The sequence below is a fragment of the Clostridium saudiense genome (assembly GCF_000577815.1).
In the GTDB taxonomy this organism is placed as follows: Bacteria; Bacillota; Clostridia; order Clostridiales; family Clostridiaceae; genus Clostridium; species Clostridium saudiense.
In genome coordinates this window covers 1-40,956 of record NZ_CBYM010000030.1, presented here as the reverse complement: position 1 = coordinate 40,956, position 40,956 = coordinate 1, and the positions used below count along the sequence as shown (strand labels likewise).

General features: G+C 28.2%; 39 protein-coding genes, 2 pseudogenes and 1 riboswitch. Of the genes and pseudogenes, 37 read left to right on the top strand and 4 right to left on the bottom strand.

Features of this window, described 5'->3' with window-relative positions:
• Positions 1-8: 8 nt before the first annotated feature.
• Entirely contained in the window at positions 9-1,220 is a 1,212-nt protein-coding gene (locus TY07_RS13070) for an FprA family A-type flavoprotein (RefSeq protein ID WP_042400734.1), read from the bottom strand.
• A 209-nt stretch (positions 1,221-1,429) separates the two neighbouring features.
• Positions 1,430-1,795: a winged helix-turn-helix transcriptional regulator gene (locus tag TY07_RS13065; protein WP_052330727.1), complete on the bottom strand. Its 366-nt coding sequence runs from the start codon at positions 1,793-1,795 to the stop codon at positions 1,430-1,432.
• A gap of 433 nt (positions 1,796-2,228) precedes the next feature.
• Between TY07_RS13065 and nifJ the strand changes: the two genes are divergently transcribed.
• The 6 genes and pseudogenes from nifJ to TY07_RS13035 all read left to right on the top strand — a co-directional run bounded on the left by nifJ (position 2,229) and on the right by TY07_RS13035 (position 8,853).
• Positions 2,229-5,768 (top strand): pyruvate:ferredoxin (flavodoxin) oxidoreductase, encoded by a 3,540-nt coding sequence (gene nifJ, locus TY07_RS13060; RefSeq protein ID WP_042400730.1) that lies wholly within the window; start codon positions 2,229-2,231, stop codon positions 5,766-5,768.
• A 132-nt stretch (positions 5,769-5,900) separates the two neighbouring features.
• Positions 5,901-6,854, top strand: a pseudogene (locus TY07_RS13055) (hydrogenase small subunit).
• A 13-nt stretch (positions 6,855-6,867) separates the two neighbouring features.
• A pseudogene (locus TY07_RS18380) lies at positions 6,868-7,125 on the top strand (nickel-dependent hydrogenase large subunit); the annotation flags it as partial.
• 3 nt (positions 7,126-7,128) lie between these two features.
• Positions 7,129-7,359 (top strand): nickel-dependent hydrogenase large subunit, encoded by a 231-nt coding sequence (locus TY07_RS18375; protein ID WP_042400724.1) that lies wholly within the window; start codon positions 7,129-7,131, stop codon positions 7,357-7,359.
• Between the two features lie 8 nt (positions 7,360-7,367).
• The gene (locus tag TY07_RS13040) at positions 7,368-7,835 is read left to right on the top strand and encodes a hydrogenase maturation protease (protein WP_042400721.1); all 468 of its coding nucleotides are present in this window, start codon (positions 7,368-7,370) and stop codon (positions 7,833-7,835) included.
• Between the two features lie 181 nt (positions 7,836-8,016).
• Positions 8,017-8,853, top strand: a complete 837-nt coding sequence (locus tag TY07_RS13035; protein ID WP_042400716.1) for a metallophosphoesterase — start codon at positions 8,017-8,019, stop codon at positions 8,851-8,853.
• A 53-nt stretch (positions 8,854-8,906) separates the two neighbouring features.
• Here TY07_RS13035 and pflB read toward each other — a convergent pair whose 3' ends face one another.
• Together pflB and TY07_RS13025 are read right to left on the bottom strand one after the other, a co-directional pair.
• A complete protein-coding gene (pflB, locus tag TY07_RS13030) occupies positions 8,907-11,138 on the bottom strand; it encodes a formate C-acetyltransferase (protein WP_042400713.1) in 2,232 nt (743 codons plus the stop codon).
• A 450-nt stretch (positions 11,139-11,588) separates the two neighbouring features.
• Positions 11,589-11,768 (bottom strand): alpha/beta-type small acid-soluble spore protein, encoded by a 180-nt coding sequence (locus TY07_RS13025; protein ID WP_042400710.1) that lies wholly within the window; start codon positions 11,766-11,768, stop codon positions 11,589-11,591.
• Between the two features lie 385 nt (positions 11,769-12,153).
• Between TY07_RS13025 and TY07_RS13020 the strand changes: the two genes are divergently transcribed.
• The 31 genes from TY07_RS13020 to TY07_RS12875 all read left to right on the top strand — a co-directional run bounded on the left by TY07_RS13020 (position 12,154) and on the right by TY07_RS12875 (position 40,897).
• Positions 12,154-13,107, top strand: coding sequence for an ABC transporter permease (locus TY07_RS13020; protein WP_042400707.1), 954 nt, complete (start codon positions 12,154-12,156; stop codon positions 13,105-13,107).
• Positions 13,097-14,053, top strand: coding sequence for an iron chelate uptake ABC transporter family permease subunit (locus tag TY07_RS13015; protein WP_042400702.1), 957 nt, complete (start codon positions 13,097-13,099; stop codon positions 14,051-14,053). The genes TY07_RS13020 and TY07_RS13015 overlap by 11 nt, the downstream gene beginning before the upstream one ends.
• The gene (locus TY07_RS13010) at positions 14,050-14,805 is read left to right on the top strand and encodes an iron ABC transporter ATP-binding protein (protein ID WP_042400699.1); all 756 of its coding nucleotides are present in this window, start codon (positions 14,050-14,052) and stop codon (positions 14,803-14,805) included. The genes TY07_RS13015 and TY07_RS13010 overlap by 4 nt, the downstream gene beginning before the upstream one ends.
• Positions 14,806-14,907: 102 nt before the next feature.
• Positions 14,908-15,849 (top strand): siderophore ABC transporter substrate-binding protein, encoded by a 942-nt coding sequence (locus TY07_RS13005; protein ID WP_042400696.1) that lies wholly within the window; start codon positions 14,908-14,910, stop codon positions 15,847-15,849.
• A 256-nt stretch (positions 15,850-16,105) separates the two neighbouring features.
• Entirely contained in the window at positions 16,106-17,170 is a 1,065-nt protein-coding gene (hisZ, locus tag TY07_RS13000; RefSeq protein WP_042400693.1) for an ATP phosphoribosyltransferase regulatory subunit, read from the top strand.
• 20 nt (positions 17,171-17,190) lie between these two features.
• On the top strand, positions 17,191-17,814 hold the full coding sequence (gene hisG / locus TY07_RS12995) for an ATP phosphoribosyltransferase (protein WP_042400690.1): 624 nt from the start codon (positions 17,191-17,193) through the stop codon (positions 17,812-17,814).
• A gap of 39 nt (positions 17,815-17,853) precedes the next feature.
• A complete protein-coding gene (hisD, locus tag TY07_RS12990) occupies positions 17,854-19,146 on the top strand; it encodes a histidinol dehydrogenase (RefSeq protein WP_042400688.1) in 1,293 nt (430 codons plus the stop codon).
• On the top strand, positions 19,133-20,206 hold the full coding sequence (hisC, locus tag TY07_RS12985; RefSeq protein WP_042400685.1) for a histidinol-phosphate transaminase: 1,074 nt from the start codon (positions 19,133-19,135) through the stop codon (positions 20,204-20,206). The genes hisD and hisC overlap by 14 nt, the downstream gene beginning before the upstream one ends.
• Positions 20,184-20,765 carry an imidazoleglycerol-phosphate dehydratase HisB gene (gene hisB / locus TY07_RS12980; RefSeq protein WP_042400681.1) on the top strand — a complete coding sequence of 194 codons (582 nt, stop codon included), beginning with the start codon at positions 20,184-20,186 and terminating at the stop codon, positions 20,763-20,765. Before hisC ends, hisB begins: the two co-directional genes overlap by 23 nt.
• A 27-nt stretch (positions 20,766-20,792) precedes the next feature.
• Complete coding sequence (hisH, locus tag TY07_RS12975; protein WP_042400678.1) at positions 20,793-21,407, top strand: imidazole glycerol phosphate synthase subunit HisH; 615 nt, start codon at positions 20,793-20,795, stop codon at positions 21,405-21,407.
• Entirely contained in the window at positions 21,404-22,126 is a 723-nt protein-coding gene (gene hisA, locus TY07_RS12970) for a 1-(5-phosphoribosyl)-5-[(5-phosphoribosylamino)methylideneamino]imidazole-4-carboxamide isomerase (RefSeq protein ID WP_042400673.1), read from the top strand. The genes hisH and hisA overlap by 4 nt, the downstream gene beginning before the upstream one ends.
• 19 nt (positions 22,127-22,145) lie before the next feature.
• Positions 22,146-22,907 (top strand): imidazole glycerol phosphate synthase subunit HisF, encoded by a 762-nt coding sequence (hisF, locus tag TY07_RS12965; RefSeq protein WP_042400670.1) that lies wholly within the window; start codon positions 22,146-22,148, stop codon positions 22,905-22,907.
• 48 nt (positions 22,908-22,955) lie between these two features.
• Positions 22,956-23,276 (top strand): phosphoribosyl-AMP cyclohydrolase, encoded by a 321-nt coding sequence (hisI, locus tag TY07_RS12960; protein ID WP_042400668.1) that lies wholly within the window; start codon positions 22,956-22,958, stop codon positions 23,274-23,276.
• Between the two features lie 2 nt (positions 23,277-23,278).
• Entirely contained in the window at positions 23,279-23,599 is a 321-nt protein-coding gene (gene hisE / locus TY07_RS12955; protein WP_042400665.1) for a phosphoribosyl-ATP diphosphatase, read from the top strand.
• Between the two features lie 274 nt (positions 23,600-23,873).
• Positions 23,874-24,809: an IS1/IS1595 family N-terminal zinc-binding domain-containing protein gene (locus tag TY07_RS17400; protein ID WP_156327438.1), complete on the top strand. Its 936-nt coding sequence runs from the start codon at positions 23,874-23,876 to the stop codon at positions 24,807-24,809.
• Positions 24,810-25,355: 546 nt separating this feature from the next.
• Positions 25,356-26,006, top strand: coding sequence for an HAD family hydrolase (locus TY07_RS12945; protein ID WP_042400664.1), 651 nt, complete (start codon positions 25,356-25,358; stop codon positions 26,004-26,006).
• 199 nt (positions 26,007-26,205) lie between these two features.
• The gene (locus TY07_RS12940; RefSeq protein ID WP_042400659.1) at positions 26,206-26,637 is read left to right on the top strand and encodes an RrF2 family transcriptional regulator; all 432 of its coding nucleotides are present in this window, start codon (positions 26,206-26,208) and stop codon (positions 26,635-26,637) included.
• A gap of 70 nt (positions 26,638-26,707) precedes the next feature.
• Positions 26,708-28,084, top strand: coding sequence for a cation:dicarboxylate symporter family transporter (locus tag TY07_RS12935; protein ID WP_042400656.1), 1,377 nt, complete (start codon positions 26,708-26,710; stop codon positions 28,082-28,084).
• Between the two features lie 192 nt (positions 28,085-28,276).
• Positions 28,277-30,490 carry a stage V sporulation protein D gene (locus tag TY07_RS12930; RefSeq protein ID WP_042400654.1) on the top strand — a complete coding sequence of 738 codons (2,214 nt, stop codon included), beginning with the start codon at positions 28,277-28,279 and terminating at the stop codon, positions 30,488-30,490.
• A 24-nt stretch (positions 30,491-30,514) separates the two neighbouring features.
• Positions 30,515-31,714: a putative lipid II flippase FtsW gene (ftsW, locus tag TY07_RS12925; protein WP_042400651.1), complete on the top strand. Its 1,200-nt coding sequence runs from the start codon at positions 30,515-30,517 to the stop codon at positions 31,712-31,714.
• 95 nt (positions 31,715-31,809) lie between these two features.
• Entirely contained in the window at positions 31,810-32,325 is a 516-nt protein-coding gene (locus TY07_RS12920) for a hypothetical protein (protein WP_042400648.1), read from the top strand.
• A 64-nt stretch (positions 32,326-32,389) separates the two neighbouring features.
• Positions 32,390-33,265 carry a hypothetical protein gene (locus TY07_RS12915; protein ID WP_042400645.1) on the top strand — a complete coding sequence of 292 codons (876 nt, stop codon included), beginning with the start codon at positions 32,390-32,392 and terminating at the stop codon, positions 33,263-33,265.
• Positions 33,266-33,326: 61 nt separating this feature from the next.
• Complete coding sequence (locus tag TY07_RS12910; RefSeq protein ID WP_042400642.1) at positions 33,327-33,635, top strand: hypothetical protein; 309 nt, start codon at positions 33,327-33,329, stop codon at positions 33,633-33,635.
• A 359-nt stretch (positions 33,636-33,994) separates the two neighbouring features.
• Positions 33,995-34,282: a DUF503 domain-containing protein gene (locus tag TY07_RS12905; RefSeq protein WP_042400637.1), complete on the top strand. Its 288-nt coding sequence runs from the start codon at positions 33,995-33,997 to the stop codon at positions 34,280-34,282.
• A 102-nt stretch (positions 34,283-34,384) separates the two neighbouring features.
• A riboswitch (SAM riboswitch) is annotated at positions 34,385-34,592 on the top strand.
• A gap of 99 nt (positions 34,593-34,691) precedes the next feature.
• Positions 34,692-35,654, top strand: a complete 963-nt coding sequence (locus TY07_RS12900) for a methionine ABC transporter ATP-binding protein (RefSeq protein ID WP_042400634.1) — start codon at positions 34,692-34,694, stop codon at positions 35,652-35,654.
• A gap of 13 nt (positions 35,655-35,667) precedes the next feature.
• Positions 35,668-36,303, top strand: coding sequence for a methionine ABC transporter permease (locus TY07_RS12895; RefSeq protein ID WP_042400736.1), 636 nt, complete (start codon positions 35,668-35,670; stop codon positions 36,301-36,303).
• Positions 36,304-36,339: 36 nt separating this feature from the next.
• Entirely contained in the window at positions 36,340-37,176 is an 837-nt protein-coding gene (locus tag TY07_RS12890; protein ID WP_042400630.1) for a MetQ/NlpA family ABC transporter substrate-binding protein, read from the top strand.
• A 277-nt stretch (positions 37,177-37,453) separates the two neighbouring features.
• Positions 37,454-38,413, top strand: coding sequence for a YkvA family protein (locus tag TY07_RS12885; protein WP_042400627.1), 960 nt, complete (start codon positions 37,454-37,456; stop codon positions 38,411-38,413).
• Between the two features lie 86 nt (positions 38,414-38,499).
• A complete protein-coding gene (locus TY07_RS12880; RefSeq protein WP_042400625.1) occupies positions 38,500-39,123 on the top strand; it encodes a ribonuclease H1 domain-containing protein in 624 nt (207 codons plus the stop codon).
• A gap of 117 nt (positions 39,124-39,240) precedes the next feature.
• Positions 39,241-39,423 carry a YtxH domain-containing protein gene (locus tag TY07_RS18110; RefSeq protein ID WP_154820551.1) on the top strand — a complete coding sequence of 61 codons (183 nt, stop codon included), beginning with the start codon at positions 39,241-39,243 and terminating at the stop codon, positions 39,421-39,423.
• Between the two features lie 172 nt (positions 39,424-39,595).
• Complete coding sequence (locus TY07_RS12875) at positions 39,596-40,897, top strand: helix-turn-helix domain-containing protein (protein WP_042400621.1); 1,302 nt, start codon at positions 39,596-39,598, stop codon at positions 40,895-40,897.
• Positions 40,898-40,956 lie beyond the last annotated feature (59 nt).

Below are 40,956 nucleotides of genomic sequence, written 5' to 3'. Positions count from 1 at the left end.
TTGTTTTTTTATTTTAAAACTTTATTTGCAAATTCTAATCCAAAATCATAAGCAGATTTTAAGTTTTCTTCACTAGGTCTAAATACTATACCTAGTGGTTCACATACTACATTAAATTTAAGTTGTTTATATCTTTCGTTAATATTTTTAAGAGCTTCTCCACTCCAACCATATGATCCAAAGCAACTTGCTGGTAATCCTTTATGAATTACTGGATTTAATGAAGATAAAATAGTCCATATTTGTGGTAAAGTATCAGATAATAATGTAGGAGAACCTAGTAATAAACCACTACATTGATTAATTTCATTTAATACTTCATTCATGTCTGCTGTAACTAAGTTATACATTAAAATATCAACATCAAAGTTTGAAGCTTCAATACCTCTTTTTATTTCTTTAGCAATTTCTTCAGTATATCCGTATGCAGTAACATATGGTATTACTATGCTTTGTTTTTCTCTTTTTGTTGGTTGACACCATTCTCTATAAAGATTAACAAACTTTTCAATATTAGTATGATCTAATACTAATCCATGTCCAGGACAAATGTACTTTAAGTTTAAATCCTTAATTTTATCAAGTGCTTTAAGCATAAAAGGTTTGAATGGTCCCATAATCATTCTAAAGTAATAATTATAAGCTTCTATATAGTCATCTTCTTTGCTATCTTCAATTGCACTTTTTAAAACACGTTCATCGCAATAATGAGCACCAAAAGAATCACAAGTAATTAATGTTTCATCTTCTATTACGTATGTGTACATTGTATCAGGCCAATGTAATTGAGGGGCACTAATAAATTTTAAAGTTTTATTACCTAAAGATAATGTTTCCCAATCTTTAACTACTTTACTTTTGAAAGGTTTATTAATAATTTCACTTAAATATTTAATAGCTAAAGTGCTTCCAACTACAGTAGCATTAGGAGCATACTCAAGTATTTTTTCAACTGATCCAGCATGATCAGGTTCTGTATGATTAACAACAACGTAATTTATATCCTCTAAATTCACAATAGAGCGAATTTTATCTAAATGTTCATCAAAGAATTTTTCTTTTACAGTTTCAAACAATGCAATTCCATCAGAACCCTTTAAAAGATAAGAGTTGTAAGATGTTCCAAATTTAGTTTCCATTATTATGTCAAAAATTCTTAGGTTTGGGTCAAGGGCTCCTACCCAAAATAGGTCTTCAGTTATTTTGAATGTATTAGACATGTAAAAATCTCCTTTTTTTTATTTATTATTAAATACCTCTATGGTCTATAATAATAATTATAATCTATCAATAACTATTGTCAATAAATAAACAAAGCAAGTGAATCGGTTTAACAGATTTATTTTAGTATTTGCAATAAAATATTAATATATTATAAATTAAAAGAAACTAGCTAACTCAATTACAATTTGCTGTTAGCTAATTTCTTTTAATTTTTTGTATTAGAGTATTCAACTCCATATGAATACATAGATTCAAGAAGAGGAATTATTTTTTTGCCGATATCAGTAAGTCCATATTCTACTTTAGGTGGAACAACAGGATAAACTTTTCTAAATATAAGATTATCTTCTTCTAAACTTCTTAATTGATTGGTTAGCATTTTCTGCGTTGTACCTGGCAACTTTCGTTTTAATTCGCTAAATCTTAGAGTATCATTACTTAAATACCATAAAATTAAAATTTTCCATTTACCAGATAATATTTTATGAACAAGTATCATTGGACATGTTTCATATTTGGCACAACGATCATTAAGACGGCAATCATTATGAAAAGTAAGTATTTTATTCATGATAACACCTCCTTTATTCGTACAAATATAAATAATAACATAAAACCAAGTATAAAACTATATACTTAGTATCTTTTTTGACACTATATATAAAAAAAGTGCCTTCTTGTAGAAAAATAACATAAAGAGTAATATTATGTATGGTCAAAATATCTAATTAATTAGTTTAAGTGTAATTACTTAGATATATAACCATTTAAAAATTTTTTAATTACTATTTAAAAATTAAATGTATAAAGATGGTAGTTTTCTATTGAAGAAATGAAAGTATGTTATTATACTAATAAGTGACAAAAGATTACAAAATTATACTAAGGAATATTTCTAAGAAAAGTACTAGAAAAAAAATAAAAATGAAGTATAATAATTATTATTAAATAACAATTATAATTATTTAAGAAACATTTAGGATGATGAAAGAAGGTATATTATCATGGCAAAGAGAATGATGACTATTGATGGTAATACGGCTGCTGCTCACGTAGCATATGCGTTTACAGATGTAGCTGCAATATTCCCTATAACTCCATCTACTACAATGGCAGAAGTTGTTGATGAATGGGCTGCTCAAGGGAAGAAAAATATTTTTGGACAAACAGTTAATGTTGTAGAAATGCAATCAGAAGCAGGAGCTGCTGGTACATTCCACGGTTCACTTCAAGCTGGTGCATTAACAACTACTTTTACTGCATCACAAGGTCTATTACTTATGTTACCAAACATGTACAAGGTAGCAGGAGAATTATTACCAGGTGTATTCCATGTAAGTGCTAGAGCAATAGCATCTCAAGCATTATCAATATTTGGAGATCATCAAGATGTTATGGCAGCAAGAATGACAGGATGTGTTATGCTTGCAGCTGGATCAGTACAAGAAGTTGCTGACTTAGCTCCAGTATCTCACCTTTCAGCTATTAAAGGAAGATTACCTTTTGTAAACTTCTTTGATGGATTTAGAACATCTCATGAAATTCAAAAAGTTGAAGTATTAGATTATGAAGATTATGCAGAAATGTTAGATAGAGAAGCTTTAAAAGAATTTAGAAGTAGAGCGTTAACTCCAAATAACCCTGTTACAAGAGGAACAGCTCAAAACTCAGATATTTATTTCCAAACAAGAGAAGCTTCTAATAAATTCTATAATGACATAATTCCAATAGTTGAAGAATACATGGCTAAAATGGAAGAGAAGACAGGAAGAAGCTATGGATTATTCAATTACTATGGAGCAGAAGATGCTAAAGAAATAATTGTTGCTATGGGTTCAGTAACTGAAGCTATAGAAGAAACTATAGATGAATTAAATGCTAGAGGAGAAAAATATGGATTAGTTAAAGTTCATTTATTCAGACCATTCTCTGTAGAGCATTTATTAAAGGTTATACCACAATCAGTAGAAAAGATTTGTGTAATTGATAGAACAAAAGAACCAGGATGTAATGGTGAACCATTATACTTAGATGTATGTTCTGCATTCTATGGAAAAGAAAATGCACCTAAGATAGTTGGTGGACGTTATGGATTAGCTTCTAAGGATGTTACACCATCTGATATCAAAGCTGTATTTGATAACTTAAAGAAAGAAAATTCTAAGAACTTCTTTACTGTAGGTATAGAAGATGATGTTACTTTCACTTCAATTCCAGTAGAAGATGAATTAAGAATTGCAACACCAGGAACAGTTAGATGTAAGTTCTGGGGATTAGGATCAGATGGTACAGTAGGAGCTAATAAGCAAGCTATTAAGATTATTGGTGAAAATACAGATAAATACGTACAAGCTTACTTTGCATATGACTCAAAGAAATCTGGTGGGGTAACTATGTCTCACTTAAGATTTGGAGATACACCAATAAGATCAACTTACCTTATTGATGAAGCTGATTACATAGCATGTCACGTGCAAGCTTACGTAAATCAATATGATTTATTAAAAGGTCTTAAAAAAGGTGGAAACTTCGTATTAAATACAATTTGGAACGAAGAAGAAATTGAAAGAAAATTACCAGCTAAGATGAAGAGATACATAGCTGAAAATGAAATAAACTTCTATACAGTTAATGCAACTAAGATTGCTTCTGAAATAGGATTAGGTAGAAGAATTAATATGATAATGCAATCTGCATTCTTTAAATTAGCAGAAATTATCCCACAAGAAGAAGCTACAGAATACTTAAAAGCTTCAATTAAGAAGGCTTACGGTAAGAAGGGTGATAAGGTTGTTAACATGAACTACGAAGCTGTTGAAGCTGGTATGAATTCATTAGTTAAGATTAATGTACCTGAAAGCTGGAAGACTGCTACTGAAGAAGCAAAAGTAGAAACTAAAGAAGTAACAGATTTCGTCAAAAACATAATGAATCCGATGAATGCTTTAGAAGGAGATAAACTACCAGTAAGTGCATTCAATGGATTAGAAGATGGTACATTCCCAGCAGGAACTGCAGCATATGAAAAAAGAGGTGTTGCTACAGATGTTCCAGAATGGAATATGTCAAAATGTATTCAATGTAACCAATGTGCTTTCGTTTGTCCACATGCATGTATTAGACCAGTTCTAGTAACTGATGAAGAATTAGCAAAAGCACCAGCAGGATTTGAAACTAAGAAAGCTACTGGTAAAACATTAGCAGGATTAAACTACAGAATTCAAGTAAGTACATTAGATTGTACTGGATGTAATAACTGTGTTGATATTTGTCCAGCACCAGGTAAGGCATTAGAAATGAAGCCACTTGGAACACAAGTAGAAACAGAAGTAGCAAACTGGGATTTCTCAGTATCAAAAGAAGTATCAAACAAAGAACACTTAACTCCAGGTAAAACAGTTAAGGATAGCCAATTCAAACAACCACTTATCGAGTTCTCAGGAGCATGTGCTGGTTGTGGAGAAACTCCATATATTAAGTTAGTAACTCAATTATTCGGTGATAGAATGATGATTGCTAATGCAACTGGATGTTCATCAATATGGGGAGGTTCAGCACCTTCAACACCATATACAAAGAACCATGAAGGTAAGGGACCAGCTTGGGCTAACTCATTATTTGAAGATAATGCTGAGTTTGGATACGGTATGTTCTTAGCAGCTGATCAAATGAGAAAGAAAATAGCTTCAAATATGGAAAGCTTAATTTCTATGGATATAGCTGAAGAATATAAAGAAGTATTCAAAAACTGGTTAGAAAATAAAGATAACGGAGAGCTTTCAAAAGTTCATTCAAGAGAAGTTGAAGCTATTTTAGCTGAAAACAACATTGAAAATGAAGAAGCAAAAGTATTAGTTGAAGAAATTAAAGAAAGAGCTGATTTCCTTGTTAAGAGATCACAATGGATCCTTGGAGGAGACGGTTGGGCTTATGACATCGGATACGGTGGATTAGACCATGTATTAGCATCAGGACAAGACGTAAATGTATTAGTATTTGATACAGAAATTTACTCTAACACTGGTGGACAATCTTCTAAATCAACTCCTGCTGCAGCTATGGCTAAATTAGCAGCTTCAGGTAAGAAGACTAAGAAGAAAGATTTAGGAAGAATGATGATGTCTTATGGAAATGTTTATGTTGCACAAGTAGCTATTGGTGCTGATAAGAACCAAGTAGTTAAAGCAATGCTTGAAGCAGAAGCTCATAATGGACCATCAATCATTATTGCTTACTCAACTTGTATCAGCCATGGATTAAAGAAGGGAATGGGATTCTCTATAAGAAACATGGATGAAGCAGTTAAGGCTGGATACTGGCATTTATACAGATACAATCCAGAATTAAAAGAACAAGGAAAGAATCCATTTAGCTTAGATTCTAAAGAACCACAAGGAAGCTTTAGAGACTTCATAATGGATCAAGTAAGATACTCTGCAATTGCTAAGCAATTCCCTGAGCAAGCGGAAGAATTATTCCAAATGACAGAAGAACATGCTAGACAAAAATATGCAGAATTAAAGAAGTTAGCAGAACAAGAATAATATATAACTGTGAGATAAATCCGATATATGGATTTATTTCACAGTTTTTTATTTTATTTAACTTTATTTTTATTGATTATTCTATTATGAAATAAAATAAACATAAATATAATAAAAATAAGGAAAGGTTTTATGTTTATATTTAAAAGTGATAAATATATTATACCTATAGAAGAAATAGATTTTTGGGAAAATAGAATTTTTGATAAAGATACAAAAGATCAAAAGAAAAATAAATTAGCTATGAATATGATAAATAATGCCATAGATAATGTTGAAAATAACAGAGTAAAAAAGATTAATGCTATATGGTTAGAAACTTCAGGGTGCTTTGGTGAAGTTATTTCACTTTTAAATTCAGAAGATCCTAATCTTATATATATGCTGGAGAAATTTGTGGATATGAAGTATTTTGGAAGTATTCAAGGAGATCAAGGTGAGGAAGCTTATAAAAATATAATTGATAATTTAGATACAGAATATATTTTTATAGTATCTGGAGCTATACCAACAAGGGACAATGGTCTTTATACAACAGTAGCTACTTATAAAGGTGAAAAGATAACTGCTATGAAAGCTGTGAGTGATATTTCTAAAAATGCACGTATAATAATTACTGTAGGAACCTGTGCATGTTTTGGAGGGCCTACAGCTGCAAAGCCAAATTTATCAAAGGCTTTAAGTGTAAGCGAATTTTTGAAAAGAACAGATATTATAAAAATTCCAGGATGCCCGGCTAATCCAGTTTGGGTAGCAGGAATATTAGGATATATAGCTTCTGGTGGAATTCCAGAACTTGATAGTAATGGAAGACCATTAGTTTATTATGATACTTTAATACATGATATATGCCCTAGAAGAAAATTTTTTGATCAAGGAATTTTTGCAAAAAAATTTGGTGAAAAAGAATGCATGTTTAAATTGGGATGTAGAGGAACCGTCACTTATGCATATTGCCCAGTAAGTAGGTAGAATAATACTTTTAATTGGCCTATTGAAGATAATACAACATGTATAGGATGTGCATCACCAGGATTTCCAGATGACTATGAACCTTTTGTAAAGTATGACTCTAGTAATGTGTAATAAGGGGATAAATATGACTACTATAAGAATAGATCCTGTAACAAGAATAAGTGGATTACTTAATATAGAAGTACAAGTTGAAAATAATAAGATTGTAGATGCTAAAGTAAGTGGAAGCCAATTTAGAGGTTTTGAAAAAATGTTTGAGGGAAGGCCGCCATTTGACATTATAAGATTAGTTCCAAGAGTTTGTGGAATATGTTCAACACATCATGCAATTACATCTGTAAGAGCTTTTGAAAATGCAATGAATATTACTCCTGATTTAAATTGAATGATATCAAATTATACATTAATACCTCCATCAGCATGGAATTTTTCACCTACAGATAGAAAGGGGTTAAAAGGAACTGTTGAACAAGCTTTAATTGGAGCAGAGATTAATGATATAAATGCTCCAGTAGAAATAGGAAGAATAGTTAGAAGTTTTGATCCATGTTTAAATTGTGCTGTACATGTGACAAGTAATAGGCATAAACCCATAAATATAATAATTAATTCATAGGAGTAACTATGGTTAAGGTTTTTGGAATAGGAAATATTCTTTTAAAAGATGATGGAATAGGTGTAAGGTTAGCAAGAAATATAAAAAGGAGAGTAGATAAAGATAATATTAATGAAATAGAAGTTTTTATTGGAGAAACTGATTATTTATATTGCTTAGAAAACATAAATGATGATGAATTTATAATAATATTAGATTCAACTTATTTTGGAATAAATCCTGGTGAAATTACTTTTAAAAAGCTAGAAGAATGTGATAAGCTAATTAGTAAAGAGATAACTGCACATGAAACAAGCCTCTTAAGTCTGGTGAGGCTTGAGAAAACAAATGTAAATGGCTATTTTATTGGTATAGAAATAGATAGTATAGAATATTCATTGGAATTATCAAATATTTTACAGAAAAGATTTAATTCTATATATGATGAAGTTTATGAATTTATTGTAAAAATAGCTAAAGAGCTTTATTTTTTATAAAAAAAAGTATATTATTAGATTTTAATATAAAATAGAAATTATATTTTAAGTATATAATTTCTATTTTTTAATTTTAAAGTAAAGTACAGTGAGAGAAAATTAATTATATAATACATATAATATAAGCAATTTACTATTTATAGCTTGATAAAAAACTAACAACTTAAAGGAGGATAGGGTTATGGAAATAATAATTGCTATAGCTATGCTTACAGGAGTGTTTTGTTATTATCAAAATAATAAAATTGTAATAACAAATATAAAATTAAAGCAGAAGATAAATAATAAAGTTAGAATAGCACAAATATCAGATTTACATAGTAAAGAGTTTGGAAAAAATAATTATATTTTATATAAAAAAATTATTGAACAAAAACCTGATATTATTGTTGCAACAGGGGATTTGATAGATTCAAGTATGAAAAAGCTTGATGAAATAATTGAATTTTGTAGCAGTATAAATAAAGACATTCCTATGTATTATATATTAGGAAATAATGAAATGAGATGTAGTAGAGTAAGTGAAATAGTAGAGAAGTTGAAAAAAAATAAAATATGTGTATTAGAAAATGAAATAGAATCTATAGAAGTAAAAGGAAATAAGATTAATATTTTAGGATTGGAAGAAAAAAGAATAGATGAAGGTGAATTATTTTATAGTAAAGTTAATAGCAGATATGGCACTGAAAATATAGAAAAAATATTTAGCAGATTAGAAAGATTAGATGGAATAAAAATTGTACTATCACATTATCCTGAAAATTTTGAGTATGTAGAAGAAGGAGCCTATAGTAAATATAATTTTGATATTATGTTTTCAGGTCATGCACATGGAGGGCAGTTTATATTACCAGGAATAGGTGGAATATTTGCCCCAGGACAAGGATTATTTCCTAAGTATTATAAAGGAGTATATGGAGAAAAAAATAAATTAATAGTTAGTAGAGGATTGGGTAATAGCGGATTTCCATTGAGACTATTTAATAGACCAGATTTAGTAATTGTTGATTTAATTTAAAAAATAAGAGCTTATTGCGTGTGCAATAAGCTCTATTTAATATTATAAACAAATTACATTGATTTGTGGAATGTTCTGTTTATAACGTCTAATTGTTGTTCTCTTGTTAATTTAATGAAGTTAACAGCATATCCAGAAACTCTGATTGTTAATTGTGGATATTCTTCTGGGTGATCCATAGCATCTAATAAAGTTTCTCTATTAAATACATTTACGTTTAAGTGTTGAGCACCTTGAGAGAAGTATCCATCCATCATAGTACCTAAGTTATGGATTCTGTTTTCAGGTGTTTTTCCTAATGCATCTGGAACGATTGAGAATGTATTAGAAACACCATCTTGTGAATGTTCATAAGGGATTTTAGCAACTGAGTTTAATGATGCTAATGATCCGCTACAGTCTCTTCCGTGCATTGGGTTAGCTCCTGGTGCAAATGGTTCTCCAGCTTTTCTTCCACATGGAGTTGTACCAGTTTTCTTACCGTAAACAACGTTTGAAGTGATTGTTAATACTGATTGAGTGTGGTAAGCATTTCTGTAAGTCTTGTTTTGTCTGATCTTATTCATCATGCTTTCAACTAACCATGCAGCAATTTCATCAACTCTGTCATCGTCGTTTCCGTATTTAGGGAAATCACCCTCAACTTCGAAATCTACAGCTATTCCTTCTTCATTTCTTATTGGCTTAACTTTAGCGTATTTGATTGCAGAAATAGAGTCAGCACAAACTGATAAACCAGCTATACCACAAGCCATAGTTCTGAATACGTCTCTGTCATGTAAAGCCATTTGTAATTTTTCATATGAATATTTGTCATGCATGTAGTGGATAACATTTAATGTATTAACGTAAAGGTTAGCTAACCAGTCAGTCATAACATCGAATCTATCCATAACTTCATTGTAATCTAAGTATTCACCAGTTAATGGAGCAGTCTTAGGTCCAACTTGCATTCCGTACTTTTCATCTTTACCACCGTTTATAGCGTAAAGTAAAGTTTTAGCTAAGTTAACTCTAGCACCGAAGAATTGCATTTGCTTACCAACTCTCATTGCAGATACACAACAAGCGATAGCATAGTCATCTCCCCAGTATGGAGCCATTAAATCATCATTTTCGTATTGAACTGATGATGTATCAATAGAAACCTTAGAACAGAAATCTTTAAATCCTTGAGGTAATCTAGTTGACCATAAAACAGTTAAGTTTGGTTCTGGTGATGGTCCTAAAGTATATAATGTGTTAAGTACTCTGAATGAGTTCTTAGTAACTAAAGTTCTACCATCTAATCCCATACCACCGATTGATTCAGTAACCCAAGTTGGATCTCCTGAGAATAAATCGTTGTATTCTGGAGTTCTTAAGAATTTAACTAATCTTAACTTCATTACGAAGTGGTCCATTAATTCTTGAGCTTCTTCTTCAGTGATAACACCGTTTCTTAAATCTCTTTCAATATAGATATCTAAGAATGTAGAAGTTCTTCCTAAAGACATCGCAGCACCATTTTGGTCTTTGATAGCTCCTAAGAATCCAAAGTATAACCATTGTATAGCTTCTTTAGCGTTAGTAGCTGGTTGAGATATATCAAATCCGTAGCTAGCAGCTAATCCTTTTAATTCTTTTAATGCAAGAATTTGATCAGATATTTCTTCTCTTAATCTGATTACATCTTCATCAATTGTTTTAACTTCTAAGCTTAATTTTTGTTGTTCTTTATCTTGGATTAATCTATCAACACCGTATAAAGCAACTCTTCTGTAGTCACCTATGATTCTTCCTCTACCATAAGCATCTGGAAGACCAGTGATAACACCAGATTTTCTAGCTAATCTCATTTCTGAAGTATAAGCATCGAAAACACCTTGGTTGTGAGTTTTTCTGTATTTAGAGAATATTTCAGATATTCTTGGGCTTACTTCATATCCATAAGCTTTAGCTGCATTTTCAGCCATTCTTATACCACCGTATGGCATTACAGCTCTCTTTAATGGAGCATCAGTTTGTACACCAACGATTTTTTCAAAAGCTTGATCAATGTAACCAGGCTTGTATTCATTGATTCCAGATATAGTTTCTGTATCTACATCTAAAACTCCACCATTTTCTCTTTCTTTTTTGAATAGTTCACTAACTTCAGCCCAAAGCTTGTTTGTATCTTCAGTAGCTCCAGCTAAGAAACTATCATCACCTTCATATGGAGTATAGTTAGTTTGAATAAAGTTTCTTACGTCAATACTTTTTGTCCATGAACCTGTTTTGAAATCATTCCATTCTTCTCTCATCATAGCGCCTCTTTTCTAACATTTTATAAATATATATAAGTATTGTCATTTATGTTAAACAATAATTAAATAATAATAATTATTATTTAACAATGGCATATTTAAACTATATCACTAATTTTTGAAATTTTCAAGATAGAAATTAAAAAAATTTATTATAAAAAATATAGCGAAATAGTACATAAATTATAATATCATAGTATTACATGATAAGCAAAGGGAAGAAGTGGAGTAGTTATGATATATATTAAAGAAATTTAGCCAATTAATTATTAAAATGTAAAAAATAATTAAGATACAGGTATGATAGTTAAAAAATTAACAATAAATTATAATTAATTTGTAAATATTATAAAATTTAATTAAAAAGAGTCTATATGAATATCCTATTAATTTTAAATAAGATATTATAAAGACTCTTTTTCCTAATTAATAATATTTATTCAATTTTTAGATTCCTTTTTCGTATTGTTCTACCATTCTTTTAACCATTTCTCCACCAACACTTCCGCATTGTTTAGAAGTAAGGTTACCATTGTAGTCAGTGAAAGGAACTCCCATTTCGCTTGCTACTTCATTTTTGAATTTAGATAAACCATTTTTTGCTTCTGGAACTAATTTTTGTGCCATTATAAAGTTCCTCCTTTATGATATTTATTTATAAAGTAATCATTTACTTTACACTATTATGTTGTGCAGAAAAGCGTTAAATACTCTATAAAAAAGTAGGGAATAGTACCAAAAAAGTTATTTCTGTATAACGAATACCTTAATTAATATGCTTTTACTAAATTGTAATAATATTCAATATCAATGAGAAAAAAATCAAAATTAACTAAAAAAGTTTTAAAGAAAATAAAAAATATAAAAAATAGAAAAAATACCTAGACAATAGAAGAATAGAATGATAAAATGTGTAAGAAATAAATGAAAATTAATATCAATTAATAAATAATTTCAAATAGAATTATTTATTGTTTTTTGAGATAAGGTAAGGCAATATGGGGGAAAGCAAATGAAGAAAAGATATTTATTTATTGTATTAATAATATTATGTATTGCTTCAATATTTATAGGGGTAACTAATATCAATATTAATGATATATTAACTTTTAATATTGATAAGATTGAAATATTACTAATTAGTAGATTACCAAGGCTTATTGCAATAATCGTAGCAGGAGTTGGATTAAGTATTAGCGGTTTAATAATGCAGCAAATTAGTAAAAACAAATTTGTTTCTCCTACAACAGCAGCAACAGCAGATTTCGCTAAGCTAGGAATTTTATTTTGTATAATGATAATTCCAGGAGCAACGATTATGCAAAAGATGATAGTATCTTTTGTTTTTGCAGGATTAGGCACTGTACTATTTATGAAAATGATAAAAGCAATCAAAATAAAGAATATAGTATTTGTACCTTTAATAGGTATGATGCTAGGAAAAATTGTTGGATCAATAACTACATTCTTTGCATATAAATATGATTTAGTTCAAAATATTTCATCATGGATGGAAGGGGACATGTCTTTAATAATGAAAGGAAGTTATGAATTATTATACTTAAGTGTTCCTATGGTTATTATAGCATTTTTATATGCAAATAAATTTACTATTGTAGGAATGGGGGAAGACTTTGCAATTAATTTAGGATTAAATTACAACTTTGTAATTAATGTAGGCTTAGCAATAGTTTCATTAATTTGTGCAGTTACAATAATTACAGTTGGTAATATACCTTTCTTAGGTCTTATAATTCCCAATATAGTAAGCTTATATAGTGGAGATAATTTAAAGAAAACACTATATCATACAGCTTTATTAGGGCCTATATTCTTACTTGCCTGTGATATTTTAGGAAGAATAATAATATTCCCATTTGAAATGTCAATTAGTTTAACAGTAGGAGTTATAGGAAGTATAATTTTCCTTTATATGATAGTAAGGGGGACAAAAAATGAAGACTAAAGATAAAAAGAGTATAATAATTTTAACAGTTTTAGCTCTAATATTAATAACTTCGTTTTTATTTATTGGTGTAAATAGTGTTAATTTTAAATATGCTTTATATAGAAGAATTCCTAAAATATATGCAATGATATTAACTGGTGCAGCAATCGGTTTTTCATCATTAATATTCCAAACAGTTACAAACAATAGAATATTAACTCCTAGTATATTAGGAATAGATTCACTATATGTATTATTACAAACAACTATAGTGTTTTTATTAGGATCATCATCTGCAATAATAAGCAATGGAAATATAAATTTCATTATTACAATAGTATCTATGCTTTTATTTTCAAGTTTAATATATAAATTTATATTTAAAAAAGGAAGTAAAAATATATTTACATTGTTATTAGTTGGTGTGGTATGCGGTACTTTATTTGAAAGTTTAACTACATTTATGCAGGTTCTTATAGACCCAGTAGAGTTTCAAGTAGTACAAGATAAAATGCAAGCTAGCTTTAATAATATAAATACTGATTTATTATTTGTATCAAGTATTGTAATAATACTATGTATAGGATATGTTTATGATTATTTAAAAATACTAGATGTTATGTCATTAGGAAGGGATGAAGCTATAAATCTTGGAGTAGACTATGACAAAATGGTAAAGAAAATGTTAATAGTAGTAGTTTTATTAACTTCAGTTGCAACTGCATTAGTTGGACCTATAACTTTTTTAGGGCTACTTGTAGTAAATATAGCAAGGCAGGTTATATCAAGTTACAAACATAGTACCTTAGGCATAGGAACTATATTAATTAGCATAGTAGCATTGATAGGTGGACAATTATTTGTTGAACAAGTAATGAATTTTGGTGTATCAGTAAGTGTAATAATTAACTTTATTGGAGGAATTTATTTCATTTACTTAGTAATGAAGGAGAGAAATAGATGATAGAAGTAAAGAATATAAGTAAAGCCTATGGAAATAAAAAAGTAGTAGATAATGTATCTTTAAATATTCAAGAGGGTAAAATAACTTCTTTCATTGGTCCAAATGGAGCTGGAAAAAGTACTCTTCTTTCAATAATGAGTAGACTTTTAAAGCGAGATTCTGGAGAAGTTTTATTAGATGGAAAAGATATTTTAAGTTGGGATAATAAAGAATTAGCGAAAAAAATAGCTATATTAAGACAATCTAATAATATTAATATTAGATTAACAATTAAAGAGTTAGTTAGCTTTGGTAGATTTCCTCATTCACAAGGAAATTTAAAAGAAGAAGATTATAAATATATAGATGAAGCAATTAATTATATGCAGCTTAAGGAATTTGAAGATAGATATTTAGATGAATTGAGTGGTGGACAAAGACAAAGGGCTTATATTGCAATGGTAATAGCTCAAAATAGTGATTATATATTCCTTGATGAGCCATTAAATAATTTAGATATGAAGCATTCAGTAGAAATAATGAAAACTTTAAGAAAGCTTTGTGATGAATTAAATAAAACCGTTGTAATAGTTATACATGATATTAATTTTGCTTCTTGCTATTCAGATTACATTGTTGCATTAAAAGATGGTAAACTTGTGAAAAATGGTGTAACTGAAGAAACTATACAAAAGGAAGAGTTAGAAAATATATATGAAATTGACTTCCATATAGAAAATATTAATAACAGAAATATTTGTGTATATTTCTAATAAAAAGAGAAGTGTATTTTATGGCAAATTATTAAATTTGCCTTTAAATAAGAAATATATTGATAATGAGTATCAATATTAAAAACAAGGAGTGTTTTAAGGATGAAGAAAAAAACAATTTTATCAATAGTAGTTTTATTAGTTATAGTTTTAGGTATATTTGGTATAACTAAATTTGTTGGAGCTGAAGGTAATGCTGAAGGAGAAACTTTAGTGGTTACACATGAGTCAGGAGAAACAACAGTTAATAAAAATCCTAAAAGAGTAGTAGTATTTGATTACGGTATATTAGATTCATTAGATAAATTAGGTGTTGAAGGAATAATAGGTGTAGTTCAAGATGGAATTCCAGAATATTTAAGTAAATATGCTAGTGAAGAATATTCAAGTATAGGAACTTTAAAAGAACCAGATATGGAAAAAATATTTGAATTAACTCCAGATTTAATAGTAATTTCTGGTAGACAAGCTGATTATTATGAAGAGTTAAATAAAATTGCACCAACTATCAATTTAAGCTTAAATAATGAAAATTATTTAGAATCATTTGAAACTAATATGAATATATTAGGAGAAGTTTTTGGTAAAGAAAAGGATGTAGAAAAAGAACTTGCTACAATTAAAGAATCTATTCAAGAGTTAAATACTAAGGTAACAGAAAAAGGTATTAATGGCCTTATTGCATTAGCTAACGATGGTGCATTTAGTGTTTATGGAGCAGAATCAAGATTTGGAATAATCCATAACGGATTTGGTGTTACTCCAGTTGACACAACAATTGAAGGGTCAACACATGGACAAAAGGCTTCATTTGAATATGTAGTAGAAAAAAATCCAGATTATTTATTTGTTGTTGATAGAGCTGCTATTGCAGGAGGAACAACATCAGCAAAAGAATTATTTGAAAATGAATTAATGGAAAAAACAGATGCTTATAAAAATGGAAATATTGTTTATTTAGATCCAAGTATTTGGTATACAGCAACAGGTGGTTTTACATCAACAATGAAGATGGTTGAAGAAATTAATAGTGCTATAAAATAGGTTTAAAGACTAGTTACGTTTTAAGTAACTAGTCTTTTGTTATGTAAAAATTAATAAAATGTAAAATAGTTGATTATGATTAAAACAAATTGATATTTATGTATAAATAAGATTAAAAAAATAGTAATAATATATGAAAATGGAAGATAAAATAATAATTGACAAATAAAACCATATAAGGTATTATTGATAATAACTTTAACACTTTAATCTGCTAAAGGGGGCGATTTGAATTAAAAATATTATACCAGAAGGAATGCGAGATTTTACGGTTGATGAGTGTAAGAGAAGAAATAAGATTATAGAAACTATTACTGAAAGGTTTAGTAAATGGGGATATAGTGAAGTTTCTACTCCAATAGTTGAATATTATAAAACTTTCAATCATAAAACTCAAGATTTAAAAGAAGAAGAAATGTACAAGTTTTTTGATAGCAGAGGAAGAATTTTAGTATTAAGGCCTGATATGACTGTACCTGTTGCAAGATTAGTTAATACTAAATTAAAAGATATGAAGTTACCTCTAAAGCTTTTTTATAATGCAGAGGTTTTTAGAGTACATGAAAGCTTTGAGGGAAAGAGAAATGAATATTTAGATTGTGGAATAGAGTTAATTGGGGCATCTGGAGAAAAAACTGACTTAGAAGTGTTAGTGACTGCATTAGAAGTATTAAAGGCATTAGATACTAAAAAAGAATTTAAGTTAGAGATAGGTAATGTAAATATATTGAAATCAGCATTAAAAGATATGAATTTATCTATTGATAATCAAAATAAGGTTATTGAGTTAATTAATAAAAAAAGTTTAACAAGTTTAAGGGAATATTTAGATGATATAGAAATTAGAAAAGAGTATAAAGAATTTTTAAATAAATTTCCTTGGCTTTTTGGTGGTTATGAAATGATTAAAAAAGCTAAAGGTTTAGCATTTAATGAGGATATGAAAAAAAATATAGAGTATCTTGAAAACTTATATTTAAACTTGCAAAAGCTTGGATATGAAAAGTATTTATCTGTTGATATTAGCATGGTACCAAGAGTGAATTATTATTCAGGAATAATTTTTAAAGGATATGTAAAAGAAATAGGTTCAACTGTTATTAGAGGTGGAAGATATGATAATTTACTAGAGAGTTTTGGTAAAAGTATTCCTGCAATAGGATTTTCAGTAGATGTAAATTTGCTCATTGATTCTTGTGATTATGAAGAAAAAGTTAATTCAGAAAAAATTATTTTAAGTAAAGATAATTATTTGGAAGAATTAAGAAAAGCAATAAATAAAACTAGAAATGGCGAAAAGATAGAAATAATTTATAAATAGAATTAAAAGGTGTGGGTGATTTGATTAGTATAGCGCTTACAAAGGGTAGGATAGAAAAAGGAGCAATTAAGTTATTAGAGCAAGCTGGATTTGGAGTTGAAGAATTAAAAGATAAGGGCAGAAAGTTGATTTTTAATGATACCAAAGAAGATATACGATATTTTTTAGTTAAAGCAAATGATACTGTTACCTATGTAGAACATGGAGTAGCAGATATTGCAATAGTAGGTAAGGATACGTTATTAGAAAAAGAAGAAAATTACTATGAGGTATTAGATTTAGGAATGGGAAAGTGTAAATTTATTGTAGCAACATTACCAGGTACTAATATTTTTAATAAAATAGGCCATATAAAAATAGGTACAAAGTATCCAGCGGTAGCAAAGAGCTATTTTGAGGGCAAAGGAATGGATGTTGAAATCATAAAAATAGAAGGATCTGTAGAGCTTGCACCTATACTTGGAATTAGTGAAGGTATTGTAGACATAATGGAAACTGGTACAACATTAAAGGAAAATGGTCTAGTTGTTGTAGATGAGATTTGTGATATTAGTTCAAGAGTGATAGTAAATAAATCAAGTTTTAAATTAAAAAGAAATGAAATAAATAGTTTTATAGATAAAATAAGAGAAGTATGTAACTAATAGTGTTTATTATATAAAACTAAAGGGGGCAAGGTTAATATGATAGACATAATAGAATTGGACAATAAGAGTATAAAAGAAATTGTAAAATGTTTAAAAAAGAGAAATAACACAGCTGATGTAAGAAGAAATGTTGAAGATATTATTGAAGATATTAAGGAAAATGGAAACAAAGCGTTAAGAGAATATACATTAAAATTTGATAAAGCAGATTTAAAGGATTTTTTAGTTTCTGAAGAGGAAATTAATAATGCTTACAACAAATGTGATAAGTCAATATTAGAGATATTAGAAGAAAGCAAGAATAATATTACTAAGTATCATGAAAAACAAAAAAAGACAGGCTATCTTTATCAAAAGGAATTAGGAATTTATATGGGGCAAAGAATAATTCCTGTTGAAAGTACAGGGGTGTATGTTCCAGGGGGGAAGGCAGCATATCCTTCATCAGTATTAATGAATGTAATTCCTGCAAAGGTTGCAGGTGTTAAAGAAATTATAATTGCAACACCACCTAATAGTGATGGTGAAGTTAATCAAAATATATTAGTAGCAGCTAAAATTTGTGGCGTTAATAAAGTTTATAAAATTGGAGGCGCACAAGCTATTGCAACATTAGCTTTTGGAACAGAAAGTATTAATCCTGTGGATATGATAGTAGGGCCAGGAAATGCATATGTAGCAGAGGCAAAGAGGCAGGTATACGGAATTGTTGGCATAGATATGGTTGCTGGACCTAGTGAAATTTTAGTTATTGCTGAGAATGATGCAAATCCAAGATATATAGCTGCTGATATGATGTCACAAGCAGAACATGATGAATTAGCATCATCAATTTTATTAACAACATCTAAAGAGTTGGCTTTGAATGTTAAGAAAGAAATTAGTATTCAAATTAAAAATCTTTCAAGAAAAGAGATAATAGAAAAATCCTTAAGTGATTATGGAAAAATAATTGTGTGTAATGATATTGATGAGTGTATAAAGCTAACTAATTTAATTGCACCAGAACATTTAGAGATTTTACTTGAAAATCCTTTAGATTACTTAGATGAAATAAAAAATGCAGGTTCTGTTTTTTTAGGATCATATACACCAGAACCTATAGGAGACTATTTTGGTGGTACAAATCATGTATTGCCTACTAGTGGAACAGCAAAATTTTCATCACCATTATCAGTTGATACTTTTGTAAAAAAATCATCATTTTTATCTTATTCAAAGCGTGCATTATATAGGGATGGCAATAAGATAATAAAATTTGCAAACGAAGAAGGATTAACTGCTCATGCAAATTCTGTAAAGGTAAGATTAGATAATGAAGAAAATTAAAAGTTATAAAGGGATAATGAATGATGAATTTGGTATAAGAGTAAATGGTAATGAGAGTTATAAAAATATTACAAAGGATGAATTAAATGAGATTATTGAAGAAGTAAAAAAAATAAATTTTAATAGATATCCGGATAATGATTCTATAGATATAAGAAAAGCATATGCAAATGTAATTGGAGTAAGTGAAGAAAATATTATTGCTGGCAATGGATCAGATGAAATGATTTCTTTAATAATAGATACTCAAATAACTAAAAGGAAAACTGTATTAACTATTAATCCAGATTTTTCAATGTATGATTTTTATACTTCTTTAAATGATGGGATAATTAAAAAATATAATACAGAAAAAGATGGCGAGTTCTCAGTTAGTAAATTTATAACATATGGTAAGAAAGTGGAGCCAAAAGTTATTATCTTTTCTAATCCTAATAATCCAACAGGTCATGTAATAAGCTCAGAAGATATTATTTTTATTTTAGAATCATTTAAAGATACTTTAGTGGTAGTTGATGAAGCTTATTATGAATTTTATGGACAAAGTATGATTGGGTATATAGAAATTTATAAAAATTTAGTTGTTACAAGAACATTATCTAAAGCCTGGGGATTAGCAGCACTAAGAATAGGATTCTTAATTGCAAATAAAGAATTGATTAAAAGCTTAAACTTAAGCAAGGTTCCATATAATTTAAATACATTTTCTCAACTAGTAGGATGTATTGTTTTGAGACATCCAGAAAGGATATTAAAAAATGTCGAAGAAATAGTGCATGAAAGAGAAAGATTATATAAAAGATTAAATGAAATACAAAAGAATAGTAATGATGAAATCAAATTTTATAAATCAAAGTCTAACTTTATTTTTGGTAGAACAAAAAATAAAGAAAAATTAAAAAAGGCGTTAGAGGATAAAGGAATATTAATAAGATATTTTGAAGATGATAGCTTTAGAATTTCAGTAGGTTCACCTTTGGAAAATGACTTTATTGTAAATATTATAGGAAATAATATGTGTGAAGTGAGGGAGAAGTGTGAAGAGAATATCTCAAATTAATAGAAAGACTAATGAAACAAATACTATTTTAGACATTGACTTAGATGGAGAGGGAATAAGTAATATACAAACTAATATAGGATTTTTTAATCATATGATTGATTTACTGGCATTTCACAGCAATATAAATATTAATTTAAATGCAGATGGAGATATTGATGTTTGTGATCATCATTTAATAGAGGATGTTGGAATTGCTTTGGGAAAATGCATGAATGAAGCATTAGGAGAAAGAAGAGGAATAAAAAGATATGGAACTTTTTTTCTTCCAATGGATGAAGCATTAGTAATGGTATCAGTAGATATTAGTGGAAGAAGTTATTTGCATTTTGAAGGGGACTTTAAAAGAGAAAATATAGGTGATTTTTCTACAGAAATGGTTAAAGAATTTTTTAGAGCTGTTGCCTTTAATGCAGGAATTACATTGCATATAAGGGTTTTATATGGTGAAAATGATCATCATAAAATCGAAGGGATATTCAAAGCTTTTGGAAGAGCATTAAAAGAAGCTATTACTATTGAAGGTAATAGCATACCTTCTTCTAAAGGTGTTCTTTAAAAAAATTAAAGAATTGTGGGAGGATATATGATTACAATTATTGATTATGGAATGGGCAACTTAAAAAGTGTATATAATGCTTTAGTTAAGATTGGTTTTAATTGTCGTATTTCCGGGGAAATAAAAGATATAGAAAAATCGGATAAATTAATATTACCTGGGGTTGGAGCTTTTAAAGATGCAATGGATAATTTAGAGAAAATGAACTTAATTCCTATAATAAATAAAAAGGTTAATGAGGGATGTCCATTACTAGGCATTTGTTTAGGAATGCAAATGCTTTTTGAAGAAGGATATGAAGGGCAGCCTAGAAAAGGTCTTGGTTTTATAGAAGGAGAGGTTAAGCTAATAGAACCAAATGAAGAAGTAAAAATACCTCATATAGGCTGGAATAGATTAGAAATAAACAAAAAAAGTAAAATATTTAACGGACTTAACGAGGAGAGTTTTGTTTATTATGTTCATAGCTTCATGTCAACAAATATGTCAGAGGATAATTTAATTGCATATTCAGAGTATGGTGGAATTAACATACCAGGAATGGTGAATAAGAGAAATATATATGGGGCACAATTTCATCCAGAAAAAAGTGGGGAAGTTGGATTAAGAATACTTAAGAATTTTGGGGAGTTGATTGTATGATTATAATTCCAGCTATAGATATTATAGATGGTAAACCTGTGAGACTTTATCAAGGTGACTATGATAAGAAGGAAATAGTAGGTAAAGATATATTAGAAATAGCTAAGAGTTTTGAAGAAACAGGAGCAGAATATATTCATTTAGTAGATTTAGATGGAGCAAAAGTTGGAAAATTAGTCAATAAGGAAATAATTATTAAAGTTGCTAAAGAGATAAATGTGCCTGTTGAAGTTGGTGGGGGAATTAGAACTTATGAAGATATTAAGTATTTAATAGATAATGGAGTAAGTAGGGTTATTTTAGGTACAGTTGCAATGGAAGATTCTGAATTTGTTAAAACTGTTGTAAATGAATTTGGAGAAAAAATTGCAGTTGGAGTAGATTGTAAGAATGAATATTTATGTGGAAGAGGTTGGCTTCAAGAGAGTAGGATTCATTATATTAGTTTTTCTAAAAAGATGGAAGACTTAGGAGTTAAAAATATTATTTTAACTGATATTAGTAAGGATGGAACTTTAAAGGGTACCAATATAGATATGCTTAAAAAGTTAAGTGAAAATGTAAAAATCAATTTAACAGCTTCAGGAGGAGTGGCTGGAAGTGATGATATTAAAGAACTTAAAAAATTAAATATATATGGTGTAATTGTTGGGAAAGCAATTTATTCAGGATACATAAATTTAAAAGAAGCTATTGATTTATGTAAAATAAATTCCTAAAAAGATTGAAGGTGAAAGTATGCATACAAAAAGAATAATTCCTTGTCTAGATGTAAGGGCAGGAAAAGTTGTTAAGGGTATAAACTTTGTAGGAATAAAGGAAGTTGGAGATCCTGTTGAGCTTGGGGAATATTACTATAAGCAAGGTGCTGATGAACTTGTTTTTTTAGATATTACTGCCACGCATGAAGGTAGAGGGATAATGGAAAAAGTAGTTGAAAGAGTATCAGAAAAGATTTTTATTCCTTTTACTGTAGGTGGAGGATTAAGAAATATTGATGATATAAAGAGAATACTAAGAGCTGGAGCCGACAAAGTGAGTTTAAACTCAGCTGCTGTAAGAAATAAGGAATTATTAAAAGAAGGTGCTTATTATTTTGGAAATCAATGTATTGTTTTAGCTGTGGATGCAAAAAAAAGAGATGATAATAGTGGTTGGAATGTTTTTGTGAATGGTGGAAGAATTGATACAGGGATAGACGCACTTAAATGGATAGAAGAAGCAACTAAATTAGGAATAGGTGAAATACTATTAACTTCAATGGATACAGATGGAACTAAGAAAGGCTTTGATTTAGAGCTTACTAGAAAGGTAAGTGAACTTACTAATGTTCCAGTAATTGCTTCTGGTGGATGTGGAGCATTAAAAGATTTTGAAGAGGTATTTAAAGATGGGATGGCAGATGCTGCATTGGCTGCTTCATTATTCCATTATGGTGAATTAAGTATTAGAGAAGTAAAAGATTATTTAAAACAAAGAAACGTTAATGTGAGAATGTAGTTATGTGATTTATTAATATGAAGAGAAGTAATTAATGGGAGGTGTGAAATGGAGAAAATAGCTTTAGATTTTGAAAAAGGAAATGGATTAATACCTACTGTTATTCAAGATTATGAAAGTAATGAAGTATTAATGGTTGCTTATATGTCTGAAGAAAGTTTAAAACTTACTTTAGAAAGTAAAAAAACATGGTTTTATAGTAGAAGTAGAAATGAACTATGGAATAAAGGGGTAACCTCGGGGCATTTTCAAGAAGTTAAAGAAATTTGGACAGACTGTGACAATGATACTTTATTAATTAAGGTAATTCAAAATGGAGCAGCTTGTCATACAGGTAAAAAGAGTTGTTTCTTTAGGAGGGTGTGTTAAATATGGTATTAGAAGATATATTTGAAATTATTAAAGATAGAAAAGAAAATGGAGAAGATGGGTCATATACTAAATATTTATTTGATAAGGGTACAGATAAGATATTGAAAAAAGTTGGAGAAGAATGCACTGAAGTAATAATTGCTGCTAAAGGTGAAGATAAAAATGAGATAGTAAATGAAATTTGTGATTTAGCATACCATGTACTTGTACTTATGGCAGATAAGGAAATAACCTTAGAAGAATTAAATGAACAATTAAAAATTAGAAGAAATAAGATTAATAATTTTAAAGGTGAAAGAAAAAGTATTGATAATGTTTAATCAATTTTAATTATTAAGGCGAGTGAATATATTTTCTAATTCAATAAAAAGATTTAATATATAAATTAATGCAAGATAGTTCAAATTAAAATTAATATATTAATGTAATAAGGAGCTAATGTTTTTATGTAAATATAAAAGCATTAGCTTTTAAAATATTTTAATGTAAAAAATATAGAATACATTAAATAAGAAATTAATGAATTTTATTAATTAATGTTTAAAATTATATATATAAGTTAATAATCACAATTGGTGATGTATTGTGATTAATATGTATAGGACATTGGTCAATAGCATAAAAGATGATGAAAATTTTAAAAAATGCAATAATAATTTTAATATAACTAAAGAAGATAAAGAAAAAGGTAAAATTGAATGCCCTAAGTGTCATAGTGAAAAAGTGATTAAATTTGGATTTTATAATGGAATTCAAAGATATAAATGCAAGAATGAAGATTGTTGTAAAACATTTATTGATGAGAAAAGTAATCCTTTTAGATATTCTAAAAAGTTTAAAGAAAATTGGGAACAATATTTTGAACTTTTTATTAAAGGGTTATCATTAAGAGAATGTGCTGCTAAAATGGGAATTACGTTAGTAACGGCATTTTTTTGGAGACATAGATTTTTAGCAGATTTATGTGAAAAAAGTTATATCAAAAAAATAGGATCTTATGTTGAATTAACTAAATTGGTTTTATATGAAAATTTTAAAGGTGATAGAGGATATCATGGGGAAGAAAGAGATAAGATTATAGTTGTTAATGCATTAAATGATTATATGGATATAAGTTCAATAATTGCTGGTAGAAAGTTTTTAGGATTTTACGAAATTAGAGATAATATTATACCTAGAATAGATGCTAAAGCTTATGTAGTTGGATTCCAAGATAGTAGATTAAAGATGTTTGCTAATGCTTTAAATGAAATTAGGAATGTAAAGTTAAGAGAAGATATTAATGAGTTAAAAATAGATTTGGCATATTCAAATAAAGTGAAGAAATGGCTTATTAAATTTAATGGAGTTGCAAGTAAGTATCTGGATCATTATTTAAGTTGGAGAGCTTTTGAATATAAAAATAATACAGAATATGAAAGAAAGAATATATTTTCAATGAAAAAAGTATATTCTCAAATTAATGTAAAAGCTAAAATTAGCACATATATATCATGGGGAAATATAAAGAAAAGGACTATAGAAATATGAGTTATTAGATAAAATAAAAAAAGATAGATTTCTACTTATTATAATAATTTATTTAAGAATGTGATGTGAAATTTATAGCTTTTTATTGGGACACTATTTTCTATTTAGAGAATAGTTTATTTTTCATGTTTAAAATTGAAAAATATTTAGTGTTTGTAATACTTTTACATATAGAATTAAATTAAGATAGTATTTAGTGAAGGAGTGTATAATGTTAGATACTTAAGCGTATAGAGTAATGTTATATCAAAATGTTGTTAACAACATTTTGATATAACATTACTCTATATAGAAAAGAATATTAGTACTAAGAAGTTGTAGATTTAAGTTGTTGTTCAATGGCTAAATAACTAGAAATATTAATAAAAGATAATGAAATATTAAAATTAGGTATTCTGTAAAAAAAATATAATGTTATATGAGTATTGAATAAAAAAGTATTTACTAATAAGGCATAAGAAAAACTATGATATAATGAGATTAATACTGTTTGATATAAAAAATCAAAAGTTAATATAAAATTCAAGGGCAATAAGGAGAAATAAAATGATTAAAGCTGTAATTTTTGATTTAGATGGAACGTTGTTAGATACATTAGAGGATTTAGCTAATGCATGTAATTATGCATTAAGAAGTTGTGGATATAAGGAACATGCAGTAAAAGATTATGTGAGATTTGTTGGAAGTGGAAGATATGTTTTAATTCAACGTATATTGCCAGAAGCTGATAGAGAAAATAAAGATATAATCAATAAGGTTTTAGCCTTTTTTGATGAGTATTATGGAGAGCATATGTTAGATACTACAAAACCATATGATGGCATTAGTGGTATGATTGATGAATTAAAGAAAAATAACATAAGGCTTGCTGTTGTATCAAATAAGCCAGATGAGTTTGCAGGCGAAGTAGTTAAAAAGTATTTTGATGATAAATTTGAAATTACTTATGGACAGAGACCTAATCATGCGGTTAAACCAGATCCAAGAACTGTATATGAAGTTATTGACTATTTAAAAGTTAGTAAAGAAGAATGCGTATATGTTGGGGATTCTGATGTTGATATGCTTACTGCAAAAAATGCTAATGTTAAATCAATAGGTGTGGCATGGGGCTTTAGAGGAGAAGATGAATTAATAAATGCTGGTGCAAATCATATTATTCAAAATCCTAATGAGTTATTAGAATTAATAAAATAGATGATCAATAAGAAAATAAACTAGATTAATTAAAATCAATATAGGGTAGTTAGTAATAATAAACTAACTACTCTATATTTTTTACTTTTATTGCTAATAATATAAATATATTGACATTTTATAAAAAAAGAGATAGCATTAACATATTACCGATAGGAATAGTGGGTAATATCTAAAATGCTATAAAGAAGGTGAGTTTATGAAGATTTCAACTAAATCAAGATATGGAATAATTGCATTGATTGACTTGGTAATTAATTCAGAATATGGTTCTGTAACTTTGAAAGCTATATCAGAACGTCAAAATATATCAGAGAGATATTTAGAGCAAATATTTTCATTACTTAGAAAGTCAGGATTAATAATTGGGAAAAAAGGGGCTCAAGGTGGATATACTTTAACTAAACACCCAAATGAAATTACGATAGGAGAAATTTTAAAAGTCTTAGAGGGTGATTTACTTTTAATAGATGTAAAGGAGTATGAAGCAAATGAAATGGAGGGATTTGTAAATAGAGAAATTTGGAGTGAAATAAATAAAAAAATAAATGATTATTTTGAATCAATAACATTAGAGGAAATTGTTAATAAATATAAAAAAGAGAAAGTAGAAATTGTATATTATATATAATTTAAACTAGTATAATATATGATTTTGATGTAATATATAAATGGTATTTATAGACATATAGGAGGGCAAAATGAATAATACTTTTTTATCAGATTTTATAATGATAACAAATTTTAAAACCATAGCATTTATTGCTGTACTAGTAGCTATATTATTTGGTGTAAACCTTATGGCTAAAAAGAAAGTTAAATTTTCAACTAGAATGATAGTTTCTACTATCGCAGGATTAATTTTAGGAGTAATAATACAATTAGTAGCAGGACTGCCAAGTGATCCAAGCGAAGTTCAATGGATTAATGAAGTAAACAAGTGGTATGGACTTATTGGTTATGGATTTATGGATTTATTAAAGATGCTTGTAGTTCCTTTAATATTTGTATCTATTATCAGAGTTATTATAAATATGAAGGCTGGTGAGAATCTAGGAAAATTAACAACAAGATCAATTTTTACATTACTAGGTACTACTGCAATTGCAGCCATAGTAGGTATTATAGTAGGAAATTTATTTAAACTTGGGGTTTCTTCAAATGTAGTTCAAAGTACAAGTGAAATAAGAGAAATAACTCCAGTTGTTGATACATTAAGAGGATTACTTCCATCTAATCCTGTTGCGGCAATGGCTGAAGGTAATGTAGTTGCTGTTGTAATATTTGCAGCATTTATTGGTAACTCAATGAAGATATTAAATAAAAAGTACAGTGATGTTATTAAGCCTGTAACTGATTTAGTTAATGCTTCATATAAGATTATTACTAGTCTTGCTATGACTGTTATTAAATTTATGCCATATGCTGTAGTTGCATTGCTTGCGAATACAATAGCAGGAAGAGGACTAGCAGCAATAAAAGAAGTTGTTTGGTTTATAGTTGCACTTTACTTAAGTATTATTATAGTATTTATAATTCATTTAATAATTATAGCTATGTTAGGTTTAAATCCTATTACTTATGTAAAAAAGGCAATGGAACCTTTGATTTTAGCTTTTACTTCACGTTCTAGTCTTGGTACTTTACCAGTTACTATTGAAACACTAACTGATAAAATTGGTGTTGATAATGGAATTTCTTCATTTGTTGGAAGTTTAGGTTCTAATATGGGGATGAATGGATGTGCAGCTATTTATCCTGCATTAATGGCAGTTACATTAGCTAATATGTCAGGAACTAAAATGGATATTAGCTTCTATGGAATGCTTATAGTTATAATTGTAATTGGATCTTTAGGTATTGCTGGACTACCAGGAAGTGCAACAATGGCTGTTTCAGTAGCAATTTCAGGAATGGGAATGGGAGCATATTTCCCATTAGCAGGAGGAATAATAGCAATTGACCCTATATTAGATATGGGACGTACTATGCTAAATGTTAATGGAACAATGGTTACAGCAGTTGCTGTTGGGAAAAGTTTTAATAAAATTGACAAAGAAAAATATAATAGCAAATAAAATGTATATTTTGGAAGAAAGACCTCTGTAAAAGTGTTTACAGAGGTTTTTATTATGAATTTTATATAAAATTTTCGCGGAAAAAATAGAATATTAATATTAGTATCTTTTGATATAAAGCAAAATGTAGTAGAATAATAGTTATGTAACATAAATGGAATATATGTTAAATCTATGATGGGAGATAGAGGAATGGTAAACAAAAAGAAAAAGAAGAAAAAAGATAAAAAATCATTAGGCTATAAGCAGAGATTGAATTTAGTTTATTCTATTGTATTTTGCTTGTTAGGTTTTTTAGTTATTAGATTAGGATGGTTAATGTTAGTAAGTGGTAGAGCGTTAGAAGCTAAGGCAAATTCAGAGTGGCAAAGAGAAATCAGCGTGACTGCAACTAGAGGTGATATTTTAGATAGAAATGAATCAGTATTAGTATCTTCTGCTAATGTTTATAGACTTGATTTTGATTTGGATGCCATTAGAACTCATATAAAAAATAAAGATGTAACTAAAGAGGAAATTGCAACTCAAATAGCCTCTGTGGTAACAGAAGTAAGTTATGATGAAATTTTGGAAGCATTAAATAAAAAAAATAGTGATGGCAGTGATGCAACATACGCAAGACTTGCAAGAGGAATAACAAAGGATGTTGCAGATAGTGCAGATGATTTAGGTATATATGGATTAATTGTGTCAAGAGATGTTAAAAGATATTATCCAAATGGAAATTTCTTATCAACAGCTTTAGGTGGAATTAATTCTGAAGGGGTTGGATTAACGGGAATAGAATTACAATATGATGAATATTTAGCTGGTATTTCAGGAATGAAAATCGGAGGCTATGATAGTTGGGGAAATAGATTACCATTTGAAACATATAAATTTACACCTCCTGTAGATGGAAATGATATTATATTAACTATAGATGAAAACTTACAATATGTTGCTGAAAAAATAGCACAAAAAGGTTTAGAAGAGCATAATGCAAAGGGAGTTCATGTTTTAATAATGGATCCTAATAATGGAGAAATTCTTGCGATGGTAAATAAACCTGACTATGATCCTAATACGCCTTATGAAGGATATGAATCTTTTGAGGGTGAGACTGAAAATGATCAAATTCAAAATATGTGGAGAAATTGGCTGGTAAGTGATACTTTTGAACCAGGATCTACTTTTAAGACAGTTACAATGGTAGCAGCATTAGAAGAAGGTTTAGTAAGTGATGATGATATATTTGTTTGTAATGGATCAGTTAAGTTTGGAAATACAACTGTTCATTGTTGGAAGCGTGAAGGTCATGGAACTCAAACTTTAGCTGAAGTATTAAAAAACTCATGTAATGTTGGTATGATGGAAATTGGACAAAGACTTGGAATAGAAAAATTAAATAAATATATTTATAAATTAGGATTTGGAAAAACAACAGGAATAGATTTGCCAGGGGAAGCATCTGGTATAGTTAAATCAAGTGATACTGTATCAGCTATTGATTTAGCAACAATTTCGTTTGGACAAACTAATACAGTGACATCATTACAACTTATGACGGCATTTAATGCAATTGCAAATGGTGGTGATTTAATACAACCTCATATAGTTAAAGAAATTTCACATGAAGATGAAAGTGGAAATAGAATTATAGATGAGGAAATAAAGGCAGCTATAAAGACAGATGTATTATCAGATGAAAGTACAGCTTTATTAAGAAGTTATTTGGAAAGAACTGTAACTAAAGATGGTCCAGATGGATCTTTTGTTCAAGGATATAATGTTGGTGGAAAAACTGGTACAGCTCAAAAGGTTGACCCTGAAACGGGAACTTATTCAAAGGATAAGTATATTTCATCAATGATAGCATTGGCTCCAGTAGAAAATCCACAAATAACGGTATTTATTGCAGTAGATGAACCAAGTAATGGAGCTTATTATGGTGGTGAAGTTGCAGCACCATTAATGAAAGAATTATTTGAAGAAGTATTTAAGTATATGGATTCGCCACTTGCTAAAGAAAGATTTTCAATTTATAAGAATGTAATTATTCCTGATGTAAGAGGAAAATCTATAGAAGAAGCAAAAGAAATATTAAAAGCAAATAATTTAGAAGCTGAAGTAAAAGGAAATGGAAAGACTATAGTTTCTATGGATACTTATCCAGGAGCTACAGTTAAAGAAGGAACTACTATTACAATAACAGCAAAAGATAGTGGTCAAGTTGAAAAACAAGTAATAATGCCAGATTTAAAAGGAAATACAGAAGAATTCGCAACTTCTATCTTAAATAATTTAGGGTTGGTTTATGAATTTGAGGGAGAAGGAAATGTTTATTCACAAAGTGTTACAGCAGGTAATAAAGTAGTTAAAGGAACAAAAGTTACTATAACGCTTAAGAAAGAATTTGAATATTAATAAGTATATTCTGAGGAAGGTAATATGAAAAGTAATGGAAAAAATATAAAAAAGGGAAATGTGAAGAAAAAAAGACGTGTAAAACGTAAGCGAAGATATAAAGCTGTGAATTTATATATACTTTGCTCTGTTATGGCTTTAGTTGCTATTGGAATAATTATGGTTTTTTCAGCAAGTTATTATGATGCCTTATATAAACATAAAGATGTTTTTTATTTCTTAGGTAAAGAATTGACATGGGCTCCTATTGGGATTGTTGCAATGATAGTAATGATGTTGGTTGATTATCATGTGTGGAAAAAGTTCACTGTACTCGGATATGGGATAACGATTGTGGCATTAGTTGCAGTATTATTGTTTGGAGAAAATATTAATGGTGCAACACGTTGGCTTAATATAGCAGGTATATCTTTCCAACCATCGGAGCTTGCAAAATATATAATTGTATTTTTCTTAGCAATGATGATTGAAAAGTATGGACAGGTAAAAAAGAATTGGATAGTTCCATTAATATACTTAGGAGCCGCAGGTGTATTTTCTATATTAGTTTTTATGGAGAATAATTTAAGTATTGCAGCTATAATAATGTTTGTAGCATTTATTATGGTTTTTGTATCAGGAATGAATGGAAAAGAAACAATTGCATTAATGGGAGCTGGTGGAGTTTTAGGTGCCATGGGAATTTTTAGTTCTGATTATAGAAGAGAAAGATTTATGAGTTTTACAAACCCATGGAAATATGCTAATGATGAAGGGTATCAATTAGTTCATTCACTTTATGCAATAGGATCAGGTGGATTGTTTGGAGTTGGACTTGGCAATTCTAAACAAAAGGCATTATATATGCCAGAACCACATAATGACTTTATATTTGCAATAATAGCAGAAGAGTTGGGGTTAGTTGGATGTATTATAATTATGGCAATTTTTGCTGTATTGATTATTGCAGGTATTGATGTTGCTATGAAGGCTAAAGACAAGTATGGAAAGCTATTGGCAGCAGGTATTATTTCAGTAATAGCAGTACAGGTAATAATTAATATAGCAGTTGTTACAGGAAGTATGCCAGTTACAGGGGTGCCTTTACCTTTTATAAGTTATGGTGGTACATCACTTGTATTTAACTTAGCTGCAGTAGGAGTATTACTTAATATATCAAGACAAACAAAAAGTCATAAAGATGAAATTCAAGAAAAAATAATTAAGAGTAAAATGAATGTTTAATAATTTAGAGGCTGCAAGTGTAGCCTCTTTTATTTAAAAAAATATGGTTAATATAGTAGAAGATATATTTTGATGGTTTTAATGGGGGGAAAATAATGGGTAGCAAATCAGGTGATTTAATTAGAAATACTATAATAATAGTTTTAAGTAGTATTATTTATGGAATAATTATTACTGGTTGTAGTGATAATACAAGTTTTAAAAGTACAGAATTAAACAATGTTTTTATTGATAATTTAAATATAGGAAGTTCTATACAAAATATTAATTTGAAAAAATATACAGAAAGTAATAGATATTCTGGTGACTATATGTGTAAATTTGAAGAACTTATAATTGATTCAGAAGATAATAAAGTTAAGTATTTATTTGGAAGATTTGATGAGAAGAGGATAGTTATATCTATAAATAATAAAAGAAATTTAAGCTATATATATGAAGTGTCAGAGATACTTGGATATAATTATAAAGAAAAGTGGAAAGATAGGGAACAGCAGTTAAAAGAATATATTTATTATGATAATATAAATGGTATAAAAGCTGAATTTATATATTCAGATTTTGATAGTAGTTTAGCTTGGGTTACTTTATCTAAGGTTAAAAATTATTAAATGTACATAATGGAAAATATTGTGTTGAAGATGATTAAGTTAGTTAGAGTAACGGGGGATGAGTATGTCAGGATATAGAAATTTGAGAGAGGTAAGATTAGTACCAATAGTTTTAATATTTTTAAATTTATTTGCTGTAGTAATTTTTTATTTAAAAAAAGCTGGGTTAAATTATAATTGGTTAAACGTAATTAATGAAACTGACTTCATTAATATAGGAACATTTTTATTATTATTTGTAGGATTTTTAATTTTGACTAATATTAAGGTAGAAGCTACTGAAGAAGTATCTGATTTTATAAATAAAAAATTAAGTTATATGAATTATTTAAATATTATCTATTTGATAATCGTTCTTATCGCTGTTAGGGATAAAATAGTAATGATGGCAGCATTTAATATAGAGGTATATTTATTAGCTATATATTTAACAACAAGAAATATGTATGCTGAAAGGCTTAGATATGTAAAGGGAGAATGTGAACATGTATTAAAAAAACAAGAAAGTAGCGTATGGTGGAGATGGAAAATATGGATTAATCCTTATGAAAAAGTAAAGTTTTCAGAAAGATTATCAGCAATTAAACTTTTTGATATCATTAGTATAATTATAGTTGCTTCTATATTTTCAAATAGATCTGTTGATGGAATAATATTTTTACTTCTTATAATTAGACCTATAGCTTTTATATTGGAATTAATAATTCCTGTACAAACATCTATTTGTGGTATATGTACAGATATAGTTGAAAAATCTGAAAGCAAAAGCTCTAGAATTTATTATGCAATTTATATAACTGATTACGAAAAGAAAAGAGAGTATATTCTTTATGTTAGAGATTATCCATATATTAGTAGTGGACAAAAAATAACGGTAGTGCATGGAGCCATATCTAAAAGAGCAATTTATGTAAAAGAGATGAATTTAGACATAAGATAAAAATTGCTTACTTAATGGGGAATTAAAATATAATTAAATAAAATAATGGAGTGAAGAGAGTATGAACATTTTTAGCTTATTAAATAATGATACATCAGAATTAAGTGAAGAGGAAAGAGAACTTGTAGAAAGTTTTAATGAAGCAATAAGAGAAAAACTGATAGAGGCATTAGCTGAATGTGAAATAAATGAATTAATAAATGAGTTAAATTATGATGAAAATGCTTTTAGAGAAAAACTAACAGATATTTTTATTAATGGAAAAAAGGGATATATTAAAATGCCTACTAAGACTTTGATAGATATATTTCTAGATAAAAAAGATGAAGGTGAATTTATAAATTTAATTGAAAGCTTAGGTGGTATATAAAATTGAATTGTTGGATTTTTATGTAAAATCATACTTCAAATTAAATGATACAAGTATGGATAAGTTAGAATTAGAAATTGGATGAATAATGAAGGATAACGTTAAAGGAAATTCAATAGAATTAATTAAAAAATAAATTAGTATTATAAGATAAAATAATAGTAAAATTTTATTAAAAGGCAATGGATAATAGGAGAATTCATTGCCTTTTTGGTATACTATAATAATATATGGTTGATAAGTGGTTAATATATTATTGTGTATACTTTAATTCTTAGCTTAAAGTTAAATATTTATTTTATAATTTTAGTTTTGTAATTAGTAGTTGTGTAATTAAGTTTAAATTGGAGGATTGGAATATGAAGATATTATTAATGAAGTTAGAATTAAGAGCTGAATGGGTTCATTCATTAAAAGAAAAAAGAATGGTAGTTTTAAGTTTGACTAAGAGGTTATCTAATAAATTTAATGTTTCTGTATCAGAAGTACAATATCAAGATATTCATCAACAAATAGGAATCGGTATTTGTGCAGTAGCAACTTCAAAGGATGTGTTGAGCGCATTACAAGAAAAAATACTTGATTTCGTGGAGGACAATACTGATGCTGAATTAATTAAAATAGAAGGTGATATTACAGAGTTCTAATTTATTCCATGAATCTATGAAAAAATTTCTAAAGGAATTATTGACAAAATAGACAAACTAATGTATATTAATATCAACAAAGCAAAACAATTAAATATTTGAATCTTATCCAGAGTGGTGGAGGGACTGGCCCTGTGAAACCCGGCAACCTGTTAATAGTTAAAACTTAACAGTTAATAGTTGAAATAAAAACAAAAATGTTTTTATTTTTTAGAAATTTAGTAAAATTTCATAAATAACTATTAATTATAAACTAAAAACTATTGACGTTGGTGCTAATTCCTGCAGTTTTATAACTGAGTGATGAGAGAGTAAATTAGTAGTGATTTTTATACGCGCTTGAGTTTATTCTCTAGCGCATTTTTTATTATCTAAAATTAGATGTTTAGTAATATGGAGGTGGACAACTATGATTAAAATGCAAAATGTGAAGAAAAGTTTTGGAAAAACAGAGGTATTAAAAGATATTTCTTTAAATATAAATCAAGGTGAAATTTATGGGCTTATAGGACATAGTGGAGCAGGAAAATCAACTCTTTTAAGATGTATAAATGCCTTAGAGGATTATAACGAAGGTTCAATTAAAGTTATGGACAAAGAGGTAAAACTTTTAAGTGAAAAGGGTAAAAGAGAATTAAGAAAAGAGTTAGGAATGATATTCCAAGGCTTTAATCTTTTAAGTAGAAAAAATGTGTTTCAAAATGTGGCATTACCATTAGAAGTATGGGGATATGATAAAGAATTTATAAATAAAAGAGTAAATGAACTTCTTGAGATAGTAGGACTTTCTGAAAAGGCTAAAAGCAAGCCGGCGGAATTAAGTGGTGGACAAAAGCAAAGGGTTGCAATAGCAAGAGCTTTAGCGTTAGAGCCAAAAATTCTTTTATGCGATGAAGCTACTTCAGCATTAGATCCAAAAACAACAAAGGATATACTTTCATTATTAGAAGATATAAATAAAAAATTAGGAATTACTATAGTAGTAGTTACACACCAAATGGAAGTTGTTAAGCAAATATGCCAAAAAGTTGCGTTACTTCAAGGAGGAGTACTTGTTGCAGAGGGAAAAGCTGAAGAAGTATTCCTAAGGCCAGAAGTATCATTGAAGAAATTTTTAGGAGAGTTAGATGATGATACTTTACCAAGAGAAGGAGTTAATATTAAATTGTTCTTCCCAAGTGATTCATCAGAAAATGCACTTATAACAAAAATGGCAAGAGAACTTAATATTGATTTTTCTATTGTAGGAGGAAAGCTAGAGAAATTTAGAGATAAAGTTTTAGGAACTTTAACTATAAACATAAATGAAAAGGATAGGGAAGAAGTAATGAAATATCTATCAGCTAAAGATATTATATTGGAGGTGTTATAAAATGGATAGTAAAATGATAAATATTATAATTGAAGCACTTGGACAAACTATTTATATGGTATTTTTCTCAACATTATTTGCAAGTGTTTTAGGCTTTATACTAGGGATAATAGTAACTGTTACATCTCCAACTGGATTAAGACCCAATATTTTTATATACAAGTCTTTAGATGTAATAATAAATGTACTTAGAAGTTTTCCATTTATAATCTTAATAGTTTTTATTATTCCATTAACAAGAGCTATTGTTGGTACACCAATTGGTGAAACGGCAGCAATAGTACCGTTAACAATAGCGGCAGCGCCATTTGTTGCAAGAATAATAGAATCAGCGCTTAAAGAAGTTGATCCAGGAGTAATTGAGGCAGCTAAATCATTTGGAGCTTCAAATCTTCAAATAATTTTTAAGGTAATGCTTAAAGAAGCAGTGCCAGCAATAATTTCAGGTTTAACATTAACTATAATTAATATAATAGGATATTCTGCAATGGCAGGTAGTGTTGGAGCAGGAGGATTAGGAAAGGTAGCAATAAGTTATGGATATCAAAGATATCAAACAGATGTAATGATTGTTACAGTTATTATTTTAATAATAATGGTTCAAGGACTTCAAAGTTTAGGAAACTATTTATATAAAAAATTAAGTTAATTAGTATATTTATAATAAATTTAGGGGGAATTCAAAATGAAAAAAAGAAGTATTTTAACAGCAATAATAGCAGGAATAGTATCAATTGGATTAATTGGGTGTGGAAATAGCGAAGGATCATCTAATGATAGTTCTTCAAATGGGGATGATAAAGTAATTAAGGTAGGGGTTTCACCAGTTCCACATGAAGAAATTATGGAAGTTGCAAAACCACTTTTAGAAGCAAAAGGATATACAGTAGAAATAGTTGAATTTACTGATTATGTATTACCAAATACAGCATTGGAATCAGGAGAAATAGATGCAAACTATTTCCAACATATAGCTTACTTAAATTCATTTAATGCAGATAATGGAACTCATTTAACTTATACAGCGGAAATTCATTTAGAACCAATGGGTGCTTTCTCAAAGAAATATAAGACAGTAGATGAAGTTGAGGAAGGAGCAGTGGTAGCAGTACCAGATGATCCATCAAATGAAGCAAGAGCATTAAGAGTTTTAGCTGCAGCAGGATTAATTGAGGTTAATGATGGTGAATTAATTACTACAGCAGATATTACTTCAAATCCTAAAAATTTAGAGTTTAAAGAGTTAGAAGCAGCAACTTTACCAAGAGTATTAGAAGATGTTGATATAGCTGTAATTAATGGTAACTATGCTTTAGAAGCTGGTCTTGATGTTAATAATGATGCATTTTATGCCGAAGATAAGAATGTTGAAAGCTTAAAAGAAAGAAGAAATGTTTTAGCAGTTAAAGAAGGTAATGAAAATAGTCAAAAGATAAAAGATTTAACAGAAGCTTTAACTTCTGATGAAGTTAGAGAATTCATAGAAGAAAAATATAAGGGGGCAGTTGTTCCAGTATTTTAATCATATAAAAGCAATAAATAAAAAAATATAATAATTACTTGGGGAATTAGTTATTATAAGGGGCTTAAATAGAGAAGAGGGATTTACAATTAATTTTGTAAGTCCCTTTTATAGTTTTTTATAAATGTTTAAATGGTATTTCAAATAGCAAGAATATGAAGACATGCTTTAAAAATACCAACAAATAAAGTATACTGTATATTATGTATAAATATAGAAAAATATTATGTAGATAATAGCACAAGTTTAAAAGGTTTAGTTAGAAGGGAGACAAGCTATGAATGTTTCAAGTATAAATGTAGGATTAACAGGAGAAGATTTAATAAGTATATATAATGATTTTGTAGCGATTAAAGAAATTAAAATTAGTAATATTGATGTAAAAGAGGACATAAGAATTTCAGGATCTTTTACGAAAGGATTAACAATAAACTTTGAAGTGAAAGTTAAGCTGAATTCTATGGAAAATGGATTGATTAATGGGGAGTTAACTGGATTTAAAATATTAAATATAGGAATACCTTCATTTATAAGAAAGACAATATTAAAATTTGCATTAAAATCGCTAAGTGATGTAGGAATTAATTATGATAAAGGAAAGGTTATTATTCAATATAAATATTTATTGAAAGATATACCATATGTAGATTTTGATATATATAGTATTTATTGTGCTTATGGAGTTTTTAATGTTGAACTTAGAAATGCTAAATTCTCTTTAGGAGGAGAATTAAAGAAAGAAATCGAATTGTTAAACTTTGAAAAGGAAAAAGTACCAGAGTTTAATGAAGAAGATATAAGTAAAACAGAAGATTCGTATACTAAAGGAAGAGAGAAGATAAAAGATAAGTTGCCAAATAATGCAAAGAAATATAGTGACTATATCTTTGTATTACCAGATATTGCAGCGTTAATATATAGATTACTTAAAGATAAAAGAGTAAGCATGAAAACAAAGTTAGTTATATCAGCAGCTGTAGCATACATTGCAGTGCCATGTGACATTATTCCAGATAAGGTGCCTTTTATAGGGAAAATAGATGATATTGCAATAGGCGTTTTTGCATTAAATGTTATAATGACAGATGTTCCATTAAATGTAGTATTAGAAAATTGGCAAGGTAAAAATGATATATTAATAGTGTTGAAAAACGTTATTGATTATGCAACTAATTTTACAGGAGCAAAAAATATTGATAGTATTTATAGGGTTATGGAAGAGGTTTTATCAGTATAAATAAAATATTTAATTTTTAAATTAAAATATAAAAATTGATAATTATAGAAAATATAATATGAATAAATAAGAAAGGATGATTGAACTTGAAGTATTATGCTGTTTACAGAGGTAAGTCAGGAGCACCTAAAATTTTTACTTCATGGGATGAATGTAAAAAAGAAGTAATAGGCTTTAAGGGAGCAATATATAAAAGTTTTCCAACGGAACAAGAAGCGGTGAATTTTATTTCTATAAATTCTAATGGGAAGTTAGGATTTAAAGATGATGCTGAAGCTACAGAAGATGAAAAGGGGCTATTTATTTATGTTGATGGTAGTTTTGCTGTTGATAAGGGAAATTTCTCTTATGGGTTAGTTGCTGTACAGGATGGCAAAATTATTTATGAAGATAAAGGTGAGGGTTTCGACAAAGAAGCAATTGCTTTAAGAAATGTATCAGGAGAAGTTCTTGGAGCAAAAATGGCTGTTGAATTCGCACTTAAAAATAATTTTAAAGAAGTAACAATAGCATATGATTATCAAGGTGTTGAATCCTGGGCTTTAGGAACTTGGAAAAGAAATAATAGAATAACTTCAGAATACAATGAATATATGCAAAATAAGATGAAAGAAATAAATGTGAAATTTAAAAAAATAAAGGGTCATAGTGGACATAAATATAATGATTTAGCAGATAAATTAGCTAAAGAAGCTTTAGGGATAATATAATTTCTACATTGTTAAGGAATATGTACTTATTTGACGAAATTAAGGACTATAATACTTTAAAAAATGATTATTTTATAATAAAAATACACATACTACTTTTAGAAATTAAAAAGAGAGGTGTTTTTTTTGGGAAAAATAATTAAAAGTTTAGCAATAGGAACTGTTTTTGGAGTAGCAATGGGAATGATGATTTTACCAGAGCTAGATAGAAAGACTCAAAGAAACATAAAAAAGACAAGTAGAAAAATTATGGGTGCTGCAGGAGATGCATACGATAATATTTTAGATTATATTTACTAATAAAAAAAAGGTTAAAACTGTTATAGAATTCTATAACAGTTTTTTTGAGTTATTTTAAATATAATTGAAATTAAAAGTCAAAAAATATATTTTTTTGGATTTCTTTATGTTATAATATAATTATTAATGAATGTGTAATTAATATAAATGTAGATAAAGGAAGAAAAAAGCTATGGAGATACTTACTTTAGGTGAAAAGATAAAAAGGCGAAGAAAAGAATTAGAAATGACACTTAAGGACTTAGCAGGAGACAGAATTACACCAGGACAAATTAGTTTAGTTGAGTCAGGAAGATCAAATCCTTCAATGGATTTATTAGAGTATTTAGCAAATGCGTTACAGACATCAGTAGAATATTTGATGGAGTCAGAAGAAACTCAGGCAGAGAAGATATGTGTATATTATGAACAAATGGCAGAGACATATATTTTAAATCAGGACTATATAAGTGCTGAAAAATACATAGAAAATGCATTGTATTATGCTGAAAAGTACGATTTAGAGTATAGGAAAGCAAAAAATTTATTTTTAAGAGCGAACATATGTAAAGCAAAGAATGAATTGGTATTAGCACAACAATTATATTTATCAGCAAATGTAATATTTATTAAGAGAAATAATTTTGAACAGGTAATAAATACTTTTTTAAATTTGGGGAAGATAACTTTAAGTTTAAAAGCATATCATTCGGCAACAAGTTATTTAAAACAAGCTGAAAAGGTATATTTAGATAATAATATTGGAAATGATTCTTTATTAGGTGAAATTTATTATGAAATGGCTGAAAGTTATTTTAAAATAGATGACATAAAAAAGGCGATAGATTATACGTTTTTAGCTAAGCAAAAATTTGAACAAGTTCAACATCGCGAAGAATATGGAAAAGCATTATTATTATTATCTCAAGAATATAATAAAAAAGGTGACTTAGTAAATGCAATAAAATACTCTAAGAAGACATTAGAAGTATATAGAGAATTAGAAGAAGAAAAAAATATTTCAGCAATTGAAAATAATCTAGGAAAGTTATTTTTTGAATTTGATAATATAGAAGAAGCATTTAGACATTATAATGTTGCAAAAGAAATACGTATGAGAAATAACGATACTAATGTAATAGAAACATTGATAAATATTTGTGAAGGATATATAAAAATCAAAGAAATTGATAAATGTGAAGAAGTATTAGAAGAAATAAAAACGTTAATAGATGGAACTGATGTTGAACAGATAATAGAACAAAATTTATTATGGTATAGAGTATATACTATTAAAGAAATGGCAGATGAAGCAGAACTTGTATTATTAGAAACATTTAATTTAGCTAAAGTAAATGGCTTAGAGAAAAGGGCAGCGGAGTTAGCTATACTTTTAGGCAGATACTACATAGGGATTAAGAAAGACTATGAAGCAGCTAAATACCTAGATGAAGGTGTTAAAATATTTAGAAATTTAGGCATACTAAATAACTAAACTGGGGGTAGCTATGGAGATATTATCAACAGGAGAAAAAATAAAAAGAGCAAGAGTTT

What these genes read in the sequence shown, in the direction of transcription:
- TY07_RS17400 (WP_156327438.1), top strand. Translation starts at nt 23,874, where the DNA reads ATGTATAGGACATTGGTCAATAGCATAAAAGATGATGAAAATTTTAAA.
- hisC (WP_042400685.1), top strand. Translation starts at nt 19,133, where the DNA reads ATGAAGAAAATTAAAAGTTATAAAGGGATAATGAATGATGAATTTGGT.
- TY07_RS12910 (WP_042400642.1), top strand. Translation starts at nt 33,327, where the DNA reads ATGAACATTTTTAGCTTATTAAATAATGATACATCAGAATTAAGTGAA.
- hisF (WP_042400670.1), top strand. Translation starts at nt 22,146, where the DNA reads ATGCATACAAAAAGAATAATTCCTTGTCTAGATGTAAGGGCAGGAAAA.
- TY07_RS12895 (WP_042400736.1), top strand. Translation starts at nt 35,668, where the DNA reads ATGATAAATATTATAATTGAAGCACTTGGACAAACTATTTATATGGTA.
- nifJ (WP_042400730.1), top strand. Translation starts at nt 2,229, where the DNA reads ATGGCAAAGAGAATGATGACTATTGATGGTAATACGGCTGCTGCTCAC.
- TY07_RS12905 (WP_042400637.1), top strand. Translation starts at nt 33,995, where the DNA reads ATGAAGATATTATTAATGAAGTTAGAATTAAGAGCTGAATGGGTTCAT.
- TY07_RS13010 (WP_042400699.1), top strand. Translation starts at nt 14,050, where the DNA reads ATGATAGAAGTAAAGAATATAAGTAAAGCCTATGGAAATAAAAAAGTA.
- TY07_RS12885 (WP_042400627.1), top strand. Translation starts at nt 37,454, where the DNA reads ATGAATGTTTCAAGTATAAATGTAGGATTAACAGGAGAAGATTTAATA.
- TY07_RS12890 (WP_042400630.1), top strand. Translation starts at nt 36,340, where the DNA reads ATGAAAAAAAGAAGTATTTTAACAGCAATAATAGCAGGAATAGTATCA.
- TY07_RS13035 (WP_042400716.1), top strand. Translation starts at nt 8,017, where the DNA reads ATGGAAATAATAATTGCTATAGCTATGCTTACAGGAGTGTTTTGTTAT.
- TY07_RS13020 (WP_042400707.1), top strand. Translation starts at nt 12,154, where the DNA reads ATGAAGAAAAGATATTTATTTATTGTATTAATAATATTATGTATTGCT.
- TY07_RS12920 (WP_042400648.1), top strand. Translation starts at nt 31,810, where the DNA reads ATGGGTAGCAAATCAGGTGATTTAATTAGAAATACTATAATAATAGTT.
- hisE (WP_042400665.1), top strand. Translation starts at nt 23,279, where the DNA reads ATGGTATTAGAAGATATATTTGAAATTATTAAAGATAGAAAAGAAAAT.
- TY07_RS13070 (WP_042400734.1), bottom strand. Translation starts at nt 1,220, where the DNA reads ATGTCTAATACATTCAAAATAACTGAAGACCTATTTTGGGTAGGAGCC.
- TY07_RS18375 (WP_042400724.1), top strand. Translation starts at nt 7,129, where the DNA reads ATGATATCAAATTATACATTAATACCTCCATCAGCATGGAATTTTTCA.
- hisZ (WP_042400693.1), top strand. Translation starts at nt 16,106, where the DNA reads ATGCGAGATTTTACGGTTGATGAGTGTAAGAGAAGAAATAAGATTATA.
- TY07_RS13025 (WP_042400710.1), bottom strand. Translation starts at nt 11,768, where the DNA reads ATGGCACAAAAATTAGTTCCAGAAGCAAAAAATGGTTTATCTAAATTC.
- hisI (WP_042400668.1), top strand. Translation starts at nt 22,956, where the DNA reads ATGGAGAAAATAGCTTTAGATTTTGAAAAAGGAAATGGATTAATACCT.
- TY07_RS13065 (WP_052330727.1), bottom strand. Translation starts at nt 1,795, where the DNA reads ATGAATAAAATACTTACTTTTCATAATGATTGCCGTCTTAATGATCGT.
- hisA (WP_042400673.1), top strand. Translation starts at nt 21,404, where the DNA reads ATGATTATAATTCCAGCTATAGATATTATAGATGGTAAACCTGTGAGA.
- TY07_RS12935 (WP_042400656.1), top strand. Translation starts at nt 26,708, where the DNA reads ATGAATAATACTTTTTTATCAGATTTTATAATGATAACAAATTTTAAA.
- TY07_RS13005 (WP_042400696.1), top strand. Translation starts at nt 14,908, where the DNA reads ATGAAGAAAAAAACAATTTTATCAATAGTAGTTTTATTAGTTATAGTT.
- TY07_RS12940 (WP_042400659.1), top strand. Translation starts at nt 26,206, where the DNA reads ATGAAGATTTCAACTAAATCAAGATATGGAATAATTGCATTGATTGAC.
- pflB (WP_042400713.1), bottom strand. Translation starts at nt 11,138, where the DNA reads ATGAGAGAAGAATGGAATGATTTCAAAACAGGTTCATGGACAAAAAGT.
- hisH (WP_042400678.1), top strand. Translation starts at nt 20,793, where the DNA reads ATGATTACAATTATTGATTATGGAATGGGCAACTTAAAAAGTGTATAT.
- TY07_RS13015 (WP_042400702.1), top strand. Translation starts at nt 13,097, where the DNA reads ATGAAGACTAAAGATAAAAAGAGTATAATAATTTTAACAGTTTTAGCT.
- ftsW (WP_042400651.1), top strand. Translation starts at nt 30,515, where the DNA reads ATGAAAAGTAATGGAAAAAATATAAAAAAGGGAAATGTGAAGAAAAAA.
- TY07_RS13040 (WP_042400721.1), top strand. Translation starts at nt 7,368, where the DNA reads ATGGTTAAGGTTTTTGGAATAGGAAATATTCTTTTAAAAGATGATGGA.
- hisD (WP_042400688.1), top strand. Translation starts at nt 17,854, where the DNA reads ATGATAGACATAATAGAATTGGACAATAAGAGTATAAAAGAAATTGTA.
- TY07_RS12875 (WP_042400621.1), top strand. Translation starts at nt 39,596, where the DNA reads ATGGAGATACTTACTTTAGGTGAAAAGATAAAAAGGCGAAGAAAAGAA.
- TY07_RS12930 (WP_042400654.1), top strand. Translation starts at nt 28,277, where the DNA reads ATGGTAAACAAAAAGAAAAAGAAGAAAAAAGATAAAAAATCATTAGGC.
- TY07_RS12915 (WP_042400645.1), top strand. Translation starts at nt 32,390, where the DNA reads ATGTCAGGATATAGAAATTTGAGAGAGGTAAGATTAGTACCAATAGTT.
- TY07_RS12900 (WP_042400634.1), top strand. Translation starts at nt 34,692, where the DNA reads ATGATTAAAATGCAAAATGTGAAGAAAAGTTTTGGAAAAACAGAGGTA.
- TY07_RS12945 (WP_042400664.1), top strand. Translation starts at nt 25,356, where the DNA reads ATGATTAAAGCTGTAATTTTTGATTTAGATGGAACGTTGTTAGATACA.